The sequence below is a fragment of the Amycolatopsis sp. NPDC114503 genome, from assembly GCF_055633655.1.
In genome coordinates this window covers 60905-117598 of record NZ_JBVKDT010000014.1, presented here as the reverse complement: position 1 = coordinate 117598, position 56694 = coordinate 60905, and the positions used below count along the sequence as shown (strand labels likewise).

The 56694-nt window shown below is 69.9% G+C and carries 53 protein-coding genes and 1 pseudogene (1 of these 54 running past the window's edge); 29 read left to right on the top strand and 25 right to left on the bottom strand.

Going from position 1 to position 56694, the window contains the following annotated elements:
• Both ACZ7OI_RS40705 and ACZ7OI_RS40700 read left to right on the top strand, forming a co-directional pair.
• Window positions 1–353 carry the 3' portion of a mycothiol-dependent nitroreductase Rv2466c family protein gene (locus ACZ7OI_RS40705; protein ID WP_470269456.1) on the top strand. The gene continues 232 nt to the left of window position 1, outside the view, so the window shows 353 of its 585 coding nt (coding positions 233–585); its start codon lies beyond the left edge, outside the window; its stop codon occupies window positions 351–353.
• A gap of 225 nt (window positions 354–578) precedes the next feature.
• Window positions 579–848, top strand: coding sequence for a metal-sensitive transcriptional regulator (locus ACZ7OI_RS40700; protein WP_470269455.1), 270 nt, complete (start codon window positions 579–581; stop codon window positions 846–848).
• A gap of 19 nt (window positions 849–867) precedes the next feature.
• Here ACZ7OI_RS40700 and ACZ7OI_RS40695 read toward each other — a convergent pair whose 3' ends face one another.
• Both ACZ7OI_RS40695 and ACZ7OI_RS40690 read right to left on the bottom strand, forming a co-directional pair.
• The gene (locus ACZ7OI_RS40695) at window positions 868–1398 is read right to left on the bottom strand and encodes a hypothetical protein (RefSeq protein WP_470269577.1); all 531 of its coding nucleotides are present in this window, start codon (window positions 1396–1398) and stop codon (window positions 868–870) included.
• 98 nt (window positions 1399–1496) lie between these two features.
• Window positions 1497–2069, bottom strand: coding sequence for a TetR/AcrR family transcriptional regulator (locus ACZ7OI_RS40690; RefSeq protein ID WP_470269576.1), 573 nt, complete (start codon window positions 2067–2069; stop codon window positions 1497–1499).
• A gap of 431 nt (window positions 2070–2500) precedes the next feature.
• On the opposite strand from ACZ7OI_RS40690, the gene ACZ7OI_RS40685 reads away from it, so the two are divergent.
• The 4 genes and pseudogenes from ACZ7OI_RS40685 (at window position 2501) to ACZ7OI_RS40670 (ending at window position 4434) form a co-directional block, all read left to right on the top strand.
• The gene (locus ACZ7OI_RS40685; protein ID WP_470269454.1) at window positions 2501–2743 is read left to right on the top strand and encodes a hypothetical protein; all 243 of its coding nucleotides are present in this window, start codon (window positions 2501–2503) and stop codon (window positions 2741–2743) included.
• Between the two features lie 163 nt (window positions 2744–2906).
• Window positions 2907–3734: pseudogene (locus ACZ7OI_RS40680) on the top strand (molybdopterin-dependent oxidoreductase); the annotation flags it as partial.
• 46 nt (window positions 3735–3780) lie between these two features.
• Entirely contained in the window at window positions 3781–4125 is a 345-nt protein-coding gene (locus ACZ7OI_RS40675; protein WP_470269453.1) for a nitrate or nitrite transporter, read from the top strand.
• 102 nt (window positions 4126–4227) lie between these two features.
• Window positions 4228–4434 (top strand): hypothetical protein, encoded by a 207-nt coding sequence (locus ACZ7OI_RS40670; protein WP_470269452.1) that lies wholly within the window; start codon window positions 4228–4230, stop codon window positions 4432–4434.
• A 2-nt stretch (window positions 4435–4436) separates the two neighbouring features.
• On the opposite strand, the gene ACZ7OI_RS40665 is transcribed toward ACZ7OI_RS40670, so the two are convergent.
• The 4 genes from ACZ7OI_RS40665 to ACZ7OI_RS40650 are packed head-to-tail and all read right to left on the bottom strand — an operon-like array spanning window position 4437 to window position 9659.
• On the bottom strand, window positions 4437–5597 hold the full coding sequence (locus ACZ7OI_RS40665; protein ID WP_470269451.1) for a serine hydrolase domain-containing protein: 1161 nt from the start codon (window positions 5595–5597) through the stop codon (window positions 4437–4439).
• The gene (locus ACZ7OI_RS40660) at window positions 5594–6883 is read right to left on the bottom strand and encodes an MFS transporter (RefSeq protein ID WP_470269450.1); all 1290 of its coding nucleotides are present in this window, start codon (window positions 6881–6883) and stop codon (window positions 5594–5596) included. Before ACZ7OI_RS40660 ends, ACZ7OI_RS40665 begins: the two co-directional genes overlap by 4 nt.
• Before the next feature lie 29 nt (window positions 6884–6912).
• Window positions 6913–8103 (bottom strand): acyl-CoA dehydrogenase family protein, encoded by a 1191-nt coding sequence (locus ACZ7OI_RS40655; RefSeq protein ID WP_470269449.1) that lies wholly within the window; start codon window positions 8101–8103, stop codon window positions 6913–6915.
• A gap of 11 nt (window positions 8104–8114) precedes the next feature.
• Entirely contained in the window at window positions 8115–9659 is a 1545-nt protein-coding gene (locus ACZ7OI_RS40650) for an acyl-CoA synthetase (RefSeq protein ID WP_470269448.1), read from the bottom strand.
• Window positions 9660–9770: 111 nt separating this feature from the next.
• Between ACZ7OI_RS40650 and ACZ7OI_RS40645 the strand changes: the two genes are divergently transcribed.
• Window positions 9771–10409, top strand: a complete 639-nt coding sequence (locus ACZ7OI_RS40645; RefSeq protein WP_470269447.1) for a TetR/AcrR family transcriptional regulator — start codon at window positions 9771–9773, stop codon at window positions 10407–10409.
• Window positions 10410–10413: 4 nt separating this feature from the next.
• On the opposite strand, the gene ACZ7OI_RS40640 is transcribed toward ACZ7OI_RS40645, so the two are convergent.
• The gene (locus ACZ7OI_RS40640; protein WP_470269446.1) at window positions 10414–11412 is read right to left on the bottom strand and encodes a helix-turn-helix transcriptional regulator; all 999 of its coding nucleotides are present in this window, start codon (window positions 11410–11412) and stop codon (window positions 10414–10416) included.
• 85 nt (window positions 11413–11497) lie between these two features.
• On the opposite strand from ACZ7OI_RS40640, the gene ACZ7OI_RS40635 reads away from it, so the two are divergent.
• Entirely contained in the window at window positions 11498–12706 is a 1209-nt protein-coding gene (locus tag ACZ7OI_RS40635) for an FAD-dependent oxidoreductase (RefSeq protein WP_470269445.1), read from the top strand.
• Between the two features lie 6 nt (window positions 12707–12712).
• Here ACZ7OI_RS40635 and ACZ7OI_RS40630 read toward each other — a convergent pair whose 3' ends face one another.
• The 9 genes from ACZ7OI_RS40630 to ACZ7OI_RS40590 form a co-directional block, all read right to left on the bottom strand.
• Entirely contained in the window at window positions 12713–13216 is a 504-nt protein-coding gene (locus ACZ7OI_RS40630; protein ID WP_470269444.1) for a hypothetical protein, read from the bottom strand.
• Between the two features lie 47 nt (window positions 13217–13263).
• Window positions 13264–13992: an alpha/beta fold hydrolase gene (locus ACZ7OI_RS40625; RefSeq protein ID WP_470269443.1), complete on the bottom strand. Its 729-nt coding sequence runs from the start codon at window positions 13990–13992 to the stop codon at window positions 13264–13266.
• Window positions 13993–14391: 399 nt separating this feature from the next.
• The gene (locus ACZ7OI_RS40620) at window positions 14392–14982 is read right to left on the bottom strand and encodes a TetR/AcrR family transcriptional regulator (RefSeq protein ID WP_470269442.1); all 591 of its coding nucleotides are present in this window, start codon (window positions 14980–14982) and stop codon (window positions 14392–14394) included.
• Window positions 14983–15118: 136 nt separating this feature from the next.
• Window positions 15119–15934, bottom strand: a complete 816-nt coding sequence (locus ACZ7OI_RS40615; RefSeq protein ID WP_470269441.1) for an ABC transporter ATP-binding protein — start codon at window positions 15932–15934, stop codon at window positions 15119–15121.
• Complete coding sequence (locus ACZ7OI_RS40610; protein WP_470269440.1) at window positions 15931–17757, bottom strand: dipeptide/oligopeptide/nickel ABC transporter permease/ATP-binding protein; 1827 nt, start codon at window positions 17755–17757, stop codon at window positions 15931–15933. Before ACZ7OI_RS40610 ends, ACZ7OI_RS40615 begins: the two co-directional genes overlap by 4 nt.
• Entirely contained in the window at window positions 17754–18695 is a 942-nt protein-coding gene (locus ACZ7OI_RS40605; protein WP_470269439.1) for an ABC transporter permease, read from the bottom strand. The genes ACZ7OI_RS40610 and ACZ7OI_RS40605 overlap by 4 nt, the downstream gene beginning before the upstream one ends.
• Before the next feature lie 69 nt (window positions 18696–18764).
• A complete protein-coding gene (locus tag ACZ7OI_RS40600) occupies window positions 18765–20288 on the bottom strand; it encodes an ABC transporter substrate-binding protein (protein ID WP_470269438.1) in 1524 nt (507 codons plus the stop codon).
• A gap of 274 nt (window positions 20289–20562) precedes the next feature.
• Window positions 20563–21540 carry a methyltransferase family protein gene (locus ACZ7OI_RS40595; RefSeq protein ID WP_470269437.1) on the bottom strand — a complete coding sequence of 326 codons (978 nt, stop codon included), beginning with the start codon at window positions 21538–21540 and terminating at the stop codon, window positions 20563–20565.
• A gap of 88 nt (window positions 21541–21628) precedes the next feature.
• Window positions 21629–22585: an aldo/keto reductase gene (locus ACZ7OI_RS40590; RefSeq protein WP_470269436.1), complete on the bottom strand. Its 957-nt coding sequence runs from the start codon at window positions 22583–22585 to the stop codon at window positions 21629–21631.
• A gap of 86 nt (window positions 22586–22671) precedes the next feature.
• Between ACZ7OI_RS40590 and ACZ7OI_RS40585 the strand changes: the two genes are divergently transcribed.
• Window positions 22672–23394, top strand: a complete 723-nt coding sequence (locus ACZ7OI_RS40585) for an SDR family NAD(P)-dependent oxidoreductase (RefSeq protein ID WP_470269435.1) — start codon at window positions 22672–22674, stop codon at window positions 23392–23394.
• A gap of 51 nt (window positions 23395–23445) precedes the next feature.
• Here ACZ7OI_RS40585 and ACZ7OI_RS40580 read toward each other — a convergent pair whose 3' ends face one another.
• A complete protein-coding gene (locus ACZ7OI_RS40580; RefSeq protein ID WP_470269434.1) occupies window positions 23446–24795 on the bottom strand; it encodes an amidohydrolase in 1350 nt (449 codons plus the stop codon).
• Window positions 24796–24899: 104 nt separating this feature from the next.
• On the opposite strand from ACZ7OI_RS40580, the gene ACZ7OI_RS40575 reads away from it, so the two are divergent.
• The 5 genes from ACZ7OI_RS40575 (at window position 24900) to ACZ7OI_RS40555 (ending at window position 30305) form a co-directional block, all read left to right on the top strand.
• Window positions 24900–26009 carry a zinc-binding dehydrogenase gene (locus tag ACZ7OI_RS40575; RefSeq protein ID WP_470269433.1) on the top strand — a complete coding sequence of 370 codons (1110 nt, stop codon included), beginning with the start codon at window positions 24900–24902 and terminating at the stop codon, window positions 26007–26009.
• Between the two features lie 33 nt (window positions 26010–26042).
• The gene (locus ACZ7OI_RS40570; protein ID WP_470269432.1) at window positions 26043–27008 is read left to right on the top strand and encodes an aldo/keto reductase; all 966 of its coding nucleotides are present in this window, start codon (window positions 26043–26045) and stop codon (window positions 27006–27008) included.
• 116 nt (window positions 27009–27124) lie between these two features.
• Window positions 27125–28102: an alpha/beta hydrolase gene (locus tag ACZ7OI_RS40565; RefSeq protein ID WP_470269431.1), complete on the top strand. Its 978-nt coding sequence runs from the start codon at window positions 27125–27127 to the stop codon at window positions 28100–28102.
• Window positions 28099–29073, top strand: a complete 975-nt coding sequence (locus ACZ7OI_RS40560; protein WP_470269430.1) for an alpha/beta hydrolase — start codon at window positions 28099–28101, stop codon at window positions 29071–29073. The genes ACZ7OI_RS40565 and ACZ7OI_RS40560 overlap by 4 nt, the downstream gene beginning before the upstream one ends.
• Entirely contained in the window at window positions 29070–30305 is a 1236-nt protein-coding gene (locus tag ACZ7OI_RS40555; protein ID WP_470269429.1) for a multidrug effflux MFS transporter, read from the top strand. The genes ACZ7OI_RS40560 and ACZ7OI_RS40555 overlap by 4 nt, the downstream gene beginning before the upstream one ends.
• Here ACZ7OI_RS40555 and ACZ7OI_RS40550 read toward each other — a convergent pair.
• The gene (locus ACZ7OI_RS40550; RefSeq protein WP_470269428.1) at window positions 30291–30794 is read right to left on the bottom strand and encodes a GNAT family N-acetyltransferase; all 504 of its coding nucleotides are present in this window, start codon (window positions 30792–30794) and stop codon (window positions 30291–30293) included. The two genes, ACZ7OI_RS40555 and ACZ7OI_RS40550, sit on opposite strands and share 15 nt — an antisense overlap.
• Entirely contained in the window at window positions 30791–31438 is a 648-nt protein-coding gene (locus ACZ7OI_RS40545; RefSeq protein WP_470269427.1) for a hypothetical protein, read from the bottom strand. The genes ACZ7OI_RS40550 and ACZ7OI_RS40545 overlap by 4 nt, the downstream gene beginning before the upstream one ends.
• A 193-nt stretch (window positions 31439–31631) precedes the next feature.
• Between ACZ7OI_RS40545 and ACZ7OI_RS40540 the strand changes: the two genes are divergently transcribed.
• From ACZ7OI_RS40540 to ACZ7OI_RS40520, 5 genes are all read left to right on the top strand, one after another.
• Window positions 31632–32549 carry an AurF N-oxygenase family protein gene (locus tag ACZ7OI_RS40540; RefSeq protein ID WP_344274306.1) on the top strand — a complete coding sequence of 306 codons (918 nt, stop codon included), beginning with the start codon at window positions 31632–31634 and terminating at the stop codon, window positions 32547–32549.
• Window position 32550: 1 nt separating this feature from the next.
• Window positions 32551–34053 carry an FAD-dependent oxidoreductase gene (locus ACZ7OI_RS40535; RefSeq protein WP_470269426.1) on the top strand — a complete coding sequence of 501 codons (1503 nt, stop codon included), beginning with the start codon at window positions 32551–32553 and terminating at the stop codon, window positions 34051–34053.
• Between the two features lie 10 nt (window positions 34054–34063).
• Window positions 34064–34420, top strand: a complete 357-nt coding sequence (locus ACZ7OI_RS40530; protein ID WP_470269425.1) for a hypothetical protein — start codon at window positions 34064–34066, stop codon at window positions 34418–34420.
• Between the two features lie 215 nt (window positions 34421–34635).
• The gene (locus ACZ7OI_RS40525; RefSeq protein WP_470269424.1) at window positions 34636–35343 is read left to right on the top strand and encodes a GntR family transcriptional regulator; all 708 of its coding nucleotides are present in this window, start codon (window positions 34636–34638) and stop codon (window positions 35341–35343) included.
• Entirely contained in the window at window positions 35336–36136 is an 801-nt protein-coding gene (locus ACZ7OI_RS40520) for an arginase family protein (RefSeq protein WP_470269423.1), read from the top strand. The genes ACZ7OI_RS40525 and ACZ7OI_RS40520 overlap by 8 nt, the downstream gene beginning before the upstream one ends.
• 75 nt (window positions 36137–36211) lie before the next feature.
• On the opposite strand, the gene ACZ7OI_RS40515 is transcribed toward ACZ7OI_RS40520, so the two are convergent.
• Together ACZ7OI_RS40515 and ACZ7OI_RS40510 are read right to left on the bottom strand one after the other, a co-directional pair.
• Entirely contained in the window at window positions 36212–36835 is a 624-nt protein-coding gene (locus tag ACZ7OI_RS40515; protein WP_470269422.1) for a hypothetical protein, read from the bottom strand.
• A gap of 50 nt (window positions 36836–36885) precedes the next feature.
• Window positions 36886–37728, bottom strand: coding sequence for a lysozyme (locus ACZ7OI_RS40510; RefSeq protein ID WP_470269421.1), 843 nt, complete (start codon window positions 37726–37728; stop codon window positions 36886–36888).
• A gap of 229 nt (window positions 37729–37957) precedes the next feature.
• On the opposite strand from ACZ7OI_RS40510, the gene ACZ7OI_RS40505 reads away from it, so the two are divergent.
• Window positions 37958–39769, top strand: coding sequence for a hypothetical protein (locus tag ACZ7OI_RS40505; protein ID WP_470269420.1), 1812 nt, complete (start codon window positions 37958–37960; stop codon window positions 39767–39769).
• 39 nt (window positions 39770–39808) lie between these two features.
• Here ACZ7OI_RS40505 and ACZ7OI_RS40500 read toward each other — a convergent pair whose 3' ends face one another.
• Entirely contained in the window at window positions 39809–40651 is an 843-nt protein-coding gene (locus ACZ7OI_RS40500; RefSeq protein WP_470269419.1) for an oxidoreductase, read from the bottom strand.
• A gap of 98 nt (window positions 40652–40749) precedes the next feature.
• Here ACZ7OI_RS40500 and ACZ7OI_RS40495 point away from each other — a divergent pair, with 98 nt between their 5' ends.
• Window positions 40750–41646, top strand: coding sequence for a LysR family transcriptional regulator (locus ACZ7OI_RS40495; RefSeq protein WP_470269418.1), 897 nt, complete (start codon window positions 40750–40752; stop codon window positions 41644–41646).
• 8 nt (window positions 41647–41654) lie between these two features.
• On the opposite strand, the gene ACZ7OI_RS40490 is transcribed toward ACZ7OI_RS40495, so the two are convergent.
• Window positions 41655–47153: a DUF6531 domain-containing protein gene (locus ACZ7OI_RS40490; RefSeq protein WP_470269417.1), complete on the bottom strand. Its 5499-nt coding sequence runs from the start codon at window positions 47151–47153 to the stop codon at window positions 41655–41657.
• A 117-nt stretch (window positions 47154–47270) separates the two neighbouring features.
• On the opposite strand from ACZ7OI_RS40490, the gene ACZ7OI_RS40485 reads away from it, so the two are divergent.
• Window positions 47271–47849 carry a hypothetical protein gene (locus ACZ7OI_RS40485; protein WP_470269416.1) on the top strand — a complete coding sequence of 193 codons (579 nt, stop codon included), beginning with the start codon at window positions 47271–47273 and terminating at the stop codon, window positions 47847–47849.
• Here ACZ7OI_RS40485 and ACZ7OI_RS40480 read toward each other — a convergent pair.
• Window positions 47836–48726, bottom strand: coding sequence for a glycoside hydrolase family 16 protein (locus ACZ7OI_RS40480; RefSeq protein ID WP_470269415.1), 891 nt, complete (start codon window positions 48724–48726; stop codon window positions 47836–47838). The two genes, ACZ7OI_RS40485 and ACZ7OI_RS40480, sit on opposite strands and share 14 nt — an antisense overlap.
• A 217-nt stretch (window positions 48727–48943) precedes the next feature.
• Between ACZ7OI_RS40480 and ACZ7OI_RS40475 the strand changes: the two genes are divergently transcribed.
• From ACZ7OI_RS40475 to ACZ7OI_RS40455, 5 genes are read left to right on the top strand one after another with little or no spacing between them, the layout of a single operon-like run.
• A complete protein-coding gene (locus tag ACZ7OI_RS40475; RefSeq protein ID WP_470269414.1) occupies window positions 48944–49774 on the top strand; it encodes a helix-turn-helix transcriptional regulator in 831 nt (276 codons plus the stop codon).
• A gap of 40 nt (window positions 49775–49814) precedes the next feature.
• Window positions 49815–50669, top strand: a complete 855-nt coding sequence (locus tag ACZ7OI_RS40470; RefSeq protein WP_470269413.1) for an oxidoreductase — start codon at window positions 49815–49817, stop codon at window positions 50667–50669.
• Window positions 50666–51376 (top strand): SDR family oxidoreductase, encoded by a 711-nt coding sequence (locus tag ACZ7OI_RS40465; RefSeq protein ID WP_470269412.1) that lies wholly within the window; start codon window positions 50666–50668, stop codon window positions 51374–51376. The genes ACZ7OI_RS40470 and ACZ7OI_RS40465 overlap by 4 nt, the downstream gene beginning before the upstream one ends.
• A 16-nt stretch (window positions 51377–51392) precedes the next feature.
• Window positions 51393–51731 (top strand): YciI family protein, encoded by a 339-nt coding sequence (locus ACZ7OI_RS40460; RefSeq protein WP_470269411.1) that lies wholly within the window; start codon window positions 51393–51395, stop codon window positions 51729–51731.
• Complete coding sequence (locus ACZ7OI_RS40455; RefSeq protein WP_470269410.1) at window positions 51728–52936, top strand: RNA polymerase sigma factor; 1209 nt, start codon at window positions 51728–51730, stop codon at window positions 52934–52936. Before ACZ7OI_RS40460 ends, ACZ7OI_RS40455 begins: the two co-directional genes overlap by 4 nt.
• 77 nt (window positions 52937–53013) lie before the next feature.
• Here the strand turns inward: ACZ7OI_RS40455 and ACZ7OI_RS40450 are convergent, their stop codons facing one another.
• A complete protein-coding gene (locus ACZ7OI_RS40450) occupies window positions 53014–53616 on the bottom strand; it encodes a TetR/AcrR family transcriptional regulator (RefSeq protein ID WP_470269409.1) in 603 nt (200 codons plus the stop codon).
• A gap of 118 nt (window positions 53617–53734) precedes the next feature.
• Here ACZ7OI_RS40450 and ACZ7OI_RS40445 point away from each other — a divergent pair, with 118 nt between their 5' ends.
• Window positions 53735–55168, top strand: a complete 1434-nt coding sequence (locus ACZ7OI_RS40445; protein WP_470269408.1) for an amidase — start codon at window positions 53735–53737, stop codon at window positions 55166–55168.
• Window positions 55169–55269: 101 nt separating this feature from the next.
• The gene (locus ACZ7OI_RS40440) at window positions 55270–56346 is read left to right on the top strand and encodes a GDSL-type esterase/lipase family protein (RefSeq protein WP_470269407.1); all 1077 of its coding nucleotides are present in this window, start codon (window positions 55270–55272) and stop codon (window positions 56344–56346) included.
• Window positions 56347–56694 lie beyond the last annotated feature (348 nt).

Below are 56694 nucleotides of genomic sequence, written 5' to 3'. Positions count from 1 at the left end.
CGCTCGGCCGTCGCATTCACGAGCAGCGGCAACCGTTGGACAGCGCACTGCTCCGTGCGGCCTTGCGCGACGCCGAATTGCCGGAAGACCTTGCGGACCAAGCGAATTCCGCCGAAACAGACCCGGCCGTGCACCGCGCGCACCAGGCGAGCCAGGACGCACTCGGCGAAACCGGCGGCAGCCCGATCACCGAGATCGACGGCCGAGCCTTCTTCGGTCCAGTGCTCACCGAACTGCCCGCCCCAGCCGAAGGACGCGCTTTGTTCGACGCCCTCCGCGCGACTGCCGCGGTCCCGGCATTCGCCGAACTCCGCCGCCCGCGCGCCGGCGCGCCGACGATCCCGGAAGGATGACCATGTGCCGTCCCGTCTCGTGCCGCACGTGCGGCAAAACCACCTGGGCCGGCTGCGGTCAGCACGTCGATCAGGTCAAAGCGGCCGTTCCCGCCGATCAGTGGTGTCCCGGACATCCCGCCGAACCGCGGCCGCCGCGCTCGTGGCCGTGGCGCAAGCGCGGTGCCTGAGCACATACCCGCCGGGGTATTGTCGAAATCACCCGCCAGCCAGGAAGAGGGCACCATGATCGGCGACCAGGACACCGTCACCCAGGTCCGCAACCGGCTCCGCCGCGCGCAGGGCCAGCTCGCCGGCGTCATCGCGATGATCGACGAAGGCCGCGACTGCAAGGACGTCGTCACCCAGCTCGCCGCGGTCTCGCGCGCTCTCGACCGGGCCGGGTTCAAGATCATCGCCAGCGGCCTGCGCGAATGCGTCTCCGCCGACGGCGAAGGCAACGAAACCGCCATGACCGAGGAGCAGCTGGAGAAGCTCTTCCTCACGCTCGCCTGAACCGAAGATCTCGACGGCGTCATCGGCCGAGGCGGATCGCCGAGACCAAGAAGAAAATCCCGCCCAGCACCGCGTAGCCAGCCACGGTGGCCAGCGACGGGTTCGGCGCGCCAGCGCTGAGAATGAAGTTCGCCCCGGCCAGCACCGAGATGCCGCCGCTGAGGATCATCGGCCACTGGCCGCCCATCCCCCGCCTGCCGATCGCCACGATCAGCTGGACAAGACCGGCCACGACAGCCCACGCACCCCAAACCCGCAGCACCGTCGGGACTCCGGACGCGCTGGCGATCGCGAGGCCGATCCCCGCCAGCAGGCTGATCGCGATGTTCACGTACAACCCCGGGGCACGGGACGAGCGCGCGTCCACGACCGCGGCGGCGACGTCGAACAACGGATACGCGACGACCAGGACGACCCCGAGCGGGCCGACGTGCGTCTTGGCCGTGAGGAACAGCAGCGCGGCCCAGACGATCGCGAAGGCGAACCGCACGAAGTACAGCCGGCGCAACGCCGGAGCGGTCCCGGCGGGCGAGTCAACGATGGTCACGATGATCCTTCCGAAAGCTAAGAGAGATAGAACGTTCGTTCTCCTTGAAGCTTGTCGGCAGATCCTGGGTACCGTCAACGCCAACCGGTCTTTCGGAAGTGTTACGGACGCTCCGCGGAGCCGAGGCGGAACCGCAGGATGCCCTCGACGCCCTGGAGGAACGTGTCGCCCGTCTGGGCCGAGTCGGTCAGACAGCCCGACGCCATCGCACCGTCGCGCAGCATGACGAAATGCCGTGCGGCGGGCTCCGGAGGGGTCTCGCCGATCTGTGCGAGCAAGTCCGTGACCGTGCGGAGAAACCACTCGCGGTGCGCCAGGACCGCTTGGTGCACGGGATGCCCGGGGTCCGGATACTCCGCCGCCGCGTTGAGAAACGCGCAACCGCGGAAATGCGCCGACTGGATGCTCTCGGCGATCAATCCGGCGATGGCGCGCAGGGCGTCGTCCGCGGGCGGATTGTCCGCGAGGATTTTGCCGATTCCGTCGCGCTCCATCTCGGAAACGCCCTGCAGATACGCGACAACGAGGTCTTCCTTGCCGGGGAAATGCCGGTACAGCGTGGCCCGGGTCACCTTCGCCTCCGCCACGATCCGGTCGATCCCCACCGAATGGAGGCCTTCGGCGTAGAAGATCCGGGTGGCCGTCGCGAGCAGCCTCGACCGCGCTTCGGACACCTGACCTCGAACCTTCTGCACCACAACGGTAACGCTAGCAGAGACAACGGACACCGACTCCGGCCTCGACGCGGTCCTTCGTCCTCTCCGTCGAGGTCATTGCGCCCTGCCGTCGAACGACAGCAGGAAGAAGAATCAAAGGTGCGAGAGCCGCCAGCGGGCCACCCCGACGAATGGGCAGCGGCGCTCTCGCCTCGAGCGGTGGCGGCGGCAAGGGGCTCTTCCCCTCGCCCCCGGCCCCTCCGCTGCCGCCGCTTCCCGCCGAAGACGCCGTCACGGCCGACCGTTTCGCTTGCGCCGCAGCAACTCGGTCCTCTCGAGTCCCGGGCGAAAGACCCGGGCATCCCGGCCGTACGGCTCTGCTCGCACCGCACTGGCAAGCGGCATCGTTCAAGCATCAACCCGCTGTTTCCTCCGGGGAGGAGGACGACATGAATCGTCGCACCCGAAATCCAGGACCTGCCCGGCCGGGCGGATTCCCGGCCGGACTGCCTGTACGCGCGCACGGCGGCCAATTCGAAGGCAGGTCGGGGATTGTCGTCGACCGCTCGCCCGATCTGCGCCCTGGCTCGGTCTGGGTGGAATTCACGCCAGGCCAGGCCCGGCTGGTGCCCGGCTACCGGCTCGAGCTCGACGAGGTCCCGGACTGCCGGGTGCTCGACCTCGGCGCCTAGCCCGGGAACGGCCCCGCCGCAGAGGCCGAAGGTCACTTCGACCCGTGACGTCCGCCCGGTGAACGAGCCGCCCCGTTCGCCGAAGCTGGGTGGCGTACGGCCGGCACCAGGGTGGTGTCGCAGCGGGACAGTCCCGCCGAGCCGACCGCCCGAAGGAGTCGCCTTGCCCACTCGACCAGTGCCGGCCAACGACCGCGTCCCCGGGCACGGCCCGCTGCTCGGGGTGCGGCGGCTGCTGACCAAGGAGACCGTCGGCGACCACGGGCGCACCCTGCACCAGATCGACGCGAACGCGTGGGAGTCGTTCTACCGCGACCGGTGGAGCTACGACCGTGTTGTGCGTTCGACGCACGGGGTGAACTGCACCGGTTCCTGCTCGTGGAACGTCTTCGTCAAGGACGGCCTGATCACCTGGGAGCATCAGGCGACCGACTACCCGGGCACCGGGCCGGACAGTCCCGACTACGAGCCGCGCGGCTGTCCCCGGGGCGCTTCGTTCTCCTGGTACGAGTACTCGCCCTCGCGAATGCGCCATCCGTACGTGCGCGGGTCGCTGCTCACCATGTTCCGGGCCGGGCTGAAGCGGTTCGGCGACCCGGTCGCGGCCTGGGCGGACATCGTCGAGGACCCGCGCAAAGCCAAGGCGTACAAGGGACAGCGCGGCCGCGGCGGGTTCGTCCGCGCCACCTTCGACGAAGCGACGACGATGATCGCCGCCGCGCACGTCTACACCACCAAGACCTTCGGGCCCGACCGCGTGGTCGGGTTCTCGCCGATCCCGGCGATGTCGATGGCGTCCTTCGCCGCGGGCACCCGCTACCACGCGCTGCTCGGCGGCACGCTGCTGTCGTTCTACGACTGGTACGCCGACCTGCCGGTCGCCTCGCCGCAGGTGTGGGGCGACCAGACCGACGTGCCGGAGGCCGGCGACTGGTGGAATTCCACCTACCTGGTCATGTGGGGCTCCAACATCCCAGTCACCCGCACCCCCATCCGCTGCGCGGCCGCGACCGTCTCGGCGAAAGCTGTCCCGGCCAGTGGTGCAAGCGTTCAGCCCCGGCTTGATGCCGCTGGGCACGGTCGCGTTCCTGGCGATGGCCGCGGCCCTCGGGGCGGGCAGCGGCGCGGTGTTCGCGATGGTCGTCCCGGCGAACAAGGTCGGTTCGGTGACCGGAGTCGTCGGAGCCGCGGGCGGCCTGCGCGGCTTCATACCGCCGCTGGTGATGGGAGCGCTCTACGCCGGCCTCGGCTCATACGCGCTCGGTCTGGCGGCACTGGCGCTGGTCGCCGCCCCGGCTCTCGCGTTCACCGCGACGGTGGCGAAACGCTCGCTGCGGCAGCACTTCCGTACGGAGAAGGCCGGTGCGGCTGCCAGGCCCTGACCGCGATCGCGCAACTGACCCGGGAGCACGACGAAGTGGTCGCGTTGATCAGCCGCGGGCGACGTCGCGGATCTGACCTGCCAGCACCGGCGCATCGAGCACGTGCTCGGCGAAGCCGCCGGCGGGACGCCGACCGACCCGGCGTGGCCCGCACGGCTGCTCGCCGCGCTGCAGCTGCTGCGCGAACACGTCCTCGCCGAGCAGGACGGGGTCTTCCCCGCCGCGTTCAGCCGGCTCGACCCGGCACAGTGGGAGACCGTCGATGCGGTCCGCCGGTCCTCCACTGTCGACTCCCGGAGCGCGACCTAGCGCTACCCGGCCAGATGGTCGCCGATCTGGGCGAAGACCGCTTCGAGCGGCGGCACCGGGACCGACGGCGACATCACATGGGATCCGTAGTGCGCTATCACCAGCTCGCGCCCCGGACTGACCTGCAGCCGCTGGCCGTGGATGCCCCGCGCGCCGAACGTGCCGTGGCCGTCATCGGGAACCCACCAGAAATTGTGGTACCCGATCGGCCGCGCGGCACCGGTCGGCAAGGCGCGCTGAGCAGGCCCTGGCGGCACGTTGGTCAAGTCCGCGACCACGCGTTCCGGCACGATCTGGTCCTCGCCGATCGCCCCGCCACGACGGAGCATCTCCCCTACCCGGGCAAGGTCGCGAAGGGTCGCGCTGTAGCGGCCGCAGGCGATCTCCGTGCCGGTGGGATCCAGGCAGTAGGCGCCGTCCTCGTCCGCGCCGAGCCGGGACCAGACCCGTTCGCTCCACAACTCGGCGAGGCTGAGGCCGGTGACCCGGCGAAGGGCTTCCGCGACGGCCTCGGTGTTTCCGTTGTCGTAGCGGAATTCGGTTCCCGGCGGTGCGACAGCCTGCGCGGTGGCGAGGTGTTCTTTCACGCTGGTGGGGCCGGTATAGCCCACGGGACGGGGCACGATGCCGACGGCGGCGAAATACCGTTGCGCTTCAAGGGGTTTGCAGAACGGCCGCCCGCCGTAGTCCATTACGGTGCCCATGTGCAGCAGGTGCTGGATCGTGGCGTCGCCGAACGCGGTGCCAGCGAGTTCGGGCGCGTAGTGGGCCAGCGACCGGTCGGCGTCGAGCGCGCCTTCATCGATGAGGAGCGCCGCGAGCAGCCCGGTCCACGACTTCGCGACCGACGCGGACAAATGGACGTCGTGCGGCCGCATGCCGTGGAAGTACCGCTCGTACACGATCTTTCCCTGGTGCGCCACCAGGATCGCGTCGGTTTCCGCGCTGGCCAGGAACTCGGTCAAGGTGACCTTCGATGCCCCGACAAGCAGGCCGTCGAGGTCTCGGGGCTCCTCGGGCAGGTCCCAGCGCGGCCCCGCGCCGCGCCACACCCGGCGGGTCGGGCCGGTTTCCCTGGCACGGGTCATGCCGAGCCGGACGAACGCCGGGTCGACGTAGCCGCGACTCCAGTAAGCATTGTCCACTGTGTACGGAGTGGTCACGGTTTCTCCTTGGCTACGGCGAATGTCGCGATGCGACGGGCGTCGCTTTCTGGGCGGACGAAGAACAGCGCGGCCAGGCCGCCCGCAATCATCAGGACTCCGGGAATCGCGAAGGCGGTGGCGAACCCGGCGGCCGGTCCGTCGGCGGCCTCGACGAGCCGGCCGGTGACATACGGCGCGAGCAGCCCGGCAATGGTGACCAGCGCGACGCTGACCGACAGCACCGCGCCGCGTTGTGCGGGAGGGCTGATCTCGCTGTTGACCGTCTGGCCGTTGGCGAAGGTGACGCCGTGGAAGCTAAACGCCACCGCGATCAGGACGATCCGCAGCGCAGGCTGTGTCACGGTCGGCAGCAGCACCATCGCCAAACCGGCCAGGATCAGCACACAACCACCGAGGACGCCGCGGGCGATCCGGCTGGGCACGCCCAGATGCAGCAGCCACTGGGTGATCGCGCCGTGCGCGAAGGTCAGGATCAGCCCGGCCAGCCAGGGAATCGTCGCGATCGCGGCGGCCTCGCCGGTGCTGTACCCCAGCGCGGTTTCCAGATAGGACGGCAACCAGGCGACCATCAGCGTGGAAGTCCAGTACGCGCCGAACGCGCCCGTGAAACCGCCGAGCCACGTTCCGGAGAGCAGGATCCGCCGGTACGGCGCCCGGCTGGCCGGGACCGGAGCCGCCCCGGCCGGGGCGCGGTCCACCGGACCGTCGCGGCCGATCGCCAGCCACAGCGCGCACCACACGCAGCCCGCCAGGAACATGGCCAGGAACGCCGCCCGCCAGCCGAAGTGCACGATCACCACGGTGAGCAGCGGGGTCGCGATCGCCCCGCCCAGCGCACCCCCGCCGACGATCAGCGCGCTCGGAATGTTGCGCTTGGCGTTGGGAAACCAGCTGTGCGCGGCGTGCAGCGCCATGGGCTGCGCCGGTCCTTCGGCCGCACCGAGCACGATCCGGCTCGCCAGGAGCAGCCCGATCCCGCCGGCGGCGACGACGGAAACCTGCGTCACCGCCCAGACCAGCGCGAGCACCAGCAGGATCCAGCGCGTCGAAATCCGGCTCGACGCGAGGCCGACCGCCAGCGCGCACACGCTGAACAGGAAGAAGAACGAACTGGACAGCAAGCCGTACTGCGACGGGCTGAGCCCGAACTCGTGCATGATCGGGCGCGCGGCCAGGCCGAGGACGGTCTTGTCGCCGTAGTTGATCAGCATGAACAGCAGCAGCATGACGATCACCGACCAGCGGCGCAGCCAACTGCTCCCCGTGGCGCCGTCGGCCGGCACGGCAGACCGCGGCCGAATCCCGGCGGGCTTCACGCCCGCGTCCCGGACGGCTGGAGCAGCGCTTTGGCGATCCCGTTCTTCTGGATCTCCGACGACCCGGTGAGCACGCGGAACATCCGCAGGCGGCGGAAGAGCCACTCCACCTCGGCCCCGCGAACGAGCCCGGCCTTGCCGTGGATCTGCACCGCCTCGTCGGCGATGCGGAAGGCGTTCTCCGCCACGAACAGCTTGCACATGAACGCCTCCGTGCTCGGTGTGCTCCCGGAGTCCAATTCGGACAGTGCGTCGTAGGTCATGGCGCGGGCCGCGTAGTACGCGGTGGCCATGTCGGCGATCTTGTGCTGGATCGACTGCAGCGCCGCCAGCGGTCCGCCGAACACCTGGCGGGTGCGGGCGAATTCGATGGTGAGCTCCAGCGCGCGTCGCGCGTGGCCGAGCACCGTCGGGCAATGCAGCAGCCGGTTGGTGGTGACCCGGCCGAGCCCGATGCGCAGGCCGTCGCCGACCTGGCCGAGCAGCTGCCGCGGGCCGACGTAGCAGTCATCGAGGATGATGTCGGATTCGATGTGCTGGCCGGACATCGGAACCTCGCCGTCGGCGACGGTGCAGCCAGGCGAGTCCAGATCGACCAGGAACGCCGAGTAGCTCTCCTCCTCCCCCGCCATCCGGGCGACCAGCACGGAGAAATCGGCGATCGGGCCGGCCGAGGAGAACACCTTGTGCCCGCTGATCCGCCAGCCGTCGCCGTTCGGGGTCGCCGTGGTGCGCATGGCGCGGACGTCCGACCCGGCATTGGTCTCGGTCAGCGAGAAGCAGCACGCCCGTTCCCCGCGAACCACCGGCAGCAGGTATCGCTCGCGCTGGTCTTCGGTGGCCGTCGTGAAGATCGCGCCGGCGCGCAGCGGGCCGCCGAAGTCGCCGAGCACGCAGTGGTAGAGGATCCGGCCGGACGCGCCGACTTCCTCCTTGAGCGCGGCCAGCTCCGTGTAGGTCAGGTCGAGACCGCCGTACTCGCTGGGCAGGTGAACGCCGTAGAAACCCAGCTCCCGGCAGCGTTTCCACACCGGTTCCACCATCGACCGGGTCAACGGCGTCTCCGGGGTCAGCCCGAGAGCGGCCTCGTAGTCGACGAGTTCGCCGGACAGGTATTCGCGCAACCGGCCGACCAGCTCCGCCAGCCGCGGGTTGTCGTCGTAAGCCGGGGTGAGAGTGAAGGACATCCTGGGCCTCCTCAGTGGACTTTCCGGGCTTCGCCCGCCCAATACCGGTCCCGCACCGCGCGCCGGTCGATCTTGCCGTTGCGGTTCACCGGGAGTTCCTCGGCGAAATCGACCGAACGGGGTTTCTTGATGCGCGCCAACCGCTCCGCGCAGAATTCGATCAGTTCCTCGGCGGTGACCTCGGCCCGGCGGACGACGACCGCCTTCACCGCTTCGCCCCACTGCTCGTCGGGCACCCCCACCACACACGCCTCGGAAACGGCGGGATGCTCGTAGAGCACGGACTCCACTTCGGTGCAGAAGATGTTGTAGCCGCCGGAGATGATCATGTCCTTCTTGCGGTCCACAATGAACAGATAGCCGTCGGCGCGCAGGTAGCCGATGTCGCCGGTGTACACCCAGCCGTCGCGGAACGTCTCCGCGGACAGATCCGGTTCGTGCCAGTACTCGGTCACGCAGTCCGGCCCGCGCACCACCACCTCGCCGAGTTCTCCCGCAGGCACCGGCTGTCCTTCGTCGTCGACCACCCGGACCTCGGAATCGAACAACGGCCGCCCGGCCGAGGACAGCAGTTCCGCGTCCTCCTCGATCCCGCGCACCACGTCGTCGCAGGTCAGCACCGTGACCCCGCTGGTCGTCTCCCCCTGGCCGTACCCCTGCATCACGACCGGACCGAACACCGCCACCGCGTCGCGCAACCGCTGCGGCGACACCGGCGCACCGCCCACCCGCAGACAGCGAAGCGAGGACACATCCGCGGTGCGGACGGAGGGATGGGACAGCACCATGTTGAGCATCACCGGCACCAGGAACGTCGAGGTGATCCGTTCCTTCTCGACCGCCTCGAGAAACTCCACCGCACCGAACCGCGGCAGCACCACCGCGGTCGCGCCTCGCGAAAACGCTGCCAGCAAACCCATTCCGGTCGCGTGCGTGATCGGACCGGCCGCGAGGTACCGCTCCGAGGCGGACGGTGCGCCCTCCGGACTCATCAACCGCTTGCGCATGTTCGCCAGCCGGTTTCCGTTCGTCTGCACCGCGGCCTTGAGCTTCCCGGTGGACCCGGACGTGAAGTGCAGGACCGACGGATCGTCCGCGCCGACCTCGATCGCGACCGGTTCGGGCGACCCCGCGGCCAGCACCTCGGCGTAAGACCGGGCGTCCGGCGTGCGGCCGTCGTAGTCGATCAGCACGCACTCGAAACCGGACACCGCCTTCTGCGCCGCTTCGGCGTGCTCGGCGTCGACCAGCAGCACCCGGACGTCCGCGTCCGCCAGGATGTGCTCGACCTCGCCCGCGGACAGCCGGGCGCTGATCGGGACGCGCAGGAAACCGCCCTTGTAGCAAGCGATCTCGGTCTCCACGAGCTCCGCGCTGTTGCCGGAGAAGGTGGCCACCGCCCGCCCGGGCTCGACGCCGGACGCGAGCAGCGCGGACGCCAGCCGGTTCGTCCGCTCCTCCAGCTCGCGGTAGGTCCACCGCCGCTCGCCGCACACCAGCGCCTGCTGATCGGGCCAGAACGTGCTGGCACGGGTGACATAGCTGCCCAGGTTCACGCCGACTCCCTGTTTTCCGTCAGATTGACCAATGCTGGACACTGTGTCTACTAACGGTCGCAGTGTCAACAGTTCGCTACACTCGGGCCGGCAACGACCGAAGGGGGCCCATTGCCGACCACTGACCGACGGACCCGCCGCACCCGCGGCCTGCTCCGCGACGCGCTGGTGTCGCTGGTGCTCGAACGCGGATACGCCAACGTGACGGTGGAGGACATCACCGAACGGGCCGACCTGGGCCGCGCGACGTTCTACAGCCACTACCCGGACAAGGACGCGCTGCTGCGGCACGTCGTCACCGAACTCCAGGAAGAACTGGACGAACGCCTGCGCCCGCTGGTCCCGGCGTCCTCGGTGGGTTTCACCGGCAAACCCGCGCTCGAGTTGTTCCGGCACGCCCGAGAGAACCGGGATCTCTACCTGCTCATCCTGCGCGGCGAAGGCGACGGCCGGGCGCTGCGGCAGTTCACGGACGCGCGCATCGACGCAGTGTGCTCGGTGTTCAAGTCCCGGGCCGACCACCACGACGTCAAACCGCGCATCGACCTCGGCGTGCTGGCGAGGGCGTGGGTCGGGGAACAGCTTGCCGTGCTGCGGTGGTGGCTGGAAACGGACCCCGCGCCGATGTCGGCGGAAGAGGCCACGGGGATGCTGCAGAACCTTTCGCTGCGCGGCCGGTATTGGGCCAACGGGTTCGAGGGCGATCCGCCGGAACCCGCGCCGACTGGAGCGGAATTACCGCAGTCCTAACGGTTTACCGGGCCCGCGCGGCGACATTCGTCCACCGCTGAGCAAGACGACCGCAGGCGGCAGCGAGTTCAGGCGGACGGACCTCGGTCATTTCAGCGTCGAAAGTGGCGAGGATGCCCGCGATCCCGGCCCAGGACCAAGCGCCCAGAGCGAGGCGGCAGTGTTCAGCGTCGAGGTGCTCGACCACCGAGCCGCCCGGTGCCCACTGAGCCACGACATGCGCGGGCAGGGTGAGCTGGGCCGAACCGCTGCAGGGCCATTCCGCCGGGGTGTCGCCGCGGTCGTGGGTGCGCATCACGAACTGGGCCAGGTCGTCTGCCGGAAGCTCGCGTGCCGGGAAATTCTCGGTGGTCGTCCGGGGACGCAGCCGGTCGACTCGGAGGACTCGCCATTGGCTGTCGGTGCGGTCGTAGGCGACGAGATACCACCGCGCCGCCCAGACGACCAGATGGTGCGGCTCGATCCGGTGGGCGGGCTGGAAGCCGGCGTCGCCGGGGTCGGGGCGGCTGCCGTCCGGGCGGAGGGTCTCGGCGATGAGCACCCGGCGGCGGCGCACCGCGGTTCCGACAGCGGTGAGAGCTGCCGGATCGATCGGCGGTCCGGGGAATTCCCAGTAGTTCCGCAGGCGGGTCAGGCGCAGGGATTCCATCGACGCCCGCAGCGCGGGAGGCATGACCTGGTGCAGCGCCGCCAGCGCCCGGGTCGCGTCGTCGCCCAACCCGAACATCGTGCTGGGCGCGGTCTGCAACGCCACCGCGACCGCCAGAGCCTGGTCGTGGTCAAACAACAACGGCGGCAAAGTGTTCCCCGCGCCGAGACGATAACCACCGTCGGGACCGTGCACGGTCGCGATCGAGTAGCCGAGCCCGCGCAGTGTCTCGATGTCCCGGCGGGCGGTGCGCTCGCTGGCCTCGAGCCGCGCCGCGAGTTCTCGCAGCGGCCACACCCGTCCTGATCCCAGCAGAGACAGCAGGCGGAGCGCCCGGTGCGAGGTGTTCGCCATCGCTCCATCATGTACTGGCCACTCGATGTCCACTACTCCGGCCAGGGTGGGTTCCGTTCCATCATGAGCGGAAGGACAGACAGGCATGCGGGTAGTGGTGGTCGGCGGCGGAATCGGCGGTCTCGCGTTGGGCGCGGGATTGCGCGGCCGGGGATTCGAAGTGACGGTGTTCGACCGCGACACCGACGTGACAGCGACCGGCGGTTACCACATCACCTTGGACGACCGGGCCCAATCGGCGCTGGCGGAACTGGTGGAACCGAAGATCATGCAACGGCTGCTGGCGTCGGGCTCGGCTCTCCGGCTCCGCGAACGCGACGCGTTCTGGGACCGCCGCGGCCGGCTCCTCGGACACGGCCCCGATCTGAGCGGCAGCGGCAGCGTGGACGTCGACCGAATCACCCTGCGCACCCTGCTGGCCGAAGCCGTCGGCGACGACCTGCACCTGGGCCGCACTGTGTCCGGCGTCGACCCGGACGGCCCTCAGGTCCTCTTCTCCGACGGCGCACCGGTCTCGGCGGACCTGGTGGTCGGCGCGGACGGTGCCCACTCGGTAGTCGCCCGCCACCTGGCCGGCGGTCCGACCAATCGTCCCGCAGGCATCATCGGATTCTCCGGCCGAACGCTCCGGCGAGACCTCAGCCTGCCCGAACAAGAACGGCTGCGCTCGCGCTCCGGCACCGCGATCGCGCCGCACGGCGCCGCGCTGTACGTCGGTTTCCTAGACCCAGTCGGCAATGCCGCACTCGACGCCCCCGAGCTGCGGATGTCCGTCACGACCGGCCCTACCTACATCTGGGGCGCGATGCTCCCCGAATCCGCCGATTCCCTGCGCACCCTGCGCGGCGGCGAACTGCAGACCGCACTCCTGGACACATTCCGCGAGCGACGCTGGGCCGATCACACCCTGGAGGTCATCGCCAAGGCCGATCCGGCGAGCGTCGCCGCCTTCCGTTTCAACGCCGCCTCTACCCGCGCTGCCGATCTCGCGCCTTGGCCCGCAGGCCGAATCACGGCCCTGGGCGACGCCGTCCACGCCACCCCGCCCACCGCCGGAATGGGTGCCGGTGCGGCGATTCGCGACGCCGCGAGTCTGGTCAAACACCTGTCCGAAACCGGCAGCACCACCGCCGTCGCACAGTTCGAGGCAGAAATGCGTGAACGCGGCAGTGAAGTCCTGACCTTGGCGATGAAGACGGTCAAGTGGATCCTCGCCACGGACACCGCACTCGGGGCCGCCGCCACCGCCGCGCTCACACCGCTCATAGCCACGGCTGCCCGCCTGCGCCGCTGACGGGTTCTAGCCCCGCGCCTCGCGAAGGAGACGCACCGCCTTCGGACCGACGCCGTGCAACGCAAGCAATTCGGCGTCGGTCCACTCGGCAGTCTGCGCAAGAGTCGTAATCCCCGCACCGTGCAACGCGCGAGTCGCCGGACTCCCGATCGCCTTGGGCAAGTCCCCTACCTCCCCCGCCACCGCCGTTCCCGCAGCAGCCACCGGAGCCGCGAGCCGCTTCGGCGCCCGGGCCAGCCACGCCCGGCGCACCCAGTAGTTCAACTGCTGCCCGTTGATGTCCTCGATCGGCAACCGCACCCCAGCCCGCGCGACCCGGCGCGCGGTCGGATGTTGCCCGCGCATTTCGTCCACATCGGACGCAGTCATCCGGAGCACGACCTGCCGGTCCGGCCGCAGGGCAGCGAACTCCTTGCCCTGCACCGTGAACGCGACCGTGCCGTCAACAGCCAGCTCGGCCGTCTCCGGGTAGGACAGGGCGGTTCTGCGGAGCTGCGCCGGTGTCGTCATGGCCCCCAGGCTGGCACGTCTGCGCCGCCGAGGCCATTTCGACACTCTCAGACAGTCTCCGCCCCGAGGAAGTCGAACACCGCCTCGCGCAGCTCCACCCCCACCAGCGCACCGCGGTGATCCCCCGCGACCTGCCGCAACCGCGCACCCGGCACCCGCGCCGCCAACTGCTCGATCCCGTGCGCCATGAAATCCTGCCGCCCCGCGAGGAACAACGTCGGCACCTGCGGAACCCCCGCCCCCGGATCGAACGGCTCGCCGGCCAGCCCCTCGACGAGATTCAGCAACGAGACCGCGTCCCCCGCCGCCGCCATGGCCGTAATCCCGCCGGTAAGCGGATCATCAGGCGACGGTCCGCCTTGGACAGCCTGACGCGCGGCCACGAGATCCACCGCCGCGAACGGTTCCTGCGGACTCAGCCCGCCCAGCACCAGCCTCCGCACCGAAACCTTGGGATGCGCCGCAAGATCCCACGCCAGCCGCGCCCCGAGCGAGTACCCGACGACGTCGACCTCCTCCGCCCCAGCACACTCGGCCAGCGCGTCCACGACCCGACTCGAGGTGACCTCCGCAGCCTCGCGGACCCGCGGCCCGCCAGGATGCCCCGGCAAATGCACCACGATCGTCTCCCGCCCCGCGGCCGCCAGCGGATCGGCCCAGTACTCCGCAGGCCAATCGGAGGTCGCCGAAGACGCGAACCCATGAATCAGCACCACCGGAGGCCCCGTGACAGGCCGGACGGAAAGCGTGCGAGTGACCGGAAACGCGGAAGTCATTCTCCAAGCGTAGACAAAACACCGCACCCGGTCCAGCGTTCCTTGAGGGCCACCTTCACAGACCCTGATTCCCGCAGGGTTCCCTCACAACCAGCCGCCGGACGTGGTGAGGGGCGCCCCCACCACCAAACCGCAGCCCGCACACCCAACGAATCCAACCACCACAAGCCGCGCGCACCCACCACCAAACCGCAGCCCGCGCACACAAACCCACCACCGCACCCACACCACCCCCGTACCCCGATACGAAGCCAAAAATGCGGGCGGAGGGTGTTTGTCAAGGCATCTTTCCCGCCTTGACAAACACCCTCCGCCCGTCATCACAATCAGCTTCGGGGTGCCCGCCCATGCCCCAGGCGCAATGTCGCCGCCAGGCGACGAGCAGACAGCAGACCGGACTCAATCCCCAATCCGAGCCATCAACCCGTCCACATAAGCCCGATACCGCCCAGCGACCTTCCCCACCGGATGCATCAAAGAAGTCACATTGGCCCCGATAGAAACCGCGATAATCTCATCCGCCAACACCCCGATCACCGCAGCATCAGCAGACTCCCCCTTCCCCCGGGCAGCAGCGATCCGCACAGTCAACTCCCCTCGCCAACTGTCCAGCAAATCCCGATACTGCCGAGCAAGATCCGGATTCGCCACGGAATGCTCCCACAACACCAGCAACACCCGGGCCGACGCGATCTGATGCGCGTCCGTCGGAATCGCCGCCTCGACAAACCCCCGCAACGACTCCACCGGCCCCAGCGAAGGGTCCAATTCGGACATCCGCTGCGACGTCTCCTGCAGCACGCTCTCGAACGTAGCCGCGATGATGCTGTCCTTGCTGGGGAAGTAGTGCTTGAGGGCACCGTTCGCGAACCCGGCCGCGGTGACGATGCTGCGCATCGTGGCGGCCTCGAACCCGCCTTCGATGATCAGCTTTTTGGCGACCTCGACGATCTCCCGTCGTCGCTGATCGTGATCGATGACCTTCGGCATGGTTACAGACTCTAACTCGTATTCTCCCGCGACGGATGTGACCCTGCCCGGCCGCCCGCGGGAGCAGTGCGGCCGGGAATGCGGGCGCGGACAGCCAGCCGCCGCACCCCACGGCGGCGGCCAAAAGAAGAAGAACCTACCCCAGCCCCAACCGAGCCGCCCGTCTCTCCGCCTGACGCGCCGGATCCGCCACCGGGGCCGCCAGCAGCAACCGCTGCGTGTACGGATGCTCCGGCGCCCGCGTGACCACCGCCGTCGGGCCGGATTCCACGATCTCTCCCTGATACAGCACCGAAACCCGATGACAGATCCGGTGCACGACCCCTAGGTCGTGCGACACGAACAGGTAAGACACCCCGGTCTCGCGCTGCAGTTCCAGGAACAGGTCGAGAATCGTGGCCTGCGTGGTCAGGTCCAGCGCACTCACCGGTTCGTCGCACACGATCAGCCGCGGCCGCCGAACCAGCGCCCGCGCGATCGCGATCCGCTGCCGCTGTCCGCCGGAGAACTCCCCCGGATACCGGTGCACCGCGTCGGCGGGCAAGCGAACCCGGTCGAGCATGTCCGCGACCACCGTTCGGGCGTCCGAACGCGAGGTCCCGGCCACCACCAAGGGTTCGGCGAGGACTTCGCCGACAGTCATCGTGGGGTCCAATGAGCCGTACGGATCCTGGAACACCACCTGGATGTCGCTCGCCAGCCGACGCCGGACCGCGCCCCGAGCATGGGTGATGTCTTCGCCGTCGAAGGTGATCCGGCCGGACTCCGGCGCGGCGAGGCCCAGCACGGCTTTGCCCAAAGTGGACTTTCCCGACCCGCTTTCGCCGACCAGCCCGACGCATTCGCCCGGCCGAACATCCAGCGAAATCCCTTTCAGCGCCCGGAATCGCACCCGACGGCTGAGCCGGTAGTCGACCACCAGGTCCTCGATCGCGAGCAGCGGAGCGGTCATCGCCCGGCCTCCTCTCCGGTCGCGTGGGCGAGGCCGCGCCGTTCCCAGGCTTCGTCCAACTCGTCCCGTCCTTCGGTGTCGTCCAGCGACGCGCTGATCAGCTCGGCGGTGTAGGGATCCTCGGGCGCGCGGAAGATCTGTTCCACCGGCCCGGTTTCCACGATCCGGCCGTCCTTCATCACCACGACGCGGTCGCAGATGTCCGCGACGACGCCGAAGTTGTGCGTGACGATCACCAGCGCCATCCCGTACTCGGCCTGCAGTTCGCGCAGCAGCTCCAGCACCTCGGCCTGCACAGTCACGTCCAGCGCGGTCGTCGGCTCGTCGGCGACCAGCAGCGACGGCCGCCCCGCCACCGCGCCCGCGATCAGCACGCGCTGCGCCATGCCGCCGGAGATCTGGTGCGGATAGCTCGCCAGCACGCGGTCCGGGTCGGTGAGGCCGACCTGCAGCAGCACCTCGCGCGCCCGCTCCTTCGCCGCCGCCTTGTCGAGCCCGTGCACGCGGCGCAGCGGCTCGACGAGCTGGTGCCCGATCGGATAGCACGGATCGAGGTTCGTCATCGGCTCCTGCGGCACATACCCGATCTCGCGGCCGAGCAGTTTCGCCCGCTCCGCCGCGTTTCCGACCTCGCGACCGCCGACCCAGATGCCGTCCGCGACCGCGGTCCCGCCCGCAGGCAAGAGGTCCAGCACGGAGAACACCGTCTGCGTCTTGCCGGACCCGGATTCGCCGACGATCCCGAGCACCTCGCCGGGTGCCGCGTCCAGCGACACCCCGCGCACGACCTCCTTGACGCCCTTGTCGGTCGCGTAGCCGACTCGCAGATTCTCGATCCGCAGCGCGCAATCCGCCGCCGCGTGCTCGTGTGCACCCGAAGCCGCACCTCCGCCCAGCGCATCCGGAGAAGGAGCCGCGAGCGCTTCCCGCACCCGAGCCCGGCCGCGACGGGTCGGCTGTTCGGCGCGGACGCTGACCAGGTCGGCAAGCGTCGAGCCGATGAACGCCAGCGCGGCGATCGTCAGGCCCAGCGCGATCGACGGCCACAGCAGGATCAGCGGGTACGTCAGCATGTTCACGAAGCCGTCGTTCATCGCTTGGCCCCAGCTGGGCGTCGACGCCGAGCCGATGCCGAGGAACTGCAGACCGGCCTGCATGCCGATGGCGAGCCCGGCGGTGAGCGCGGTCTGCACGATGATCGGTGCGTATACCGCGCGCAGCAGGTGCGTGCGCAGGATCCGCATCGTGCCGACCCCGGCCACGCGCGCGGCGTCGATGTACGGCTCCCGGCGGACCGTCAGCGCGCGGGCGCGGGTGATCCGGTAGTAGCCGGGCGCGAGGAACACGCCGAGCGCGATCATCAGCACAGTGAAGTCCTGGCCGGTGCCGGCCGCGACGACCAGCAGCACGATCATCCCGGGCACGGACTGCAGCGCGTCGCTGATCCACGAACAGATCCGGTCGGTCGCGCCGCCGAAGTACCCGGCGACCACGCCGGTCGGGACGCCGAGCACGACGCCGGTCACGCAGGTGATCAGTCCGCCGTACAGCGTGGTCCGCGCGCCGTAGAGAAGGCGGCTGAAGATGTCGCGTCCGGCGGAGTCGCCGCCGAGGAGATGCCCGTTGCCGGGTTCGGCGTGCGTCAGGGCGAAGTCGACGTGGTTCGGGTCGTACGGGGCCAGCCACGGCGCGACCACCGCGGCCAGCACGACGATCGCGAACACGACCAGCGCGACGACCCCGACCGGACGGCGGAAGTACCGCCGCCGCAAGGAAATCCGTTTCACCGGGGCGAGCGTGGCGGGGAACGGGGCAGCGGTCATCGGTCGCGCACCTTCGGGTTGACCCACCCGAGCACGAGGTCGAGCAGGAAGTTGACGATCACGACGAACACGACGGTCACCGCGGTCAGGCCGAGCAGCACCGGGATGTCCCCGATCTGCGACGCCGACTGCGTCAGGCTGCCGATCCCGGGCAGGTTGAACACGATCTCCACGACCACCGCGCCGCCGAGCAGTCCGACGAACATCAGCGCCAGCACGGTCAGCGCGGACGGCGAAGCGTTGCGCAGCACGTGCGTCGTGACGCGGCGCGACGACAGGCCGCGCGCCCGCAGTGTGCGGACGAAGTCCTGGTTGGCGATCTGGAGGAAGCCGTTGCGGAGCTGTTCGGCAATCATCACGACCGCGCCGAGCGACAACGAGATCGACGGCAGCGCGATCGACCGCAGCCAGCCGACCACCGATTGGTCCGGAGACACATACCCAACTGCGGGGAACCACTGCAACTGGATCGCGAACCAGGTGACCAGCACGAGGCTGACCCAGAATCCGGGCAGCGCGAACAGCACCACCGAGGCGAGCTTCAGCACGCGGTCGACCACGCCGCCCGGACGCAGGCCGCAGATGACGCCGACGAGGACGCCGAGGATCGCGGCGAGCAGCGTCGCGGCGACGACGACCGACAGCGTCACCGGCACGCGCAGCGCGATCTGTTCGCCGACGGGCTGGAAATTCCGCCAGGAAGTCCCGAAATCGCCGGTGGCCGCGTGCGAAAGCCAGTCCCAGAACTGGACGAGCAGCGGCCGGTCGTACCCGATCTGGGTGCGCAGCGCCGCCTGCTGCGCGGGGGTCGCGCTGTTGCCGAGCAGCCCGGCGGTCGGGTCCCCCACCGCCGTGTGCGCCAGGAAGAACGTGCCGCTCGTGACGAGCACGAGCAGCAGGATCCCGGACACCAGGCGTTTGACGATGAATGTGAGCATGTCGTTCGGCTCCTTCCCCGGGTCCGTCCACTGTGGAGTCTTCGGACGGACCCGGGGACGACGGGCGCGTCAGCCGCGCTGGATGAACCGCAGCGTCGGGAACATCATGCCGGTGATCGGCGTGACGGTGATGCCCTTGACGCTGAAGTAGAGGTTGTCGGCCTGGTACCAGACGTTCCACCAGGCGAGGTCCACGAGCTTCGTGTTGAGCTCCTTGAGCGCCGCGGTCTGCGCCGGGCCGGGCTCGGCCTGCTCCGCCTTCTGCACGAGCGCCTTCACCTCCGGGAAGGCGTCCACCGACGGCTTCGGGTTGTACCACTGCGACGAGGTGACCTGGTCGGTCAGCGTGGCCATGTCGTTGCCGTCCATCGCGATCACCGCGAGGAACATCGGGTACGTCGGCGCGTTCTTCTGGTAGTCCGGCATCGACATGTTCTGCCAGTCGACCTTGATGCCCAGCTGCCCGAACGTCTGCTCGGCGGCGGGCTGCCACGCCTGGAAGATCGTGGACATCGGCATCTTGAGACTGAAGCCGTTCGCGTAGCCCGCTTCGGCGAGCAGCTGCTTGGCCCTGGCGAGGTCGGTCTTGTACTTGCCGTTGCCCGCCGCGTCGTACACCTGGCTGCCGCTCGGCCACAGCTGGTCGGTGACCGTTCCGGCGTCGTTGCCGACCGCCTTGAGGATGCCGGCCGCGTCGAAGGCGTACGAAATCGCCTGCCGCACACGCTGGTCGCCGAGCGCCTTGACCTGGCTGCCGGTGCGATCGGCGAACTGGACGCCGACCCACGACGCCGGCTTCCTCGCGACGTTCCAGCCGTTCTGCTGCGCCTTCGGCAGGTTCGCCGCGTTGGCGAACTGGACGTTCAGCTGACCGGACAGCATCGCGTTGAAGCTGGCCGCCTGGTCAGTGATCGGGAACAGCCGCACGGTCGGGAACGGGTAAGTGGCGCTGTCCCAGTGCTTCGCGCGCTTCTTGAACACATACTGCGACTGCGGCTGCGAGGACGCCTTGTCGAACGTGTACGGACCGGAGCCGTCGGGGCCGTTGGCGAGCGAGTTGGCCTTGATCGCCTTGGGCGAGGCCATCCAGCTGCGCCCGAGACCCATGAAGTACAGCAGCGCGTCGTCGCGTTCGGACAGATGGAGCACGACGGTCGACGCGTCCTTCGCCTCGACGCTCTTCACGTCGGTGTAGGCCTGCCCGGACCGGGTGCCCGCCTTGAGGTGGTTCAGGTTCTCGACCGCCGCGGCGGAGTCGAACTTCTGGCCGTCGTCGAACGCGACGTCGTCGCGCAGGTGCATCGTGAGGCTCAGCCGGTCGGCCGACCAGTCCCACGATTTCGCGAGCGCGGGGATCGGCTTGGCGTCCTTGTCCAAGGCGACCAGCGGGTCGTAGACCGCGGACAGGTACGGGCCGTCGAAGCCGATGTCGGCGTTGGCCGGGTCCCACGACGTCACGTCGAGGAACACGCCCGCCTTCAGCTCGTCGGTGCCCGCGCCCGCCCCGGCGGCGCCCGAGCCGGTGCATCCGGCGATCGCGAGCAGCGCCGCGGCGGCCGCCGCGAACAACGCCGCTGTCCTTGTCCTCGTCATTGAGTCCCTCTCTCAGGGTGCTGGACCGCCGGCGGGGTCGCTCGGCGCCCCGCCGGGAACGGCGTGCCTGCGAATGCGGCCCGGCTCGCCGTGGTGCGGGATAGTCTACGATTGTCGGCTAAAAAATCAACGGGCCGGATGCGTTCGTTACTGATCCGACCGAAAGCAGGCCGGCCCCCGCGCGGCACGCAACCGTTGCCGCGAAGCCATTCGGCTGTGGCTGTGGTCGGGTCAGTAACAATCGGCACAGTATCTACCGGCCCCGGGACCGTTTTCAGACGGCGTCGGCGACCAGAACGCGCGGGCTTCCGGGCAGTGCGAGAACATCGCATACGCGCCATCCTGCACCGTCCAGCCATTCGCGGACTTCCGCCTCCGGATAGACGACGGTTCCGTCGATCACGAAGTACTCCCCCGCGTGCAGCGCGTCGATCGGGCGCTGCCGTTCCTCGTCGTCGAGGAAGAAGTCCAGCAGCAGCAACGTCGCGCCGTCTCCGGCGGCGGCGCGGGCGTTGGCCAGGATTTTCCGGTTCTGTTCCGCGGTGAACCGGTGCACGACGTGGTTCACCATCACCAGATCGTGCTCCCCGCCCGGTTCCGCCGATTCGGTCGGCGCGGGGTCGATGCTCGTGCGATCCGCGCAGCCGGCCGCATTCACCGCATCGGTGATCCCTTGGGTGGACTCGGGTCCGAAAACGAAGCGAGCGGTCAGTGCGGGATTCGCCCGCAACGCGCCGATCGCGAATTCCGGCGACAATCCGCCCAGATCGAGCATCGAACGGTACGGCGAGAAATCGAAGGCGCGCGCGAGCATCGCCGCATGCAGCGAGTTGTAGCGCATCACGCCCGCCATGAACGTCGCCCAGCGACCCTCGTCCATCTGGAGGTCGCCCGGTTTGCCACTGTCCACAGTGGTGTCGAACTGGAGCCAGTGGCCGTAGCTGATTTCGTTGAGGAAGGTCAGGAACGGTGCCAGATCCGTAGCGCCGTTCCCTCCCAGGTACTCCTTCGCATCCTCGACCAGCTCGTAGCGGCCGTCGGTGCGCTCCAGCAGGCCGCGTGCGTTCATCGCGTCCGCCAGGATCCGCGTCAACTGCTCGCCCGTGCCGGTGGCGGCGGCGAGTTCCGGCGCCGTTCGCGGACCGTCGGCGAGCGCGCGGAACAGGCCGATCCGCGAGGCGGCGAACAACTGCTTCGCGCCCATGTACCCGATGGCGATGTCGACGATGCGGTCCGGCGCTGGTTTCGTCATGTGGCGGCTCCTCACGGCGTCGGGGATGCCTCTCCGGGCACCCCGGGGAGCTTTAGTCTACGCACGTCGACAAAAAACACCAGCCCCTTCACCAGGTTCCGTCGGCGGCGACTTCGCGGTCGAGCCACAACTCCCTCGTCAGCTCGCGAATCCGGTCCGCGCCGACGCGGTCCAGCAAGGCGATCGCGCCAGCGTTGTCCTCCAACTGCGCCTGCCGCGATACGCCCACGAGGACGTTCGCGGTCGCGGGATTGGCCAGGCAGAAGGCAATTCCGAGCTGTGCGGGCGACGCTTCCAGCTCTTCGGCGATCTTCTGCACGGTCGGCCAAGCGGCAGCGATTTTCTCCCGGATGCCGCCGACGTCCGCCCCGATCTTGCGGCTGGGCTTCACATTCCCCACCAGCAGCCCTCCTTCGAAAATGTCCGACGCCTGCAGCGTCAGCTCGCCGGAAGCGAACAGCGGAGCGTAGAACTCGCCCTCGGCCATCGACCGGCGCGCGAGCCCGTATTTGAGCTGCGCGAAAACCGGCGGCTCCAAACCACGTTTGCGCGCAATGTCAAAAGCTTTGCGCAGATCGTCAATGCGCCAATTGTTCACGCCCCACGCGCGGAACCGGCCAGCTTCAATCTGTTCGGCGACCTCCGCGACGACCCGCTCGAGGTCGACTTCGCCGAAGTAGTCGCCGACCACGACCAGATCTGCCGACTCGACGCCGACCCGCTCCAGCGAGGTGTTCATCTGCTGCGTGAACCCGACGTTCGGGTAGTCCCAGAGCCAGAGTTTCCCGCAGTAGAGCCAATCTTCGCGAGCGAGACCGGCTTCGCGCACCGCGCGGCCGAAGATCTGGTCGGTCGTGGAGCCCTCGGCGTGCGGGCCCATGTCGTAGTGCGCGACGTCGAAGAAGGCGTGCCCGAGTTCGGCCGCGCGGGCGATCAGCGCCACCGCGTCGCCGAACTCCATCCGGTCCCAGGTGTTCCACGAGCCGAGCGACAACGCCGGCACGCGCGGGAACGCCGGGCCCAGTCCAGATCGATCCGTCGCCACGATTCCTCCTGCGATTCAAGGGATTTATTTTCTACGCTTGTATACTATAAGCCTGCGTACCCCGCTCCCGGCGAAAGGAAACGACGATGCCCGCTGCCCGTACCGTGCTGATCACCGGAGGTGCCGGCGGCATCGGCCGCGCGATCGGCGCCGCCTTCGCCCAAGCCGGCGATTCCGTGGTGCTCGCCGACCTCGGCGGCGCCGAAGAAGCCGCCAAACCGGTTGGCGGGCGCGGAATCCGGCTCGACATCACCGACGAGGCCGCGATCTCCGCGGCGCTCGACGAGGTCGGCCCGGTCGACGTCCTGGTCAACAACGCCGGACTGCTGAGCGTCCACGGCCGGTTGCTGGATCTCCCCGGCGCGGACCTGCTGCGCATTCTCTCGACCAACGTGCACGGCACTTTCCTGATGACGCAGCTGGTCGCCCGCCGAATGGTCGAGCGCGGCGAGCCGGGCGTCGTGGTGAACCTGTCGTCGATCGGCGGGCGGCAGCCGACGCCCGGAATGGGCGGTTACGAAAGCAGCAAGGCGGCGGTGGACGCGTTGACCCGCTGGGCCGCGCTCGAACTGGCGGAGCACAAGATCCGGGTGAACGCGGTCGCCCCCGGCCCGGTCGCGACGCCGATGCTCGCCTCCGCCATGCCGCCCGGATCGCCCGCGCACGACGCCTGGGTCGCGCGAATCCCGGACGGCCGGATGGCCTCCGTCGAAGACGTCGCCGCCGCAGTGGTGTTCCTGGCGAGCCCCGCCGCCGCCCACATCACCGGCACCAGCCTCCCCGTCGACGGCGGCCAGCTGCTCACCTGAGCCAGCCGTCCGTGAAGGACTCCTTGAGCCTCAAGGAGTCCTTCACGGACGTTACGCGGAGCGGTCGAACACGATCTGTCCATCCAGGACGGTCAGGTCGACCTCCACCTCAGGCAGCTCGGCGGGAGTCACCGCGAAGGGATCCGCTGACAGCACACACAGATCAGCCGCCATCCCGGGCGCGAGTGTGCCCTTCCACGACGCCGCACCATCCTGCTGAGCCGGGTGCACGGTGTAACAGCGAAGCAGCGTTTCCATCCGCTGTCGCACATCCGCGGCCGGGCCCATCCACTGGTCCGCGGCGGCGATTTCCTTGCGCCAGTCCGGCGGCAGCACCGGCGCGTCGGACGTCAGGCACAGCGGAATCCCGGCGTCGAGCGCCTCCTGCAGCGGCCACGCGGCATCCGAACTGCCCGGCCCCATCGCCGCGTCGACCACCCCGGCGGTCCGCACCGCGATCCCGGCCTGTGCGGACAGCCCGACCCCCAGCCGGGCCATCCGCTTCAGCTGTGCCGCGCTCACCAGGTCGCCGTGGATGACGTAGTGGCCGAGGTCGACGTCGCGTTCCTCCCGCGCCCGCTCGACGGCGTCCAGCATCAGCTCGATCGCCCGGTCGCCGGTCGCGTGCACGCCGACCTGCAGTCCGGCCTCGTGCGCGGTGCGGACCATCCGGACGAAGTTCTCCTCGCGCTCCGGGTCGTCCGCGCCGCCGACGAGCAGGTGGGCGTGGCTGCCGTCGGCGTAGCAGTGGTGGGTGTAGGCCGAGCGCATCGGCGGGATGCCGTCGGCGAAGATCTTCACCCCGCGGAAGTTCAGCCGGCGCGGGTCGGCGCCCGGTCCGTCCACTGTGGCCAGTCCGGTGCGGAAGTTGTCGAACGTGCTCGGGCCGTCGAGTTCGCCGTACAGCCAGAGCGCGGTCACTCTGGCCCGCAGCAGTCCTTCGGCGGCCAGTTCCCGGTACTGCTCGACCACGGACATGCCGAACGCGCCGATGTGCCCGTTGTCCTCCCCCGGGCCGAGGCCGGGTTCGGTGTAGCTCGTAATGCCCAGCGCGGCAAGGATTTCGCCCGCGCGGAGGATGGCCGCCCGGCGTTCGGCGGCGGTGCGCAGCGGCTTTTCCGGGCCGGGTCCGGGCGCGCCGTCGTCGGCGAACAGAGTGTCCGGCCACAGCGCGCCGAGCCAGGCGCCGTGCAGGTGCGCGTCGTTGATGCCCGGCAGGACGGCGCGGTCGCCGAGGTCGAGCACCAACGTGTCGGGGCCGATCAGCTCCCGCACGTCCGCGTCGGATCCGGCACGCAGCACGCGTCCGTCCCGCACGGCCAGCGCGGTCGCGGGCGCGGCACCGGCCATGGTGTGCACCGCCGCTGCCCGCAAGACGAGATCCGCAACTGAGGTCGGCACAGGCGCTCCTGGAGGGATTCGGGGACTCGACATTTTTGTCGACGTCCGTAGACTAACCCATCACACGGCCCTCCCGGGCCCGCCAGCCCCCGGAAAGGTTTCCCATGACCGTCCCGACTTCCACCCGCGCCGCGGTGCTGACCGAGCACGGCGCGCCGCTGGAGCTGACCGAACTCCCGCTGCCCGCCGAGCTCGAAGCCGGCGCGGCGCTGGTCCGCGTCTCGTGCGCGACGCTGTGCGGCACGGACGTGGAGATCTGGTCCGGGAAGATGAGCTTCCCCGGCATGCTGCCGATGGTGCTGGGCCACGAAATGGCCGGCGAAGTGGTGGCCGCCGGACCGGACGCGCGCGACGCGCTCGGCCGCGAGGTCACCGTCGGCTCCCGGATCGGCTGGTCGGAATCGACCTGCGGCGAGTGTTACGGCTGCACGGTGCTGCGCGAACCGGTCGCGTGTTCCCGGCGCGGCTACGGCTTCCTGCAGCGGTCCGACGTCGCCCCGTTCGCGACCGCCGGATTGTGCGAATACGCCTACGTCGTCCCAGGCGCGGCGAAGCTGCTGCTGCCCGCCGAGGTGCCCGACACCTGGGCCGCGATGGCCGGATGTGCGGCGAAAACCGTGCTGCGCGCGTTCGACCGCGTCGGCGGCGTCCGGCCCGGATCTCGCGTGGTCGTACAGGGATCCGGCGCGCTGGGCTTGTTCGCGACCGCGGTCGCGCACCTCAGCGGCGCAGGCAGCGTTATCACCGTCGGCGCTCCCGCGTCGCGGCTGGAGCTGGCGAAAGAGTTCGGGGCTGACGACGTGGTCGATGTCGCCGGAGGTTCGGACGCGATCGTCGAGCGCGTCGCCGAACTGACCGGCGGCCACGGCGGCGATCTCGTTCTGGACTTCGCCGGGGCACCGTCGATCGGCCGCGAGGCGGTCGCCATGGCGGCGCAACGCGGCCGGGTCGTGATCGTCGGCAGCACCGGGCCGGAGCCGACGCCGGTCCCGCTCGGGACGGTGATGGGCAAGGAGCTGACTGTCGTCGGTTCGCTCAACGGCGACATCGCCGATTACCACCACGCGATCGAGTTCTTCGGTTCGTTCGCCTCCCGGATGCCGTGGGACCGGCTGTTCGGCACCCCGGTCGGGCTCTCCGGCGCGAGCGAGCGGATCGAGGCCATGCACCGCCTGGACGAGACCAAGGCCGTCGTCGACCCGCGTCTTCCCTGATCGTCCTTTCCCCTTACGAGCCAAGGAGGTCTCGTGTCCGCATCCTCGCCCCTGCCCCGCCGCAAGGTCGGCAAGTCCGGTTTGGACGTTTCGCTGCTCTCGCTCGGGTCGTGGCACACCTACGACCGGATGGACTTCGCCGATTCGGTCGCGATGATCCGCGCGGCGGTCGAGGCCGGCGTGAACCTGTTCGACGTCGGCGTCTACGGCATGCCCGGCCATCCGCCGGTCTTCACCGACGTGCTGTGGAGCGCGATCGTCCGCGCCGCCCGCATCCCGCGCGACGACTACTTGGTCTCGGCGAAGCTGTGGATCGAAGGGTTCGGCGACCAGGGATTCCGCCCCCAGCTGGAAAACGCGTTCCTGCGCGGCGGTTTCGACGTCGCCGACCTGGTGATCCTCGGCGACCTGCGCCGCGACGACGTCGCGCTGGAGGACCTGGTCGAAGACCTCGCCGGGCTCACCCGCTCCGGGCTGATCCGGGCGTGGGGCGTCAACAACTGGTCGGCCGGGAACATCGCGCGGCTGCGCGAAATCGCCGAAGCGCTGCAGGTGCCGGGTCCGCAGATCGCGCAGTTGAAGTACAGCATCGGCCGACGGTCCATTCCGGACGGAGAACCGTTCGCGCGGCTGTTCGCCGACGGTTTCGTCATGCAGGCCTCCGATGTCCTCGAAGGCGGAATCCTCGCCGGCCGCACCAAGCTGACCCGTGAGATCGGCCGCGATCCCGGCGACGTCCGCAAGCGGATCACCCGCGACGCGGCCAAGGTCGTGAAGGTCGCGGAAGAACTCGGCACGAGCGCGGCCCGGCTCGCGGTCGCGTTCACGCTGACGCATCCGGCGAACGTCACGACGCTCTTCGGCGCGACCCGGATGGAACAACTGGAGGACAACCTCGCCGCGGTCGAACTGGTCGAGAAGGTCGGGGCCGAGCAGATCCGCGCGCTGGTGGAGCCGTTCTGGGCCGACCGCGACGCCGTCGATCCCGAAGGTCCCTGAGCCCGCTGGTCACCATCGCCACCGAACTTCACGTCCGTGAGGGGAACCCTGCAGGAATCAGATTCCCTCAGGGTTCCCCTCACGGACCGCAAACCCGCCCGCCGCAGGAGGCTGCCTTGACTTATCCGCCTGTCCCGTTCGATCAGGAGATCGAGCCCGCGCTCGCCGAGATCGTCCCGGCCGACGCGCCGCCGTTCACTCCGGCGACCATCCCCGGCCTGCGCCGCGCGATGGCCGAGACGTTCCCGCCCGCCGCCGAAGCGGTCGGCGACGCGCCGGTCACCGTCGTCGAGCAGACCATCCCCGGCCCGGAAGGCGCACCGGACCTGGAAATCACGATCCTCTCTCCGCACGAGAGCGACGGCGCGCTGCCGGTGCTCTACAACATCCACGGCGGCGGCATGATGGTCGGCCACCGCAACATGGATGTCGGTCGGCTGCTGGCACTGGTGCTGGAGTTGAACGTCGTCGCGGTGAACGTCGAATACCGGCTCGCGCCCGAACACCCGCACCCGGCACCGGTCGAGGACTGCTACGCCGGTCTGGTGTGGACAGTCGAGCACGCCGACGAACTCGGCATCGACCCGTCGCGCGTCGTGGTGATGGGCGGCAGCGCGGGCGGCGGTCTCGCCGCGGCGGTCTCGCTGCTCGCTCGCGACCGAAACGGTCCGGCGATCGCCGGACAGCTGCTGCTGTGCCCGATGATCGACGACCGCAACACGACGATCGCGAGCCAGCAATACCCGGGTCTCGGCACCTGGACGCGGGAATCGAACCTCGCGGGCTGGCAGTCTCTGCTAGGCGACGCGGTCGGCACCGACGACGTCTCCCCCTACGCCGCCCCGGCGCGCGCCACCGACCTGTCCGGTCTTCCGCCCGCGTTCATCGAGGTCGGCAGCGCGGAACCGTTCCGCGACGAGGACACCGAGTACGCGTTGCGGATCTGGGCGACCGGCGGGCAGGCCGAACTGCACGTCTGGGCGGGCGCCTTCCACGGGTTCGACATGTACGTGCCGGACTGGCCCATCAGCAAGGCCGCGCTCGAAACCCGGAACTCCTGGCTGCGCCGGATCTTCGGGAAGGCGGGGAAATGAGCGTCCCGCCAGTGCCGTACGACCCGGAACTGGAGCCCGGACTCGCCGCGTTCCTCGACCTGGTCGAGCGGATCCCGCTGCGCGCGGACACGATCCTGGCCAACCGCGCGCATTTCGCGACGATCATCCCGCCGGTCGAGCAGATCGTCGCCGACCACCCGGTCGAGGTGACCGAGCACACCGTCCCCGGTCCCGAGGGCGCTCCGGACATCGTGCTCACGGTCGTCCGCCCCGCGTCCGGGGTCGCCAACGCGCCCGCGCTGTACAGCATCCACGGCGGCGGAATGGTGCTGGGCAACCGGTTCTTCGGCCTCGACGGCCTGATCGACGACGTACTTCAATTCGGCGCAGTTGGCATCTCAGTGGAATACCGGCTGGCCCCGGAAAACCCGGCTCCCGCCGCCGTCGAGGACTGCTACGCGGGTCTCTTGTGGACAGTCGAGCACGCGGACGAACTCGGCATCGACCCCTCGCGGATCGTCGTCACCGGAGCCAGCGCGGGCGGCGGTCTCGCCGCGGGCGTTGCGCTCCTCGCCCGGGACCGCAACGGCCCGGCCATCGCCGGACAGCTGTTGGCGTGCCCGATGCTCGACGACCGCAACGAGTCGGTGTCGACCCAGCAGTACAACGGAATCGGCGCCTGGGACCGGAACAACAACGACACCGGCTGGGACGCCTTGCTCGGCCCAGCGCGCGGAACCGACGCGGCCTCGCCGTACGCAGTCCCGGCGCGGATGGCCGATCTGTCCGGCCTGCCACCGGCGTACCTGGACGTCGGTGCTGCGGAGATCTTCCGCGACGAGACGACCGAGTACGCCCTGCGGATCTGGGCGACCGGCGGACAGGCCGAACTGCATGTGTGGGCGGGTGGCTACCACGGATTCGCCGGTTTCTCTCCCGAGGCGGAGGTCTCCCGCTCCGCGGTCGCGACGCGGCTTTCGTGGCTGCGCCGGATCCTGCGCGCCGGATGAAGCCACTTCACCCGGAAACCCCCCTGGCCAAGCCGGTGTTGCCGAAAAAGCGCCCGGGCGCGTTCCGGATGGCAGTCGCGCTGGGCCTGCTGGAGGTCTTCGGCCCGATCTCGATGGACCTCTACCTGCCAGTACTCCCCCAGCTCGCCGACGACCTCCGGGCCGGGCAGAGCCTGGCGCAAGCAACCATGTCGGTGTGCATGCTCGGTCTCGCCTTCGGCCAGCTCGTCGTGGGCCCGTTGAGCGACCGGTTCGGCAGGCGGCGTCCGCTGCTGGCCGGGATCGGGCTGTTCACCGTGCTGTCGGTGGTGTGCGCGTTCGCGCCGTCGATCGAGGTGCTGCTCGCGGCGAGATTCCTGCAGGGGCTGTGCGGATCGGCCGGAATCGTGCTGTCGCTGGCCGTCGCCCGGGATCTCGCCGAGGGCGTCGAACTGGTGCGGCTGCTGGCGTTGCTGACCACCGTCGGGGCGCTCGCGCCGATCGTCGCTCCGGTGATCGGCGGGCAGCTGGCGGCGATCGTCGGATGGCGCGGCATCTTCGGCGTCCTGGCCGGGATCGGCGCGGCACTGCTGATCGTCGCCGCGACGGCGCTGCCGGAGAGCCTGCCGCCGGAGGCGCGACATCGGCGGCGCGGCGGCGGCGAATTCCGGGTGCTGCTGAAAGACCGGCTGTTCCTGGGTTTCCTGCTCGTGAGCACCTGCGGCGGGGCGGCGTTCTTCACCTACCTGGCGTCGATCAGTTTCGTGCTGCAAGACGGATTTTCGTTGTCGCCACAGCTGTTCAGCGCGTGTTTCGCAGCGAACGCGGTGATGTCGGTGCTCGGCGCGCAGGTGAACCGGGCGGCGGTGCGGCGGGCCGGGCCGGTGCGGATGTACGTGCTGGGCACGACCTTCACCGCGGCAGCGGCGCTGACGATGCTGGGCGCGGTGCTGTTCGGGGCGGGGTTGGCGGCATTGCTGATTCCCTTGGCGCTGTTGATGTTCGCGGGCGGGACGACGCAGGCGAACGGCAACGCGCTCGCCTTGGCCAAGCACGGCCAGCGAGCCGGAACCGCCGCGGCGCTGCTCGGGACGGCGTCGTTCGCGATCGGGCCGATCGTCGCGCCGCTGGTGTCGCTGGGCGGGACTACGCCGTTGTCGATGAGCCTGACGATGACGGCGGCGTACGGATTCGCGACCGTTTTGCTGTGGCTGGCGGTGCTGCCCCGGCTGCGCCGGTCAGGAACGGCCTGACTCGAACACGAGCTGGCCGTCCTCGTCGCCGATCGCCTGGAAGCCCGCTTTCTCGAGCACCCGGCAGCTCGCCTTATTGCCAGGCAGTACGTATGCCCGCAACTCGGGGGCGAGAGCGGGTTCCGGGTGGTCCTCGTGCCACTGCCGCAGCGCCTGCGTCAGCTCCGTCGCCAATCCCGCGCCCCACGCCGCGCGCACCAGCAGATAGCCGGCTTCCCGATGTCCGCTGCCATGGGCGAGACCGAACCCGGCCCGGCCGAGAAACCCCGCCGCGCCTTCGACGCGCCACTTCGACCAGCCCCGCTGCCGGTGCTCGGCGATGAACGCGTCCAGCCTTTCCCGCGTCGCCGCGCGGGTCTGCGGGCCGGTCGTCATGTGCTGCATGACCTCGCTGTCGGCGTGCAGGGCGGCCAGGTCCTCCAGATCCGAGGGCAGCCAAGTGGTCAGCCGCAGCCGCGGGGTGCGGAGGATTTCTTCCCGAACGGTCACCAGCCGGGGTGGTACGGCATCGGCGGGGTTTTCGGCAGCAGCCACGCTCCGGTCCCCCGGTGCGCCGCCAGCACCAACGCGGCCACCGGGACGATCAGCCACAGGAAGCCGCTCGGGAACGTCATCTGCAGCGTCGTCGGCGCGCTCTTCCGGACGAAACTGGAACCGAGGCTGACGATCATGAAGACGACGATGTCCAGCGCCGCCAGGCTGCTGCCGACCAGAACGCAGATCCGGCCCGCCGGGGAACGTTTGAACAGCGCGATCGCACCGGCGATGGTCAACGCCGCGATCGCCAGGTCCAGGACGCCGACGACGCCGCTGGAAATCAGCGTGGTCGAGTTCGAGTAGTGGAACATCCGCATGGCTGCGGTGATAGCGCCGATGACGCCCACCAGGCCGATGACCGCGGACAGGGTCGCGGCGGCGACCGCGGTCGCGCCGAAATGCGCGGTCGGCGGCGCCGGGGGCGGCTGCGGCATCGGCGGCTGGCTGGCGAACTGGCCGCTGTAACCGGGCTGCCCGCTGTAACCGGGCTGCCCGCTGTAACCGGGCTGCCCGCCGTAAGCGGGCGGCAACGGCGAGTACTGCTGCGGCTCCGTGCCCGGGTAGAGCGGCTGGCCGGGCTGCGGCGGTTGCGTCACGACGCTGGTTCCTCCGAGGTCAAGAAGAGATTCTCGGCTCATCCTGCCAGGTCAGCGGCCTTGTTCCGGGCGGATTGCCCAAACGGACGACACGCGGTTCTCCGGTACCTCTCGCGATGCGGCCGAATAGGTGTTACCTTAGGTAACAGTGAATCGCGGTAACGCCTAACCAATGTCGCTCAGGGAGGACCGAATGACCAGCGCAGACGTGCAGCGAGCACCGGAAGCAGCCCCGTCCGGCCGGCACGAGACCGCGCAGCGGCTGCTCGACTCCTCCGCGACCCTTTCCTACGACCCGGCCACCGAGGTCGACTGGGAAACCCCGCTGGACAAGGACTTCCACGGGGCCAGCCCGGAGTGGAGCACGCTCTACGGCACGAGCTACTGGGCCGAGATGACCCCGGAGCAGCAGAAGGAGCTGACCCGCCAGGAGGCGGCGTCGGTCGCGAGCACCGGGATCTGGTTCGAGATGATCCTGCAGCAGATGGTGCTGCGCGATTTCTACGCCAAGGACCCGACCGACCCGGCGTTCCAGTGGGCGCTCACCGAGATCGCCGACGAATGCCGCCACTCGATCATGTTCGCCCGCGGCGCGCAGAAGCTCGGCGCTCCCCCGTACCGGCCGCGCAAGCTGGCCGTCGAACTGGGCCGCGTCTTCAAGGCGGTCGCCGGCGGCGAAGCGGCGTATGCGGCGATCCTGGTCGCCGAAGAGGTTCTCGACGTGATGCAGCGCGACTGGATGCGCGACGAGCGCGTGGTCCCGTTCGTGCGGACCATCAACAACATCCACGTCGTGGAAGAGTCGCGGCACATGAAGTTCGCCCGCGAGGAGACGCGCGAGCAGCTGGAGGGCGCGGGAGCCGTGCGCCGCCAGGTCAACGCGCTGGTCATCGCGATCGCGTCGTACTTCATCGTCAGCAGCATGGTCAACCGCGACGTGTACAAGAACGCCGGTCTGGACTCCGAGCGCGCACTGCGCGAGGCGAAGGCCAACGAGCACCACAAGTCGATGATGCGGTCGAGCTGTGCCGGGCTGATGGAGTTCCTCGGCTCGTGCGGGCTGCTGACGAAGCCGGCGCTGGTGTTCTACAAGCGGGCGAATCTGATCTGACATGGCCTTCGCGATCACCCAGACCTGCTGCAACGACGCGACGTGCGTGTCGGTCTGCCCGGTCAACTGCATCCACCCGACGCCGGACGAGCCGGACTTCGGGACCACCGAGATGCTCTACGTCGACCCGGAGACGTGCATCGACTGCGGCGCCTGCGCCGACGCCTGCCCGGTCGACGCGATCTTCCCGGTGGACCTGCTGACCGACTCGATGAAGGTGTACGCGGGCATCAACGCGGACTTCTTCGCCGACCGCCAGCCGGCCGCCGCGAACCCCGCGCCGAACTTCCACCGCTGGGGCCCGCCGACGTTCGACCGGGAGATCCCGAGCGACCTCGAGCCCGCGGACGTGGCCGTCGTCGGCACCGGCCCGGCCGGGATGTACGCGGTGGAAGACCTGTTGCTGCACACCAACGCGCGCGTCACGCTGATCGACCGGCTTCCGGTCGCGGGCGGGCTGGTGCGCTTCGGCGTCGCCCCGGACCACCCGGACACGAAGCGGATCGGCGAGGCCTTCTCGCGCTTCCACAACCACCCGAGGCTGAAGCTGAAGCTCGGCGTCGAGGTCGGCCGCCACGTGACCGTGGACGAGTTGGCCGAACGCCACGACGCGGTGATCTACGCAGTCGGTGCTTCTTCCGCGCGCACTCTGGGGATTTCCGGCGAAGACCTGCCCGGCAGCCTCGCCGCGACGACGGTGGTCGCCTGGTACAACGGCCACCCGGACGTCCCCGCGCACGCGGTCGACCTCTCCGCGGAGCGAGTGGTGCTGATCGGCACCGGCAACGTCGCCCTCGACGTGGCCCGGATCCTCACCGCCGATCCCGACGATCTCGACGGCACGACCATCGCCCCGCACGCCCTGGAACGCTTGCGCTCCAGCAAGGTCCGCGAGGTGGTCCTGCTGGCCCGGCGCGGTCCGGAAGACGCCGCCTACACCTCCCCCGAGCTGATCGCGCTCGCCCAGCGCGCGAACGTGCCGCTCGTGGTCGACACCGAAGACCCGCGCACCGCCGCGGCGATCGACGCGGGCACCGGAAAAGCCGCGCTGCTGCGGGACTTGGACCGCGAGACAGTCGACTGGACCGCCCCGCCCGCGGACGGCCCCCGCCGGATCGTCCTGCGCTTCCACTCTGCTCCGGCGGAGATCACCGGCGACCGCCAGGTGCGCGGGCTGCGGGTCGACGGCCCTTCCGGACCGGTCGAGATCGCGGCCGGCCAGGTCGTGCGCGCCGTCGGCTACCGGGGCCGCCCGGTGCCGGGCCTGCCGTTCGACGAGGCGGCCGGAACGATCCCGAACACCGCGGGCCGGGTCGAGGGCCGGACCGGTGCGTACGTGGTGGGCTGGATCAAGCGCGGCCCGTCCGGCGGAATCGGCGCGAACCGGACGTGCGCCGGGGAAACGGTGGCGACGCTTCTCGCGGACATCACCTCCGGCGAAGTCCCGTTGCGGGGGCGGCGGTCGCCGATCGCCGCACTGGCCGCGCGGTTCCGGGGTCGCTGACGACGGTCCTTTGTGGACTCCCGGCTCTGGTTTCGGTCGCGGCGGCGGCTCGGGCAATGGCTGCATCCGTAACGCTGAAGCCAAATTCGACGACTTCCCCTCCACGCTCGCCCGTTTCTGGCGAGCGCGGAGGTCGAGCACGCCGCTCGGCCTTTCACGACGTCGAGAAGCGGCTCAAGGCAGCGTCCACAGAGGACGGGCTTACGCGAACCGGATCAACATCGGGATCCTTCGGCAGCTGATCTCCATCCGGCGGCACGCGCTGATCATGACCGCCATCGTCGTCGCATGGGCGGTTCTGACGGCGATCGCGTTCTTCGTGCTTCTGGCGCATCTCCCAGGCAGCCCGGCCACCAGCCGCTACTGAACTGCCCATAGCCGTGCGGCAACGAGACATCGTCCGCACCGAATCACGCCTGAACCCCTTGCAGGTCAACGGGTTCGCGTAGCCGCGCAAGGAACACTGCGCGCGGCCGCTCCTCCACCATGTGCGCCAAACCCGACGTGTCTCAAAGTGCCTTGCCAGATTGTCCGACAATCTGGCAATCTCATGCTCGGCAGTCCAGGGCAGGAGACACGACCTTGACGAACCTGATCGCCGGTCTCGGCGCGAACATTCACCGGCAAAGCACCGCCGAACAGGCCGCCGAAGCCGTCCGGCAGGCAGTCTTGTCCGGACAGCTGCCGCCCGGCACTCCGCTGCGCGAGGCCGCCCTCGCCGCCGAGCTCGGCGTCTCCCGCAGCACCCTCCGCGAGGCCGCGCGGACACTCGAAAGCGAAGGCCTGGTCCGCTACCAGATGAACCGCGGCGTAGTCGTCGCGGACGTCACCGGGCCTGACGTCGCCGACATCTACGCCGCCCGCGCCTCCGTGGAACTGACCGCGGCCGATGCCCTCACCGAACACCGGGATCCGACCGTCTACCAGCAGCTCGCCGACTTGGTCGACCAGATAGAACGCGCTTTCGACCAGGGCGACACCGCCGCCGCGCTCGACGGGGACCGGCTCTTCCACGCCACCCTGGTCACGGCCGCCCGCAGCCCCCGGCTGTGCCGCTTCCACGCCCAGCTCCAGCAAGAACAGCGCCTCGCCCTGGCGCTGGCCGAACGCTCCCGCCGCGAACTCGGCCGCACCGAAGACGACCACCGCTGGCTGCTGGACGCGCTGCACGGCAGCCCGGACCAAGCCAGGGCGGAACTCACCGCGCACCTGCGAGCCGGCGCCGCCGAACTGCGACGGCTGCTCGACCTGCTCGCTCACCAAAGCGAAAGAGAGACACCCCGTGGCTGAAAGCACCTGGGACCTGTTCGTCACGCCCTGGCACCTCGACGAGCACCTCCCGGACTTCCCGATCCCCGCCGCCGCGACCCGGGTCGTTCCCCCGGTCCTGCCGTCGGGCCCCGTCCCCGCCCGGATGAGCCTGCTGCACCGGGCGACAGCCGACACCGTGGCCCAGGCGGCAAAGCCTCTCGTGCTCTCCGGGGACTGCCCCACCAGCCGCGCCGCGGCAGCCGCGGTGCAGCAACGCCACAGCGACCTGGCCGTGCTGTGGCTGGACGCCCACGGCGACTTCAACACCCCCGCAATCTCCACCAGCGGCTACATCGGCGGAATGGCCCTGTCCATGCTGACCGGCCGGACCTCCGGCCTGTTCGACGACACGCTCGGCCTGCGCCCCGTCCCCGACACGAGCGTCGTGCTCGCCGACGCCCGCGATCTCGACCCCGCCGAAAACGACGCCCTCGCCACCAGCCAGGTCCATCGCATCCCCGCCGAACCCGTCGCGATCGCCGCCGCCCTCAGCCGACTCGGCCCGGTGCCGGTCTACCTTCACCTCGACATCGACGTCATCGACAGCGCCGACCTCTCCGGCGCGCGCTTCCCCTCCGGCCCCGGTCCCTCCCTCTCCCAGATCGAGGAATGCCTCGCCGCCGCCTCCGCCACCGCCGATCTCGCGGGTGCCTACCTCGCCTGCGCCTGGCTCCCCGAGCACGTCAACGACGAAACCACCCGCCAGACGATCACCCGCCTCACCGCAGCCCTCTGTGCCAGCCTGACCTGGCACGAAACCGCCAGCAGCTGACCGATTCCTTTCCGGCCCGCCCGGGGAAAGGCTCGCCGCGGCGGCGGTTTCGCGGACGGCTCGCCGAGTTGCCGCTCACTCTGTCTTCTGCGTAGCCGCCAGCGTCTCCTCCACCTCCGGCACCCAAAAGCTGAGTTCCAGCGTCTTCACGCTCGCCCAGTGCGACATCAACCGGCCCTGCGCGATCAGCGCCGGATACGCGGCGGCGAACAGCACCGCGCCGCACGCCGCGAACACCCTGTGACCCCCGACGATCAGTTCCACGACCGACGCCACGAACCCGAACGCCATCGGCGGGCTGGAGTTGCGCAGCATCAGCCCGACGGTGCGCAGCCGCGTCGCTTCCATCGCCGCGTCGGCGTCGTGCAGCTGCAGCGCCGACAGCAGCAGGAACGAGTCCGCTTCGACGAACGCACGGCCGCGCGCGGCCGGGTTGCGGCGCAGGAACTCCGCCCGCGGATCACGCTTCCGCCGCCGCGGCAGCCACCGCGCCGCCCGCGCGCCCATCGGATACGCCAGGTAGCCGAGGAGGTAGCTCGCCACCACGATCCCGATCACCAGCACCGCTCCCGGCCCGCGCGAGACGGCGGCGAGGTCGAGCCAGTGCAACCGCCCGGCGAGGTAGGCCAGGAACGCCAGATGCAGGGCGCCCGGGATCGCGTACGTGAAGAGGTCGAAGAGTCCGACGGCTAGGGTCACCCGGTGATCCAACTACGACCGGACCCCCTCCGGTACGGCTTTTCAGGCGATCACGCCGACGAACCGCCTCCCCTGGCGAGCGCCTCGACGCGGTTCATCGGCCCGTTGTAGTAGTTCTGGTCTCCGGGCAGGCTGCCGGTGCGCGAGAACTGCCAGATGCTCTGCTTGTCCCAGCCCGCGGGGAGTTCGCCGACCTCCGGGGCGTAGCGGGCGAGCCAGAGCGGGTTGGTGTCGCCGAACCCGCCCGCGTTGCCGGTGCAGAGCTTCCACCACGACGTCGAGGTGTAGATGATCGCGCTGCGGCGCTGTTTCGCCAGGTACCGGTGGGTGAAGTCGGCGATCCACGCGGTCATGTCGGCCTGGCTTTTGCCGTAGCAGGCGTCGCCGTACGGGTTGTACTCGATGTCGAGCGCGCCCGGCAGCGTCGTGCCGCCGCCGCGCCACGCGCCGCCGTGGGCGATGAAGTAGTCGGCCTGCTCCGCGCCGCTGGAGACGTCCGGGCGGGCGAAGTGGTACGCGCCGCGAATGAGGCCCGCGTCGTGCGCGCCGTTGTACTGCTGGTCGAACTGCGGGCTCACGAAGCCGGTGCCCTCAGTCGCCTTGACATAGGCGAACCGGGCGCCCGCGCCGGCGGCCTGGCCCCAGTCGACCGCGCCCTGATGCCCGCTCACGTCGTGGCCGAGGGTCTGCCCGGTCGCCGGGTCGAACCGCGGGCTTCCGCTTCGCACGCCCTCGTGGCGCAGAATTTGTGAACCGGCAACATTGTCGCCGGCCTTCGAGTAGTCCGCGGCGGCGGCCGGTCCGGCGGTCGCGACGCCGCACACTGTCGCCAAAACCGACACGGTGGCGGCGAAGGCGAGCCGCCAGGATTTGTCCGTTGCTGTCCGGGTCACCGAGACTCCGATCTTCACGGCGGCAGGTCCAAGGTCATCTTGCGGCACGACGCGGCGCGAGGCTGGCTGCGTCACCCGGACGTGAACAGGATTCCGATAGCCGGAATCCCGCGAGTGGTCCAGACAACCGTGACCGAGTTGTGACCGGCGCCACGGAGCCGGGCGTTTAATTTGTTGTGGCCGACCACAAACTGGTGGGTAAATCCCCTACCGCGGAGGTGTCCCCGACGTGAACCGGACTTATCGACCACCACGACCGCGTCGATCCCGTGGCCCGGCCGTCGCGATGCTGGCTTTGCTGGCCGCGGCCGGGCTCGCCGTCCCCGCCGCCGCGGCCCCAGCGTCGGGTCAGGCGGGCTGCGGCAGCCAGCCGGATCAGCCGGATTTCGGGCCGAACGTGCACGTTTTCGACCCGGGAATGCCCTCGGCGACGATTCAGGCCCAGCTGGACAAGGACTTCGAGGCGCAGAAGGACACGCAGACCGCGCAGTTCGGCTCGGGCCGCGTCGCGCATCTGTTCAAGCCGGGCGCCTACGCGGTGCACGACAACGTCGGCTTCTACACCTCGGTCGCCGGTCTCGGCCAGAATCCGGACGACGTCCAGATCAACGGCGACATCACCGTGGACGCCTTCAACGGGTCCGACCAGGGCTCCGCGCTGCAGAACTTCTGGCGTTCGGCGGAAAACATGGCGGTTACTCCGTCCAGCGGCAGCGATCGCTGGGCGGTCTCGCAGGCCGCGCCGTTCCGCCGGATGGACATCAAGGGCGGGCTGCAGCTGTTCCCGGCCAGCTACGGCTACGCGAGCGGCGGTTACGTCGCCGACACCCGCGTGTCCGGTCAGGCGGCGTCGGTTTCGCAACAGCAGTGGTACACGCGGGATTCGGCGCTGGGCAGCTGGGACGGCGGCGTGTGGAACATGGTCTTCTCCGGGACCACCGGCGCGCCGGCCAACTCGTTCCCGAACCCGCCGGAAACGACCCTCGACACCACGCCGGTGTCGCGCGACGTGCCGTACTTGTACGTGGACGACAGCGGCAACTACCGCGTTTTCCTGCCGTCCCTGCGCACGAACGCGTCCGGGCCGAGCTGGGCGAACGGCGGCACGCCCGGTGATTCCGTCCCGATGAGCCAGTTCCGCGTCGTCAAGCCCGGCGACACCGCGGAGAGCATCAACAGCTCACTCGACTCCGGCTGCAACCTGTTCTTCACCCCCGGCGCCTACCACCTCGACCAGACGCTGAACGTGACCCGCCCCGGCACGACCGTGCTCGGCATCGGCTACCCGACGCTGATTCCGGACAACGGCGTCGACGCGATGCATGTGTCCGATGTGGACGGTGTGCGGGTGAAGGGCCTGCTGTTCGACGCGGGCACCGAGAATTCGCAGTCCCTGCTGACCGTCGGCGAGGGCGGGAAACACACGAGCCACGCGGCGAATCCGACGTCGCTGCAGGACGTGTTCTTCCGTGTCGGCGGCGATCTGGCGGGCAAGGCGACCAACAGCCTGGTAGTGAACAGCGACGACACGATCGTCGACCACGTCTGGGCGTGGCGCGCGGACCACGGCAACAGCGGCACGGTCGGCTGGACCACGAACACCGCCGACACCGGCGTGCTCGTCAACGGCGACAACGTGACCGCGACCGGCCTGTTCGTGGAGCATTACCAGAAGTTCCAGGTCGTGTGGAACGGCCAGAACGGGAAGACGATCTTCTTCCAGAACGAAATGCCTTACGACGTCCCGGATCAGGCTTCGTGGAATTCCGCGCCCGGCACCGCCGGGTACGCCGCGTACAAGGTCGGCCCGGACGTGACGTCGCACGAGGCGTGGGGTCTGGGCAGTTACTGCTTCTTCGACACCAACCCGGCGGTTTCGAGCTATCACGCGTTCGAGGTTCCGCAGAACGGCGGCGTGAAGCTGCACAGCCTGCTGACGGTGTCGCTGAACCACCGCGGCACGATCACCCACGTCGTGAACGACACGGGCGACGTCACGCCGGACGGCACGAAGCCGGTCAACGTCCCGAATTATCCGTGAGCCGAGCTGGTGGCCGCCCGCGCGGGCGGCCACCAGCTTTCAGTCCAGCGCGGTCGCCCGGCTCACGGTCTCCCACGAGTCGAGATCCTTGGTCAGGGCTTCGATTTTGCCCCGGATCGCGTCCACCGCGTCGCCGCCGAGCGCGAGCCTCAGCGGTGCGTCAGGCGCGTCTACCGCGCGAAGGATCGCCGCCGCCGCTTTCGCCGGATCGCCGGGCTGGGCGCCGTCCATCCCCTCGATCGCGCCTCGGGTGGCCGCGGTCGATTCGGAGTAAGCGTCGATCTTCCGGGAGCGGTGCATCGCCGCGCCGCCGAACGACGTCCGGAACGCGCCCGGCTCCACGATCAGCACCTTCACCCCGAGCGGCGCGACCTCCGCCGCGAGCGCCTCGGACATCCCTTCCAGCGCGAATTTCGCCGCGCAGTAAGCCCCGAACGCAGGCGGCGCGAGCAGCCCGCCCATCGAGCTCATCTGCACGATCGTCCCGCTCCCCCGTTCCCGCAGCAGCGGCACGACGGCCTTGGTCATCGCGACCGCGCCGAAGAACATCACCTCGAGCACCGCGCGCAGGTCGGTCAGCGTCAGTTCCTCGACCGCGCCGACCGATCCGTGGCCGGCGTTGTTGACCAGCACGTCGATCCGGCCGAACGCGTCGAGCGCGGTCCGCACCGCGGCGTCGATCTGCGCCGGGTCGGTGACGTCCAGCGTCGCTGTGCGCACCCGGCCCCCGCCGGATTCGACGAGGTCGGCGAGCGTCTCCGGGTTGCGCGCGGTCGCGACGACCCGGTCCCCCGCGGCCAGCGCGGCCTGGGCGAGTTCGCGGCCGAAGCCGCTGGAGCACCCGGTGATCAGCCAGACGCGGCCGTCGGTTTCCTCGGTCATTGAGCAGTCCCTCCAGTGGTTTCTTCCGCCTCCGATCGTGGCGCGCGCCTGCCGGGGTCCGCCAACACCGGTTCGCTGGCGGGCTACAGTCTCAGCCTGTGACCCCTGAGCTGCGGCAGCTGCGCTACTTCGTCGCCGTCGCCGAAACAACGAGCTTCACGCGCGCGGCGGCGACCCTCCGCATCGCCCAGCAGTCGCTCTCGCAGCAGATCACCGTGCTGGAACGCCAACTCGGCGCGCGGCTCTTCGACCGCGACGCCCGCGGCACCCGGCTCACCCCGATCGGCGAACTCTTCCTTCCGGAAGCACGCGCAGTAGTCGCCCGCGCCGACGCGGCGGTGGCGACGGTTTCCCGCGCAGTCCGCGGCGAGATCGGCATGCTGCGGCTGGCTTTCCTTGCCAGCACGGCGAATTACCTGCTCCCGCCCGTCGTGCGCGCAGTCCGGGAGCACCTGCCGGAGCTGACCGTCACCACCGCCGAACTCTCGATCGCCGAACTGGTCGACGGGGTGCGCGGCGGCCGGTTCGATGCCGGCTTCACTCGCCCGCCGCTGGTCGAGGGCTTGGAAACGCACGCGCTCCTCACCGAGGAGGTCTGCGCTGTCCTGCCCTCCGGCCACCGGCTCGCCGACCGTTCCTCGCTGCGCCTGGCCGATCTCGCTGAGGAGCCGTGGGTGCTGACGCCGCGCACGTCGTGGGATCCTTGGCACCGCAAGTACGACGCCGACTTCGCCGCCGCCGGGTTCACGCCCGACGTCGTGCAGCGGACCGCGACAGTGCAGGGCTTGCTGGGGCTGGTCGCGGCCGGGGTCGGCGTGACGCGGCTGGCGCGGTCAGCCCACAGCCTGCGCCGCACCGGCGTGGTGTTCGTGCCGTTGGAAGGCGAGTCCGCCCACACCGTGGCGGTGTGGCGCTCCGACGGCCCCCGCCCGGCCGCGCTCCTGGAGGTAGTCACGCGGCTGGCGGAGACGACGGATCTTTCCGGCGCGGGCTGACCGGCGCGTCAGCGTCCCCCGTTGTTCTTGTCCAGGTCCATGGTCCGCATTTGCTGTGCGAGCGCCTTTTCCTGCATTTCCTTCATCTCGGCGCGCTTCGCGTCCGAAATGGGCGCATTCCCGTCGTGGCCGCGCAGCTCCGGCGGGTCGTAATCGCCGTTCTGCCACCGTTGCCACATCGGGTCGTTCTTGTCCTTCGGGGCCTGGAATCCCCATTTGTCGAGCAGCTCGTCGGTGGACCCCTGGGGGTATTCGCCGGTCCGGCGCTGTTCGTAGGCGAGGTGCGCCTCGGCCCGGCCGCCCGCGGTGAGCGGGTCGGTCCGCGCGAACGAGTCGCCGGACGCGGTCATGTCGGCGTGCGCCTTCGAGCCGGGCGCCGGGACGTAGGGCATTCCCTTGCCGCCGGCGTACATCTCGTCGACCATCCGGTGGTAGGAATCCTCGGACCCGCGCATCCACCGCTGCTCGTCGTCGAAGTCCTTGAGCTCCTTTTTGCGCTTGGCGTCGTTGCCGTTTTCGATTTCGCTGCGGTGTTCGTTGAGATCGTCGCGGCGCGCCTGTTCGGCCTTCGCGTCTTCCGCCCGCTGTTTGTACGCGTCCGCCGAAGCCTGCCGCTGCTCCGGGGTGTTCTCGATCCGTTCCCGCACTTCCGAGCCGTCCGGGTGCTGCTTTCCGGGAACCGGCCTGGTGTCGGTGCCGTAGGTGTGGATGCCGTGCTTCGGGTCGTGGAAATCCGGATGGTGGACGTGTTTCGGGTCGTCGCCGTGGTAGACCTTCTCCTGCGGGCTCACATACGTGTCGTGCGGCTGGCGTCCCGGCACCTGATAGGTCGGCCGGGTGTACTTGCCCTCCATGTGCGAGTAGCCCATTTGGTTGAGCTGCAGCAGACCGGACGTGTCCTTGCGCTCGTAGGCCTGCCGCTGCGCGTGGGCGTAGGTCAGCTGGTGCTCGTCGTGCGTCTTCCCGCCGGTGAACCCGGAGGTGTGCATTTGCTTGCCGCTTCCGGTGCCCGGGTGCATCCGGTGGAAGTCGTGGCTTTCGTAATAGCCGAAACCGGCGTTCTCGAGCGTCCTTTCGTCCGAACGCTTCCGCGCGACGCCGCTGCCGTCTTCCGCGGCGGCCTTGTGGAGCCCGGCGTGCTCGAGCTGGTTGGTCTGCTGCCCGTCGACCTTGTAGCCGTGCGCGTCGCCGATCCGGGCGGCCTCGTTGGACTTGTCGCCGAAGGTGCCGGGCGGATTCTTCGGCTCCTTGGCGGCCTTCTTGGCCGGGGGCTGCCCGGAGGTGGTGCTGCCGCGTTTGCGCTTGTTGTTCGTCCGCGACGCGTTCGCGGCCGCCTGCTGTTGTTGTTGCTGGCGCTGCATTTCCGCGAGCTTCTTCGGACACGGTCCGACCGGGGCCGCGGTGAGGCCGAGCGGGTCGACCATCGCGTTCGGGTTGTCCACGTAGGCCAGCGAGTCCGGGGACGGGCCGAGTCCGAGCGGGTCGTGCGAGAGGTAGCGGCCGGTTTCCGGGTCGTAGTAACGGTGCATGTTGTAGTGCAGCCCGGTTTCCGGGTCGTAGTACTGGCCGGGGAACCGCAGCGGAGTGCGCGCGGTCCCGTCCTCCGCCACGACCGAACCCCACAGCGACGTGCACCGGTGCCCGGCCAGCGCGCCGGTGCCGTCGAGCAGTTCGGCGGGCGCACCCACCAGGTCGGTGACGACGGCGTGGAACCGTTCGCCGGGGCGTTCGCCGAGCGTCCGCTCGGTCTGCGCCAGCACCTGGTCGGAGTCCGGCAGCCAGTCCCACACGGTCGCGACCTGCGGGCGGCCGGGGACGCTGTGCACCTGCTCGGCGGGCTGGTAGTGGTCCCAGGCGAACTCGATCTGCTCGGCCACCGCGCCCGCCTGGTCGAGGCGCTGCTTGGCGACGCGCCTGCCGAGCGCGTCGTAGCGGTAGCGCCAGACCGTACCGTCCGGGGTGCGCACGCCGGTCAGCCTGCTCGCGGAGTTCCACTGGTATTCCCACCGCTGCCCGCGGCGTTCCCGCACCACGACCCGGCCCTCGGCGTCGTGGGCGTAGCGGGTCTCGCCCGCGGACTCGACGAGGGTGCCGCGGTAGGTCCGGGGGCCCGCCGCGGCCGGGTCGCCCGGCCAGCCGGCCTCGGTGATCGCGCCGGCCGCGTCGTAGCCGTAGGTTTCCCGCCAGTCCGGGCCTTGGACCGCGCTGACCCGGCCGCCGGGGCCGACCTCGAACGAGCGCGGACCGGCCAGCAGATCGCCTGTCGCGTAAAGGTTTCCGTCCGGCAGGTAGCGGTAGTCGCGCTGCTGCACCGTCTCCTCGCCGCACAGCACGGTCTGGCCGCGCAGCTTTCCGGTCGACGTCCAGTGCTGGCGCAGCTCCGCCACCGGCGAGGTCCCGGCGAAGAGCCGGCGCACCGTTTCCTGTCCCGCCGCGTCGTACTCGAACCGCAACGTGCGGCCCGCGGTGGTGATCGCGGTCGGGCGGTCCGCGGAGTCGTAGCCGACCGACGATTCCGCCCCGGTGGGCGTGCGGCGGCCGGTCCGCCTGCCGAGCGCGTCGTACTGGGACTGCACGACGCGGCCGTTGATCGACTCGGACACCAGCTGCCCGGCGGCGTCGTAGTCGAAGCGGACCTCGGTCTCGCCGTTGCGCGCCAGGACCATCCGGTCCGCGTGGTCGTAGGCGAATTCGGCGACGTCGTCTTCGGCGGTGCGCCGCACGAGCCTGCCGAGCGCGTCGTATTCGAGCGCGATCGCCTGCCCGGCCGCGTTGACCCGGCGGACGAGCTGCCCGGCCGCGTCGTAGCCGTAGCGGAGGACCCGGCCGTTGTAGTCGGTCTCCGCGACGACCCGTCCCGCCCGGTCGTACTCGTAGCGCCAGACCAGGCCGCGTTCGTTCGTCACCGTCGTGAGCCGCAGTTCGGTGTCGTAGCCGAACCGCCGGACGCCGCCGTCCGGGTCCTGTTCGGACACCGGCAGGCCGAACGCGCCGTACTCGACCCGGAGCACGCCGCCGCGCGGGTCGACCGACTCCTCGACGTTGCCGACCGCCTTGAAGCCGAACTTGCTCACCGAGCCGTCGGCGTTGCGCTGCTGCACGAGATCGCCGGCCGCGTTGCGCACCCGTTCCACGAACGCGCCGGTCGGGCCGGTGATCGAGACGATCGCGCCGAGCGCGTCGTAGCGGTACCGGGTCACCGCGCCGTCGGGAGCGGTGATCGTGGTGGGCAGTCCGGCCGCGTCGGACTCGATCCGGGTGACGCCGCCGAGCGCGTCGGTCCGCGTCGCCACCGCTCCGGTGACCGGGTCGTAGGTGTAGGCCGTGACCCCGCCCGCCGGATCGATTTCCTTGGCCAGGTTGCCTTGTTCGTCGTACTCGTAGCGCCAGACGTCGCCGGAGGGGCCGGTCGTCGAGACCGGCAGGCCGCGCTCGTCGTACTCGTTCGCCAGCCGCGTGCCGTCCGGGCGGGTCACCGCGACGACGTTGCCGAGGACGTCGTACTCCCAGCGGGTGGCGTGGCCGAGCGCGTTGACGCTGGCGGTGACCCGGCCGTACTCGTCGTACTCGGTGGTCGAGGTGTTGCCGAGCGGATCGGTCTCGGCGACGACCTTCAGCTGCTCGTTGAGCTGGAAGCGGCGGACCGCGCCGAGGGAGTCGGTGACCGTGGTGACCAGGTTTTCCCGGTCGTAGGACAGTTCGGTGTCGAGGTAGCCGCCGTCGCCGCGGGCGCGCACGCACCGGCCGTCGCTGTCGTACTGGTAGCCGTACCAGCGGCCGTTGACGTCGTCCCAGCGCACCATCCGGCCGTCGGCGTCGTAGCGGAACTTGTGCGAGGTGCCGACCGCGTCCAGCACCTCGACGAGCCGCCGGGCGGAGTCGTAGCGGTACTCCCGGACCGCCACCGGCGCGTCCGGCACGCGCAGCGCGGTGACCAGCCCGTCCGCCGAGTCGATCGTGACCCGGTAGCCGCCGGAGTGCTCGATGGCCACCGGCACGCCGTCCTCGTAGCGGAAGACGATCCGGTTGCCCGAGCTGTCGGCCAAGGCGTGCAGGCGGAGGGTGCGGTCGTCGGGGTCTCCGGTGAAGTAGCGGATGACGCTGCTCTGCGGGTCGCCGACGATGAACCCGGTGGTGATCCGGCGCAGCGCGAGGTACGGCCCGTCGTCGGTCGCCACGGCCTCGATGCCGCGGGGGAAGGGGAAGCGCACCAGCACGCCGCTCGGGGCGGCGTAGTGCAGGCCGTCGTCGCGGATCTCGAGCCGTTCGTCCAGCGTCGAGGACCAGGTGGGGCCGAAGAATCCGCCGGAGCGGTAGGACGAGCGGTGGGTCCGCTCGACCGTCAGCGGCAGCATTCCCGGCAGGCGCAGGTCTTCCTGGACCAGGAACACCGCGCCGGTGGCGACGTCGATCGGGTCGCCGCAGTCCCTGATCTCCTTGGGGTCGGTGTGGTGTTCGGCGGGGTTCTCGTTGCCCCTCGGCTGCTGCGTCGAGGACGTGTGCACGTCGTTGCCGCCGGTCCCGTGCGACCCGGAGCCGCCTTGACCGCCGCCTTCGTGCCCGCCGCCGTGGTTGCCGCCGCCTTCGGAGCCGCTGGCGTGGGTGTTGCCGGTACTGCCGGTACTGCCGTGGTGCCCGCCGCCGCCTTCGGCTCCGGAAGTGTGCGTGCTGTCGTTCCCGCCCGGGTTCGAGCGGGTGCCGCCGCCCTCGGATTTGACGTTGATGTCCTTGGGCGTGTGCGTGGGAGCGTTCTTGCCGCCCTTGAGCCCCTTCAACGCCTTTCCGGCGTCCTCGAACAGCGTCCCGGCCTTCTTCAGCAGCGGGATGAGCGCCTTGAAAGCCTTGACCAGCCTGGTGGTGATCTGAGTGATCTTGGACGCCGTCTTCGCGACCGCCGCGGCGACCTGCGGGCCGACCCAGGCCATGCCGATGCCCGCGGTGAGCAGCACCTGCAGCGCCCACGAGATCAGGTGCCCGACCAGGTCGGCGATGGTGTCGCGGACCAGCGACCGGACCGCGGCGACGATCTCGCCCGCGGTCTTGACGCCGCTGGCCGCGCCCTCGGAACCCTTCTGGGCGCTGGCGATCAGGGCGGAGGTGTCCTCGGCCCGCTTGCGGTAGCTGTCGGCGGCCTCGCCCTGCCAGTTCTCGAGGTCTTTCTTGACCAGCTCGCCGAGCTCGGCGGAGACGCCTTCGAGTTCCTTGGCGACGTTGGTCCAGGTCTGCGCCTGCGAGCTGATCTCGTCGGCGTTGCCGGTGAGCGCGTCGAGGGCTTGCTTGAGCGGGCCGACGTGCTCCATCAGCCAGCCGACGCCCGCGGCGAAGATCGCGCCGAAGGGGTCCATGACGGCGGTGAGGACGTCGAGCGCGGTGCCGACGGCCCCGATCGCGACCGCGGCCCAGTTCTTGCTCTCGATCGCGTCCTTGAGCCCGGTGGCGTCCTCCAGCAACGGGACCCCGGCCATCGCCGAGGTCTCCTTCACCGGTGCCACCAATGGATTGCTCACGTTGTTCTCCTCCGCCCGCCGCTGCGTTGATCACGGTACCTACCCGGTTCGGGACCCGCGCGCGGCAGCCTTGAGCTGCGGGCGCCTCGCGGGCTGGCGTTCCGAGATACTGCTGCGGTGGCGTACACCGAGTGGATGGTCGAGCGGGCGCAGGATTTCGACTCGCTGCGCGGCAGGCGCATCGAGTCGTGGGCAGGCGTGGAGGAGGCGCTGCGGGAATACGGCCCGGACGGCGCTCCCCAGTTCACCGATCCGGCGGTGCCCTGTCTGCAGTTGTGGGGCATGCAGGCGTATCTGGACGACGGCCGCGCGCTGAGGATCGGCACGTATCAAAACGACGACGTGTTCGGGCTGTGGCCGCATCGCCGCCCGGATGCCCGATTCGAGAACCGGGAGATGTGGGACGGCATCCATCGGTGGACGGCGCTGAGCGGACTTCCGACCGGCCCGGTCGAAGACGTCGTCGTCTTCGCCGAAGAAGGCGTGCTCGCCGAAGTCGATCTGTGTGTCGACGGCCAGCCGCTGGTGCTGGTCGCGGGCGAATTGGCGGACTGCGGGCCCGTGCTGTTGTTCAACCGGCTCGACGAGTCAGTCCTGGTGTTCACCGATCCCGCCGCGGCCGAGCGCGTCGAGTGGTCGACGCCGCAGCTCGGCCGCGTCCGGATCGATCCCTGGCCGAGGTTCAGCTTTCGCTGACCTTCACCGAAAACGCGTCGATGCTCATCCCCGCCCCCGGCGTGATGTCCGCTCCCGGGCTGGTGCACCCGCACACCTTGTTCGGATAGGACCCGCCGATCGCCACGTCGAAGATCGCGAAGAACCCGTGATCCACCGCGGCCTTCCAGGTGGCGTCGGACACCTGGTTCTGCTTCACCGCGAAGGTTTCCTTGCCGTCCAAGGAGAACCGCAGCTCCTCGGCGGCCGCGTCCCGGCGGTCCACCACCACCGAATACGTGTGGTACCCGGTCTTGCAGCCGCCGCAGTCCTGCAGGTCGCTGCTGATCCCGTCCGGGTCGTGGCACTCCCCCGCCCACTGTCCACAGTGGAACGTGCTGGAATGCTTGTCCAGCGCGTTCACGTTCTCCATGATGTCCAGTTCGCCGATGCTCGGCCAGTTCGTCGCGCCGACCGGCCGCGCGTCCGCGCCCATCGCCCAGAACGCGGGCCAGTAGCCGAGGCCGTGCTCGGGATCCGGCTGCTGGATCGTCGCGCTCATCTCCATCTGCCCGCCCGCGGGCGCGCCGAAATCGGTGCGCTGGGTTTCGATCCGCCCGGAGGTCCAGGCTCCGTTCGCGTCCCGCAGCGGCTTGATCACCAGGTGCCCGGCTCCGTCGTGGTAGACGTTGTCCGTCGAGTCGGTGGACGTCTCGATCTCTCCGGTGCCCCAGTTCGCCGCGCCGCCGGGGTAGCCGGTTCCCTTGTCGTAGAGCCAGTTCTGCGGGTCGAGGCCAGTGCCGGCGGGGCCGTCGAAGGTGTCCTCGAACACCGTGGTCCAGGTTTCGGCCGCCTGCGCGGGCGCGGCGGCCATCGACAGGGCGGCCACGGCCGCGAGGACGAGCGGGGTTCGGCGCATGGTTCGCCTTCCGGTCGAGGGGGGTGGTCTCAGCAGGGTCGGTCGCCGCCGCTGACCAGTCAAAACAGTCTGCCTGCCGGTGCCGCGGCCGCGGTGCGCACGGGCAGAGCGGGGCCGGAAAGGTTTGAACCACTGGGCGCCGGGGTACCGGGAGGGTGGGAGAAGCACACCCCCTTTGCGTCCCCCACGGGCGCCGCTGCCGATCTAGCCTGGTCCCATGAGCGACAGCAACCTCCTCGGCGAGTTCCTGCGGGCCCGGCGCGGCACCACCGCCCCGGCGGACGCGGACCTGCTCGCCGACACCCGGCGCCGGGTCAGCGGCCTGCGCCGGGAGGAGGTCGCGCAGCTGGCCGGGGTGAGCACCGACTACTACGTGCGGCTTGAGCAGGGCCGGGAGCGCACGCCGTCGGCGCAGGTCGTCGACGCGCTCGGCCGGGCGCTGCGTCTCGACGACGAAGCGCTCGCCCATCTGCATTCGCTGGCCCGGCCGAAGCGGGCCAAGCGACGTCCCGCGCGGGAACGCGTCAGCCCGCGGCTGGTGCAGCTGATGGACGCGTGGCCGCAGACGCCCGCGGTCGTGCTGGGCCGGTGCATGACCGTGCTCGCGTCGAATCTGCTCGGCGAAGCGCTGTTCGGCGGGCACGAATACAGCGGCGACCTGCTGCGGCTGGTGTTCCTCGACCCCGACGCCCGGGACTTCTACCCGGATTGGGACCGGGTCGCGGTCAACACCGTCGGCGGGCTGAGGTCGGCCGCGGGCTCCGATCTGGACGATCCGCTCCTGATCGAGGCGGTCGGCGAATTGTCGCTCAAGAGCGCCGATTTCCGCCGGTTGTGGGCGCGCCACGACCTCCGGCAGAAAACGCACGAGACGAAACGGTTCCGGCACCCGCTCGTCGGAATGCTCACCCTGCACTACGAATCGATGACCGTGAACAGCGCTCCCGGCCAGCAACTCGTGGTGTACCAAGCTGATCCGGGCAGTCCGTCGGAGGCCGCGCTGGGGCTGCTCGGCAGTCTCGCCGCGGCCGACCGGCCACGCCGCTGACCCTTTTTCGCAATTCCCGAATTCCTTCAGGGGTAGATCTATGTCTGAAAACAATCCACCCGTCTGGTTTATCACCGGATGTTCCACCGGACTCGGCCGCGCACTCGCGGCCGCCGTCCTCGAACGCGGCCTGCGCGCGGTCGTGACGGCCCGCGATCCCGAACGCGTCGCGGACCTCGTCGCCGCACACCCCGGCCGCGCCGTCTCGGTCGCGCTCGACGTCACCGACCAGCAGCAGATCGCCAATGCAATCGCCGAGGCGCACCAGGCCTTCGGCCAGATCGACGTGCTCGTCAACAACGCGGGCTACGGCTACCTCGCCGCCGCCGAAGAAGGCGAAGACGCCGAGATCCGCGCGCTGTTCGAGGCCAACGTCTTCGGCCTGATGGCGCTCACCCGCGCTGTCCTGCCGGGAATGCGGGCCCGGCGCCACGGTCACATCGTCTCGGTCTCGTCGCTCGGCGGGCTGGCCGCCTTCGGCGCGACCGGCTACTACCACGCCACGAAGTTCGCCGTGGAAGGCTTCAGCGAGTCGCTCGCCGCCGAGGTCGGCCCGCTCGGCATCGGCGTCACGATCGTCGAACCGGCCGCGTTCCGCACGAACTGGTCGGGCCCGTCCATGCGGGAATCCGCGATCCGTATCGACGATTACGCCGATACGGCGGGCGCGCGCCGGACCTCGACGCTCGCCACCTACGGCAAGCAGCCCGGCGACCCGGACCGCGCCGCGACCGCGGTCGTCGACGCCGTCAGCTCCGCCGAACCGCCGCTGCGCCTGCTGCTCGGGCAGGCGGCCTACGACATCGCCACCGCCCGCCTCGACACCCTCCGCAAGACGTTCGACGACTGGCGCGACATCACGCTGTCCGCCGACTTCCCGAAGGAATCCGAATGAGCAAGATCGCCCTGATCACCGGTGCCAGCAGCGGCATCGGCGAAGCCACCGCCCGCCGCCTCGCCGCCGACGGCTGGCACGTGATCGCCGGAGCACGCCGCGAAGACCGGCTCGCCGAACTCGCCGCCAGCGCGGACGGCATCGAAGTCCACCGCCTCGACGTGACCGACCGCGCCGACGTCGCCGCGTTCGTCGACCGCGCGGTGCGCGACCACGGCGAGATCGACGCGTTCATCGCCAACGCCGGCGTGATGCCACTGTCCCGATTGGACGCCGGGCTGGTGGAGGAATGGGACCGGATGATCGACGTCAACGTCCGGGGGCTACTGCACGGCATCGCTGCCGCGCTGCCGCACTTCACCCGCCAGCGCCGGGGCCATTTCGTGACTGTCGCGTCGATCGGCGCGCACCAGGTCACGCCGACGGCGGCGGTCTACTGCGGCACGAAATACGCGGCCTGGGCGATCACCGAGGGCCTGCGGCTGGAATGCGATCCGTCGATCCGCGTCACCACGGTCTCCCCCGGCGTCGTGACCTCGGAGCTGGCGGACACGATCAGCGATCCGGAGACGCAGGAGGTCATGCGGATCTACCGCAAGGACGCGATCGAACCGAAAGCGATCGGCGACGCCATCGCCTACGCTCTCGAGCAGCCGGCCGACGTGGACGTGAGCGAGATGATCGTGCGCCCGGCCCGGCAACGCTGAGCGAAGGAGGGGCCGCATGCCGCAGTACCTGCTCGGGATCTGCCAGCCCGACAGCGGGACCCCGGATCCCGAGGTGCTGGCGGACATCGCCGCACGCCTCGAAGCGGTGACCGACGAGATGAAAGCGACCGGCGTCTGGGTTTTCTCGGGCGGGCTGCATCCGGCGCCCGCCGCTCGAGTCGTCCGCGCTTCCGGCGACGACGTCCTGTACACCGACGGACCGTTCGCCGAAGGCAAGGAACACCTGGGCGGCTTCACCGTCGTGACCGCGCCCGACCAGGAGGCGGCGACCGAATGGGCGCGGCGGATCTCGGAAATCACCACGCTGCCGGTGGAAGTCCGGGAGTTCCATTGATCTCGACGGCCGTGCTCGAGCGGATCTTCCGCGCCGAGCACGGCCGTGCGGTCGCGGTGCTGGCCCGGGTCTTCGGCGACCTGGACCTCGCCGAGGACGCGGTCCAGGAGGCATGCGCGACCGCCACCGTGAAATGGCGCGCCGAAGGCCTCCCGCCGAGCCCCGCGGGCTGGCTCGTCACCACTGCCCGCAACCGCGGAATCGACCGGCTCCGCCGGGAATCCACTCGCGCGGACCGCCACGCGCAAGCTGCACTCCTGCACGCCGCCGAACCGTTCGACGAAGGCGCGATCCCCGACGAACGCTTGCGGCTGATCTTCACCTGCTGCCACCCCGCTCTCAACACCGCCGCCCGGGTCGCCCTCACCCTGCGGCTGCTGGGCGGCCTCACCACCGCCGAGATCGCGCACGCGTTCCTGGTCCCGGAATCGACGCTGGCACAACGGCTAGTGCGCGCGAAAGCCAAGATCCGCGACGCCCGAATCCCGTACCGGGTCCCGGAGGCCGCCGACCTCCCGTCCCGGCTCAACGCCGTCCTCGCGGTGCTGTACCTGATCTTCACCGAAGCCCACACGGCCAGCGCCGGCCCGGATCTCACGCGACCGGACCTGGCCGCGGAGGCGATCCGCCTGACCCGGATCCTCGCCGTCCTGCTCCCCGGCGAACCCGAGGCGCTGGGCTTGCTCGCACTGCAACTGCTCACCGAGTCACGCCGCGCGGCCCGCCTCGACGCCGACGGAATCCCCGTCCTGCTGCCCGACCAGGACCGCGCCCGCTGGGACTGGACCTTGATCGCCGAAGGCCAGTCGCTGGTCCGCCAGTGCCTGCGCCTCGACCGCCCTGGGCCGTATCAGATCCAGGCCGCGATCAACGCCGTCCACAGCGACGGCACCGACTGGGTCCAGATCCTCGCCCTCTACGACCAGCTGTTCGCCCTGACCCCCACGCCGATCATCGCGCTGAACCGCGCCGTCGCAGTGGCCGAGGTCGAAGGCCCCGCTGCCGCGCTGACCATTGTGGACAGTCTGGACCTAGCCAACCGACACCTTTTCCAGGCCATCCGGGCCGACCTGCTCACCCGGCTAGGCCGGGCCGCCGACGCTGCCGAGGCCTACGACGAAGCCCTCCGCCTGGTCGCCAACGACGCTGAGCGCCTCCTGCTGCTACGCAAACGCGCCGCTCTCAGCCTGCGTTCCCGAGACTGACGGCCCCTTCGACGGAGCCGCCCGTCCGGTCGCCAGCGACGCCGAAGACCCTGTCCCGCAACGCAAACGCGCCGCCCTCAGCCCGGCTCCCCGCGACTGATCACCCCTTCGACGATCCTCGTCAGGTGCGCTCCGACGTCCTCCACACCGCCGTTCTGCACCGCGATCTGCGCCCCCTCCATCGCGAACGTCAGCTCCGCCGCGCCCAGCTCCGGGTCAGGCAGCCCGAGGCCCTCGCACATCGCCCGGAGCCTGCCGAACTGCCGGGTCTTGTGCTCGCTGATCAGCCGCCGCGCCGGATGATCCGGGTCGGGCAGTTCGGCGACGGAGTTCGTGAACGGGCAGCCGCGGTGGGAAAACTCGGGCAGCCCGTCGACGATGAACTGCCCCACCGCGCGGATCTGCTCCGCGAAATCGTCCGGATGCGCCTGCTCAGCCGCGTCGAAGGCCGCGGAGTAGTCGTGCACGACGATCCGCAGCCATTCCGCGATGAGCGCGTCCTTGGTGCCGAAGTGCCGGTAGATCGCCATCTTCGTGGTCCCGGCGCGGTCCGCGATCGCCTGGACCCCGACCCGCACCACGCCCTCGTTGAGGAACAGCTCCTCGGCCGCGTCGAGGATGCGCTCGCGAGGCGGCAGAGTCGCGACCCTCGTCGGCCGCCGGTCGGAGGTGCTCGTCATCAGTTCGTCCTCGGGAGGGCTGGCAATCCGGTTCGTCCCCGGCTACGGTACACAACCGTCCCCAGTGATACCGCTCGGTATCACACAGTACGACTGAGTCTCCCGAAGGGCATGTCCGGTGAAAATCTCCGAATACGCGAGCTGCGACGCGGTCGCCTTGACGGACCTGATCGCCCGCGGCGAAGCAACGGCGGCCGAGGTCGCCGACGCGGCCGCGCGGGCGGTCGAAGCGGTCAATCCGCGGATCAACGCAGTAGTCGAAACCTGGCCGCCCGAAGACGCTCCGGCTCCCGGTTCCGCCCCGCTGGCAGGCGTGCCGTTCCTGATCAAGGACCTGGGCGTAGCCATGGCGGGCAAGCGCAGCGAACTCGGCAGCCGCTTGGCCGCAGGGTCCGTGTCGCCCGAAGACTCGTTCCTGATGCGCCGCTTCCGCCAGGCAGGCCTGGTCACCATCGGCCGCACCACCACCCCGGAAATGGCCTACAGCACCACGACCGAACCGGAGTTCTACGGCGCGACCCGCAACCCGTGGTCCCCGGACCGGACCGCAGGCGGCTCCAGCGGCGGCTCCGGCGCGGCGGTCGCCGCCGGGATCGTCCCCCTCGCGCACGCCACCGACGCCGCGGGTTCCATCCGAGTCCCCGCTTCCAGCAACGGATTGTTCGGCCTGAAGCCGACCCGAGGCCGGGTTTCGCACGGGCCCGGGGCCGACGAGGTCTTCAGCGGACTGGCCGTACAGGGCAGCCTGAGCCGATCCGTCCGCGACAGCGCCGTCCTGCTGGACCTGATCGAAGGCCCCGAACCCGGCGACCCGTACTTCGCCACCCGCCCGGACCGCCCCTACGCCGCCGAAGCCCGGCTCGATCCCGGGCGCCTGCGGATAGCAGTCCTGAGCCGACCATGGGGCGGCCGCCAGCCGACCGCGCCAGTCTCCGCGGCCCTTACTGAAACCGTGTGCCTGCTGGAATCCCTGGGCCACGAACTCGAAGAGACCGCGCTGCCGCTGGGCGTCTCCTGGGAAGAATTCGTCCTGGCCAACGCCCGGATGTGGACCGCCAACCTGGCCCCGTGGATCGACGGCATCGCCGCCGCCACCGGCCGCCCCGCAGACGAGACCACCCTGGAACCGGTCACCCTCGCCAGCTATCGCTACGGCCGCCAGGTCACCGCCGACGAGTTCGTCCGCGCCCTTGCCCTCCGCAACCAGGTCTCCCGAACCTTCGCCCAGCACTTCGCCCGCTACGACCTGCTACTCTCCCCCACCCTGCCGGAGCCGCCGGTCCCGCTGGGCGTCTACGGCGACGGCGCCGACCACCTCGACGGCCTAGGCTGGCTGAACCGCCGCCTCGACCGCTCCCCCTACACCGCGGCCGCGAACGTCTCCGGCGTCCCGTCGATGTCCGTCCCCCTGGCCATGGCTGCCGGGCTCCCGATCGGCATGCAGTTCACCGCCGCCTTCGGCCGCGAAGACCTGCTGTTCCGGCTGGCCGGACAGCTGGAACAGGCCGCCCCGTGGACCCACCGCACGCCGCCGGTCTGGGCGGGCGAATGACCCCTTGAGTCCACAGTAGACAGACGCCGGACGGTGACCCGCGTCCCAGCCACCCCAGACTCCGACCTCGCCGCGCGGGTTCTCGCTAGACTTGGCGAGCGATGCGACGATTCCGGTGGTGGTGGGGGGCGCTGGTCCTCGCCTGCGTAGCTGTTCTTGCGGGCTTTTTCGTCTTTTTCGGCACCGAGAGCCGCCCAGGCCAGCCTTTTCCGCGACAAGGCCCGCCCGGCCGCGGCCCGCTGACCGTCGTCTCGCTCGGCGACAGCACCGTCTCCGGCGAAGGCGCCGGCGCCTACACCCCCGACACCGACGGCAGGAACGGCGACTGGTGCCACCGCTCGTCCGCCGCGTTCGTGCAAAAGGTCCGCATCCCCGGCGTCTCCGCCCGAGTCAACCTGGGCTGCTCAGGAGCCCCCGCCGCCCAAATCGCCCTGGGCGACGCCAAACAGTGGGGCGAACGCTCGCAAGCCGCCCAGCTCGCTGACGTCGTGAAGGATCACCGCGTCTCCGCCGTAGTGATCGCCGTGGGCGCGAACGACGACCCGAAGTTCTCCGCCCAAGTGAGCGAATGCTTCAAGGCCTGGTTCTCCTCCGACGGCCCGTCCTGCAACGTCGCGCTCAAGGAAACCTGGAAGTCCAAAGTGGACGCAATGGTGCCCAAAGTGGCGAACGCAGTAGGCGACGTAAAAAAGGTACTGGCGGACGCCGGATACGTCCCCGCGGATTACCAGTTGGTGCTTCAGTCCTACGCCACTCCCGTAGGCCCGAACATCCCGCCAGACCTGCAAAGCCTCAACGGCTGCCCCTTCCGCACCGACGACCTGCAATGGATTTCGACCACCGGAATCAGCACGCTTTCCGCAGGCATCAAACAAGCCGCCGCCCAATCCGGCGCCCGTTTCCTGGACCTGGCCCGAGCAGGAGAAAACCACGAAGCCTGCTCCGGCGGAGCGAACCCGGCATCAGAATGGTTCACGAGGCTTACCCTGCACCTGAACGACCTGACCCAGGTCGACCGGGCGACGCACGCACTGCAGGAATCCTTCCACCCCAACGCCGCCGGACACGCCGCCATCGCCGACTGCCTGACCGACTTCCTCACCACGCGCCAAGGCAACGCCTCCTGCCTGACCGGCCCAGACGGAAAACTCCACGCCGTCCCCGAACCAGTCAGCTGACACTCCCCGCGCGCCGCTCGCCCCCCCGGCAGCCTCCCGCGTGAGGGCCACCTTCACAGCCCCTGATTCCCCCAGGGTTCCCCTCACGACCCTCACAAGCCGTAAAGGCCACCCTCACCGACTCACCCTCACCGACCCAGACCCCCTCAAGGCTGCCTTCACAGCCCACCACCCCACCGGCAGCCGCGCACCACACACCCCCGAAACCCCAACCCCCGCGCCCCACCCACCAAACCGCAGCAGACGCACCCACCCCACCAGCGCAGCCACACCCGGCCCTGCACCCCGATACGAAGCCAAAAACGCGGCGCGGGGGGGGGTTGGTGGGGAGGGTCTTCTTTTCTTCCC

Bases quoted from the DNA above. Each gene is read 5' to 3' on its own strand.
- ACZ7OI_RS40555 (WP_470269429.1), top strand. From the start codon at position 29,070: ATGAAGCCACTTCACCCGGAAACCCCCCTGGCCAAGCCGGTGTTGCCG.
- ACZ7OI_RS40700 (WP_470269455.1), top strand. From the start codon at position 579: ATGATCGGCGACCAGGACACCGTCACCCAGGTCCGCAACCGGCTCCGC.
- ACZ7OI_RS40575 (WP_470269433.1), top strand. From the start codon at position 24,900: ATGACCGTCCCGACTTCCACCCGCGCCGCGGTGCTGACCGAGCACGGC.
- ACZ7OI_RS40605 (WP_470269439.1), bottom strand. From the start codon at position 18,695: ATGCTCACATTCATCGTCAAACGCCTGGTGTCCGGGATCCTGCTGCTC.
- ACZ7OI_RS40480 (WP_470269415.1), bottom strand. From the start codon at position 48,726: ATGCGCCGAACCCCGCTCGTCCTCGCGGCCGTGGCCGCCCTGTCGATG.
- ACZ7OI_RS40610 (WP_470269440.1), bottom strand. From the start codon at position 17,757: ATGACCGCTGCCCCGTTCCCCGCCACGCTCGCCCCGGTGAAACGGATT.
- ACZ7OI_RS40450 (WP_470269409.1), bottom strand. From the start codon at position 53,616: ATGACGAGCACCTCCGACCGGCGGCCGACGAGGGTCGCGACTCTGCCG.
- ACZ7OI_RS40460 (WP_470269411.1), top strand. From the start codon at position 51,393: ATGCCGCAGTACCTGCTCGGGATCTGCCAGCCCGACAGCGGGACCCCG.
- ACZ7OI_RS40615 (WP_470269441.1), bottom strand. From the start codon at position 15,934: ATGACCGCTCCGCTGCTCGCGATCGAGGACCTGGTGGTCGACTACCGG.
- ACZ7OI_RS40635 (WP_470269445.1), top strand. From the start codon at position 11,498: ATGCGGGTAGTGGTGGTCGGCGGCGGAATCGGCGGTCTCGCGTTGGGC.
- ACZ7OI_RS40595 (WP_470269437.1), bottom strand. From the start codon at position 21,540: ATGACGAAACCAGCGCCGGACCGCATCGTCGACATCGCCATCGGGTAC.
- ACZ7OI_RS40600 (WP_470269438.1), bottom strand. From the start codon at position 20,288: ATGACGAGGACAAGGACAGCGGCGTTGTTCGCGGCGGCCGCCGCGGCG.
- ACZ7OI_RS40500 (WP_470269419.1), bottom strand. From the start codon at position 40,651: ATGACCGAGGAAACCGACGGCCGCGTCTGGCTGATCACCGGGTGCTCC.
- ACZ7OI_RS40620 (WP_470269442.1), bottom strand. From the start codon at position 14,982: ATGCCGAAGGTCATCGATCACGATCAGCGACGACGGGAGATCGTCGAG.
- ACZ7OI_RS40585 (WP_470269435.1), top strand. From the start codon at position 22,672: ATGCCCGCTGCCCGTACCGTGCTGATCACCGGAGGTGCCGGCGGCATC.
- ACZ7OI_RS40625 (WP_470269443.1), bottom strand. From the start codon at position 13,992: ATGACTTCCGCGTTTCCGGTCACTCGCACGCTTTCCGTCCGGCCTGTC.
- ACZ7OI_RS40640 (WP_470269446.1), bottom strand. From the start codon at position 11,412: ATGGCGAACACCTCGCACCGGGCGCTCCGCCTGCTGTCTCTGCTGGGA.
- ACZ7OI_RS40630 (WP_470269444.1), bottom strand. From the start codon at position 13,216: ATGACGACACCGGCGCAGCTCCGCAGAACCGCCCTGTCCTACCCGGAG.
- ACZ7OI_RS40540 (WP_344274306.1), top strand. From the start codon at position 31,632: ATGACCAGCGCAGACGTGCAGCGAGCACCGGAAGCAGCCCCGTCCGGC.
- ACZ7OI_RS40465 (WP_470269412.1), top strand. From the start codon at position 50,666: ATGAGCAAGATCGCCCTGATCACCGGTGCCAGCAGCGGCATCGGCGAA.
- ACZ7OI_RS40535 (WP_470269426.1), top strand. From the start codon at position 32,551: ATGGCCTTCGCGATCACCCAGACCTGCTGCAACGACGCGACGTGCGTG.
- ACZ7OI_RS40655 (WP_470269449.1), bottom strand. From the start codon at position 8,103: ATGTCCTTCACTCTCACCCCGGCTTACGACGACAACCCGCGGCTGGCG.
- ACZ7OI_RS40470 (WP_470269413.1), top strand. From the start codon at position 49,815: ATGTCTGAAAACAATCCACCCGTCTGGTTTATCACCGGATGTTCCACC.
- ACZ7OI_RS40560 (WP_470269430.1), top strand. From the start codon at position 28,099: ATGAGCGTCCCGCCAGTGCCGTACGACCCGGAACTGGAGCCCGGACTC.
- ACZ7OI_RS40475 (WP_470269414.1), top strand. From the start codon at position 48,944: ATGAGCGACAGCAACCTCCTCGGCGAGTTCCTGCGGGCCCGGCGCGGC.
- ACZ7OI_RS40440 (WP_470269407.1), top strand. From the start codon at position 55,270: ATGCGACGATTCCGGTGGTGGTGGGGGGCGCTGGTCCTCGCCTGCGTA.
- ACZ7OI_RS40685 (WP_470269454.1), top strand. From the start codon at position 2,501: ATGAATCGTCGCACCCGAAATCCAGGACCTGCCCGGCCGGGCGGATTC.